The organism is Paraburkholderia sp. 35.1 (assembly GCF_050436525.1).
Taxonomy (GTDB): Bacteria; Pseudomonadota; Gammaproteobacteria; order Burkholderiales; family Burkholderiaceae; genus Paraburkholderia; species Paraburkholderia tuberum.
On record NZ_JBNDMJ010000003.1, the window covers coordinates 3,712,174 to 3,769,844 of the forward strand.

At 65.0% G+C, this 57,671-nt stretch carries 46 protein-coding genes, 3 tRNA genes and 2 pseudogenes (2 of these 51 only partly in view); 26 read left to right on the forward strand and 25 right to left on the reverse strand.

Annotated elements, in window-relative coordinates; genetic code table 11:
- From OKW27_RS37410 to OKW27_RS37420, 3 genes are all read left to right on the forward strand, one after another.
- Positions 1-312 carry the end of a sensor histidine kinase gene (locus OKW27_RS37410; RefSeq protein ID WP_429336404.1) on the forward strand. It extends 1,299 nt beyond the left edge of the window, so the window shows 312 of its 1,611 coding nt (coding positions 1,300-1,611); the start codon falls outside the window, past its left edge; its stop codon occupies positions 310-312.
- Positions 313-392: 80 nt separating this feature from the next.
- Positions 393-545 carry a hypothetical protein gene (locus OKW27_RS37415; protein ID WP_167368652.1) on the forward strand — a complete coding sequence of 51 codons (153 nt, stop codon included), beginning with the start codon at positions 393-395 and terminating at the stop codon, positions 543-545.
- Positions 546-573: 28 nt separating this feature from the next.
- A complete protein-coding gene (locus OKW27_RS37420; protein ID WP_429336405.1) occupies positions 574-2,547 on the forward strand; it encodes a response regulator in 1,974 nt (657 codons plus the stop codon).
- A 123-nt stretch (positions 2,548-2,670) separates the two neighbouring features.
- On the opposite strand, the gene mscL is transcribed toward OKW27_RS37420, so the two are convergent.
- The 4 genes from mscL to mfd form a co-directional block, all read right to left on the reverse strand.
- Entirely contained in the window at positions 2,671-3,117 is a 447-nt protein-coding gene (mscL, locus tag OKW27_RS37425) for a large conductance mechanosensitive channel protein MscL (RefSeq protein WP_090804694.1), read from the reverse strand.
- A gap of 99 nt (positions 3,118-3,216) precedes the next feature.
- A complete protein-coding gene (locus OKW27_RS37430; protein WP_090804696.1) occupies positions 3,217-4,251 on the reverse strand; it encodes a threonine ammonia-lyase in 1,035 nt (344 codons plus the stop codon).
- An 89-nt stretch (positions 4,252-4,340) separates the two neighbouring features.
- A complete protein-coding gene (argE, locus tag OKW27_RS37435) occupies positions 4,341-5,573 on the reverse strand; it encodes an acetylornithine deacetylase (RefSeq protein WP_429336406.1) in 1,233 nt (410 codons plus the stop codon).
- Between the two features lie 170 nt (positions 5,574-5,743).
- The gene (gene mfd, locus OKW27_RS37440; protein WP_429336407.1) at positions 5,744-9,223 is read right to left on the reverse strand and encodes a transcription-repair coupling factor; all 3,480 of its coding nucleotides are present in this window, start codon (positions 9,221-9,223) and stop codon (positions 5,744-5,746) included.
- A gap of 122 nt (positions 9,224-9,345) precedes the next feature.
- On the opposite strand from mfd, the gene ispD reads away from it, so the two are divergent.
- Both ispD and ispF read left to right on the forward strand, forming a co-directional pair.
- On the forward strand, positions 9,346-10,059 hold the full coding sequence (gene ispD, locus OKW27_RS37445) for a 2-C-methyl-D-erythritol 4-phosphate cytidylyltransferase (protein ID WP_429336408.1): 714 nt from the start codon (positions 9,346-9,348) through the stop codon (positions 10,057-10,059).
- Between the two features lie 82 nt (positions 10,060-10,141).
- A complete protein-coding gene (gene ispF / locus OKW27_RS37450; RefSeq protein ID WP_018432029.1) occupies positions 10,142-10,621 on the forward strand; it encodes a 2-C-methyl-D-erythritol 2,4-cyclodiphosphate synthase in 480 nt (159 codons plus the stop codon).
- 34 nt (positions 10,622-10,655) lie between these two features.
- On the opposite strand, the gene OKW27_RS37455 is transcribed toward ispF, so the two are convergent.
- The 3 genes from OKW27_RS37455 to ompR form a co-directional block, all read right to left on the reverse strand.
- Positions 10,656-11,204, reverse strand: coding sequence for a peroxiredoxin (locus tag OKW27_RS37455; RefSeq protein ID WP_090804730.1), 549 nt, complete (start codon positions 11,202-11,204; stop codon positions 10,656-10,658).
- 76 nt (positions 11,205-11,280) lie between these two features.
- On the reverse strand, positions 11,281-12,630 hold the full coding sequence (locus tag OKW27_RS37460) for an ATP-binding protein (protein WP_429336409.1): 1,350 nt from the start codon (positions 12,628-12,630) through the stop codon (positions 11,281-11,283).
- Positions 12,631-12,673: 43 nt separating this feature from the next.
- On the reverse strand, positions 12,674-13,408 hold the full coding sequence (gene ompR, locus OKW27_RS37465; RefSeq protein WP_006048917.1) for a two-component system response regulator OmpR: 735 nt from the start codon (positions 13,406-13,408) through the stop codon (positions 12,674-12,676).
- 227 nt (positions 13,409-13,635) lie between these two features.
- On the opposite strand from ompR, the gene OKW27_RS37470 reads away from it, so the two are divergent.
- Both OKW27_RS37470 and OKW27_RS37475 read left to right on the forward strand, forming a co-directional pair.
- Positions 13,636-13,962, forward strand: a complete 327-nt coding sequence (locus tag OKW27_RS37470) for a hypothetical protein (protein ID WP_187610122.1) — start codon at positions 13,636-13,638, stop codon at positions 13,960-13,962.
- A gap of 415 nt (positions 13,963-14,377) precedes the next feature.
- A pseudogene (locus tag OKW27_RS37475) lies at positions 14,378-15,423 on the forward strand (DUF1501 domain-containing protein); the annotation flags it as partial.
- 42 nt (positions 15,424-15,465) lie between these two features.
- Here the strand turns inward: OKW27_RS37475 and OKW27_RS37480 are convergent.
- On the reverse strand, positions 15,466-16,302 hold the full coding sequence (locus OKW27_RS37480) for a squalene/phytoene synthase family protein (protein WP_429336410.1): 837 nt from the start codon (positions 16,300-16,302) through the stop codon (positions 15,466-15,468).
- Between the two features lie 230 nt (positions 16,303-16,532).
- On the opposite strand from OKW27_RS37480, the gene OKW27_RS37485 reads away from it, so the two are divergent.
- Positions 16,533-16,619 (forward strand) — tRNA-Leu (locus OKW27_RS37485).
- A 120-nt stretch (positions 16,620-16,739) separates the two neighbouring features.
- Here the strand turns inward: OKW27_RS37485 and OKW27_RS37490 are convergent.
- The 3 genes from OKW27_RS37490 to OKW27_RS37500 all read right to left on the reverse strand — a co-directional run bounded on the left by OKW27_RS37490 (position 16,740) and on the right by OKW27_RS37500 (position 18,805).
- Entirely contained in the window at positions 16,740-17,027 is a 288-nt protein-coding gene (locus OKW27_RS37490) for a hypothetical protein (RefSeq protein WP_090804736.1), read from the reverse strand.
- A 119-nt stretch (positions 17,028-17,146) separates the two neighbouring features.
- Positions 17,147-17,596, reverse strand: coding sequence for a MarR family winged helix-turn-helix transcriptional regulator (locus OKW27_RS37495; protein ID WP_184063596.1), 450 nt, complete (start codon positions 17,594-17,596; stop codon positions 17,147-17,149).
- 63 nt (positions 17,597-17,659) lie between these two features.
- Positions 17,660-18,805 (reverse strand): glycerate kinase, encoded by a 1,146-nt coding sequence (locus tag OKW27_RS37500; protein ID WP_429336411.1) that lies wholly within the window; start codon positions 18,803-18,805, stop codon positions 17,660-17,662.
- Positions 18,806-19,347: 542 nt separating this feature from the next.
- Here OKW27_RS37500 and tig point away from each other — a divergent pair.
- From tig to OKW27_RS37540, 8 genes are all read left to right on the forward strand, one after another.
- Positions 19,348-20,694: a trigger factor gene (gene tig, locus OKW27_RS37505; RefSeq protein WP_090804742.1), complete on the forward strand. Its 1,347-nt coding sequence runs from the start codon at positions 19,348-19,350 to the stop codon at positions 20,692-20,694.
- Positions 20,695-20,888: 194 nt separating this feature from the next.
- Positions 20,889-21,542 carry an ATP-dependent Clp endopeptidase proteolytic subunit ClpP gene (gene clpP / locus OKW27_RS37510; RefSeq protein WP_013089401.1) on the forward strand — a complete coding sequence of 218 codons (654 nt, stop codon included), beginning with the start codon at positions 20,889-20,891 and terminating at the stop codon, positions 21,540-21,542.
- A 196-nt stretch (positions 21,543-21,738) separates the two neighbouring features.
- Positions 21,739-23,010 carry an ATP-dependent Clp protease ATP-binding subunit ClpX gene (gene clpX, locus OKW27_RS37515; protein WP_013089402.1) on the forward strand — a complete coding sequence of 424 codons (1,272 nt, stop codon included), beginning with the start codon at positions 21,739-21,741 and terminating at the stop codon, positions 23,008-23,010.
- Positions 23,011-23,211: 201 nt separating this feature from the next.
- Positions 23,212-25,632, forward strand: coding sequence for an endopeptidase La (lon, locus tag OKW27_RS37520; RefSeq protein ID WP_018418078.1), 2,421 nt, complete (start codon positions 23,212-23,214; stop codon positions 25,630-25,632).
- 995 nt (positions 25,633-26,627) lie between these two features.
- On the forward strand, positions 26,628-26,900 hold the full coding sequence (locus tag OKW27_RS37525; RefSeq protein WP_018418077.1) for an HU family DNA-binding protein: 273 nt from the start codon (positions 26,628-26,630) through the stop codon (positions 26,898-26,900).
- Positions 26,901-27,001: 101 nt separating this feature from the next.
- Positions 27,002-27,077 (forward strand) — tRNA-Val (locus tag OKW27_RS37530).
- Positions 27,078-27,124: 47 nt separating this feature from the next.
- Positions 27,125-27,201: transfer RNA gene (locus OKW27_RS37535), tRNA-Asp, on the forward strand.
- Positions 27,202-27,287: 86 nt separating this feature from the next.
- Positions 27,288-29,222 (forward strand): SurA N-terminal domain-containing protein, encoded by a 1,935-nt coding sequence (locus OKW27_RS37540; protein ID WP_429336412.1) that lies wholly within the window; start codon positions 27,288-27,290, stop codon positions 29,220-29,222.
- Between the two features lie 81 nt (positions 29,223-29,303).
- Here the strand turns inward: OKW27_RS37540 and OKW27_RS37545 are convergent, their stop codons facing one another.
- Together OKW27_RS37545 and OKW27_RS37550 are read right to left on the reverse strand one after the other, a co-directional pair.
- On the reverse strand, positions 29,304-29,645 hold the full coding sequence (locus tag OKW27_RS37545; RefSeq protein ID WP_090804745.1) for a hypothetical protein: 342 nt from the start codon (positions 29,643-29,645) through the stop codon (positions 29,304-29,306).
- A 117-nt stretch (positions 29,646-29,762) separates the two neighbouring features.
- Positions 29,763-30,467 carry an arylesterase gene (locus OKW27_RS37550; RefSeq protein WP_184003517.1) on the reverse strand — a complete coding sequence of 235 codons (705 nt, stop codon included), beginning with the start codon at positions 30,465-30,467 and terminating at the stop codon, positions 29,763-29,765.
- On the opposite strand from OKW27_RS37550, the gene OKW27_RS37555 reads away from it, so the two are divergent.
- On the forward strand, positions 30,466-31,152 hold the full coding sequence (locus tag OKW27_RS37555; protein ID WP_429336413.1) for an ABC transporter ATP-binding protein: 687 nt from the start codon (positions 30,466-30,468) through the stop codon (positions 31,150-31,152). The two genes, OKW27_RS37550 and OKW27_RS37555, sit on opposite strands and share 2 nt — an antisense overlap.
- Before the next feature lie 136 nt (positions 31,153-31,288).
- On the opposite strand, the gene pgi is transcribed toward OKW27_RS37555, so the two are convergent.
- From pgi to OKW27_RS37570, 3 genes are all read right to left on the reverse strand, one after another.
- Complete coding sequence (gene pgi, locus OKW27_RS37560; RefSeq protein WP_429336414.1) at positions 31,289-32,911, reverse strand: glucose-6-phosphate isomerase; 1,623 nt, start codon at positions 32,909-32,911, stop codon at positions 31,289-31,291.
- Between the two features lie 347 nt (positions 32,912-33,258).
- Positions 33,259-34,899 (reverse strand): NAD(P)H-hydrate dehydratase, encoded by a 1,641-nt coding sequence (locus OKW27_RS37565; RefSeq protein WP_429336415.1) that lies wholly within the window; start codon positions 34,897-34,899, stop codon positions 33,259-33,261.
- 178 nt (positions 34,900-35,077) lie between these two features.
- Positions 35,078-36,373, reverse strand: a complete 1,296-nt coding sequence (locus OKW27_RS37570; protein ID WP_429336416.1) for an FAD-dependent oxidoreductase — start codon at positions 36,371-36,373, stop codon at positions 35,078-35,080.
- A gap of 313 nt (positions 36,374-36,686) precedes the next feature.
- Here OKW27_RS37570 and purL point away from each other — a divergent pair, with 313 nt between their 5' ends.
- Complete coding sequence (gene purL / locus OKW27_RS37575; RefSeq protein WP_429336417.1) at positions 36,687-40,823, forward strand: phosphoribosylformylglycinamidine synthase; 4,137 nt, start codon at positions 36,687-36,689, stop codon at positions 40,821-40,823.
- Between the two features lie 166 nt (positions 40,824-40,989).
- On the opposite strand, the gene OKW27_RS37580 is transcribed toward purL, so the two are convergent.
- The 5 genes and pseudogenes from OKW27_RS37580 to OKW27_RS37600 all read right to left on the reverse strand — a co-directional run bounded on the left by OKW27_RS37580 (position 40,990) and on the right by OKW27_RS37600 (position 44,804).
- Entirely contained in the window at positions 40,990-41,769 is a 780-nt protein-coding gene (locus tag OKW27_RS37580) for a peptidylprolyl isomerase (protein WP_429336418.1), read from the reverse strand.
- A 10-nt stretch (positions 41,770-41,779) separates the two neighbouring features.
- Positions 41,780-42,093: pseudogene (locus tag OKW27_RS37585) on the reverse strand (BolA family protein).
- A gap of 1 nt (position 42,094) precedes the next feature.
- Complete coding sequence (locus OKW27_RS37590) at positions 42,095-42,625, reverse strand: septation protein A (protein ID WP_090804756.1); 531 nt, start codon at positions 42,623-42,625, stop codon at positions 42,095-42,097.
- A 101-nt stretch (positions 42,626-42,726) separates the two neighbouring features.
- Positions 42,727-43,149, reverse strand: coding sequence for a peptide-methionine (R)-S-oxide reductase MsrB (gene msrB / locus OKW27_RS37595; protein WP_184043795.1), 423 nt, complete (start codon positions 43,147-43,149; stop codon positions 42,727-42,729).
- Positions 43,150-43,247: 98 nt separating this feature from the next.
- On the reverse strand, positions 43,248-44,804 hold the full coding sequence (locus OKW27_RS37600) for a protein adenylyltransferase SelO (protein ID WP_429336419.1): 1,557 nt from the start codon (positions 44,802-44,804) through the stop codon (positions 43,248-43,250).
- 155 nt (positions 44,805-44,959) lie between these two features.
- On the opposite strand from OKW27_RS37600, the gene OKW27_RS37605 reads away from it, so the two are divergent.
- The 3 genes from OKW27_RS37605 to OKW27_RS37615 all read left to right on the forward strand — a co-directional run bounded on the left by OKW27_RS37605 (position 44,960) and on the right by OKW27_RS37615 (position 50,215).
- A complete protein-coding gene (locus OKW27_RS37605) occupies positions 44,960-46,651 on the forward strand; it encodes a 3-(methylthio)propionyl-CoA ligase (protein WP_429336420.1) in 1,692 nt (563 codons plus the stop codon).
- 147 nt (positions 46,652-46,798) lie between these two features.
- Complete coding sequence (locus OKW27_RS37610; protein ID WP_429336421.1) at positions 46,799-48,889, forward strand: 3-hydroxyacyl-CoA dehydrogenase NAD-binding domain-containing protein; 2,091 nt, start codon at positions 46,799-46,801, stop codon at positions 48,887-48,889.
- Positions 48,890-49,036: 147 nt separating this feature from the next.
- On the forward strand, positions 49,037-50,215 hold the full coding sequence (locus OKW27_RS37615; protein ID WP_429336422.1) for an acetyl-CoA C-acyltransferase: 1,179 nt from the start codon (positions 49,037-49,039) through the stop codon (positions 50,213-50,215).
- 20 nt (positions 50,216-50,235) lie between these two features.
- Here OKW27_RS37615 and OKW27_RS37620 read toward each other — a convergent pair whose 3' ends face one another.
- Together OKW27_RS37620 and OKW27_RS37625 are read right to left on the reverse strand one after the other, a co-directional pair.
- Positions 50,236-50,745 (reverse strand): LEA type 2 family protein, encoded by a 510-nt coding sequence (locus tag OKW27_RS37620; RefSeq protein ID WP_429336423.1) that lies wholly within the window; start codon positions 50,743-50,745, stop codon positions 50,236-50,238.
- A 69-nt stretch (positions 50,746-50,814) separates the two neighbouring features.
- Complete coding sequence (locus OKW27_RS37625) at positions 50,815-51,207, reverse strand: hypothetical protein (protein WP_429336424.1); 393 nt, start codon at positions 51,205-51,207, stop codon at positions 50,815-50,817.
- Between the two features lie 178 nt (positions 51,208-51,385).
- Between OKW27_RS37625 and OKW27_RS37630 the strand changes: the two genes are divergently transcribed.
- The 5 genes from OKW27_RS37630 to OKW27_RS37650 all read left to right on the forward strand — a co-directional run bounded on the left by OKW27_RS37630 (position 51,386) and on the right by OKW27_RS37650 (position 56,454).
- Complete coding sequence (locus OKW27_RS37630; RefSeq protein WP_429336425.1) at positions 51,386-52,891, forward strand: PLP-dependent aminotransferase family protein; 1,506 nt, start codon at positions 51,386-51,388, stop codon at positions 52,889-52,891.
- 64 nt (positions 52,892-52,955) lie between these two features.
- Positions 52,956-53,441 carry a PaaI family thioesterase gene (locus OKW27_RS37635; protein WP_026225390.1) on the forward strand — a complete coding sequence of 162 codons (486 nt, stop codon included), beginning with the start codon at positions 52,956-52,958 and terminating at the stop codon, positions 53,439-53,441.
- 28 nt (positions 53,442-53,469) lie between these two features.
- Positions 53,470-54,468 (forward strand): NADP-dependent oxidoreductase, encoded by a 999-nt coding sequence (locus tag OKW27_RS37640; RefSeq protein ID WP_090804769.1) that lies wholly within the window; start codon positions 53,470-53,472, stop codon positions 54,466-54,468.
- A gap of 52 nt (positions 54,469-54,520) precedes the next feature.
- Positions 54,521-55,402, forward strand: a complete 882-nt coding sequence (locus OKW27_RS37645) for an SDR family oxidoreductase (protein ID WP_429336426.1) — start codon at positions 54,521-54,523, stop codon at positions 55,400-55,402.
- 92 nt (positions 55,403-55,494) lie between these two features.
- Positions 55,495-56,454, forward strand: coding sequence for an alpha/beta hydrolase (locus OKW27_RS37650; RefSeq protein ID WP_184063535.1), 960 nt, complete (start codon positions 55,495-55,497; stop codon positions 56,452-56,454).
- 65 nt (positions 56,455-56,519) lie between these two features.
- On the opposite strand, the gene OKW27_RS37655 is transcribed toward OKW27_RS37650, so the two are convergent.
- Together OKW27_RS37655 and OKW27_RS37660 are read right to left on the reverse strand one after the other, a co-directional pair.
- Entirely contained in the window at positions 56,520-57,386 is an 867-nt protein-coding gene (locus OKW27_RS37655) for an NRDE family protein (protein WP_429336427.1), read from the reverse strand.
- A 145-nt stretch (positions 57,387-57,531) separates the two neighbouring features.
- Positions 57,532-57,671, reverse strand: partial view of a YgfZ/GcvT domain-containing protein gene (locus OKW27_RS37660; protein ID WP_429336428.1) — the final stretch only. The gene runs 928 nt beyond the window's last position; the window shows 140 of its 1,068 coding nt (coding positions 929-1,068); its start codon lies off the right edge, out of view; it ends in the stop codon at positions 57,532-57,534.

Consider the following 57,671-nt stretch of genomic DNA (forward strand, 5'->3'; position numbering starts at 1 on the left):
CCGGCGCGCCGCGGGCGCATCGAGGTCGGCGCGCTCGCGCCCGAACCCGTCGACGAAAGCGAGCCGCGCGCGGTCCGTATGCGCATCTATTACGTCCGCGATAATGGGCTCGGCATTCCGGCCGTGTATCTGTCGAAGGTGTTTCGCGCGTTCCAGCGTCTGCACGGGGACGTCGCAAGCGGCGAGGGGATCGGCCTCGCGGTGGTGCGGCGCGCGGTCGAGCGGCACGGCGGGCGCGTCTGGGTCGAATCGGCCGAAGGCGCCGGATCGACCTTTTTCGTGGTGCTGCCCGAGCAGCCGGCGCGCCTCTGAGCGCGGCGCACGCCGGCGCGGGCACCGTCGCTGCCCTTCTCCCGGCGGCATGGATGACGAATCGTTGGCACGGAGAGCCTATGAATCACGCGCAAGCGGTCAGCATCGTTGTGATCGAAGACGACGACGGCCACGCGACGCTCTCGGCTTTTTCCTGCAAGTGGTCAAACTGCCGCCGGGGCAGCGGCTCGCGCCGCCTTGAAGCTGTCCGAAAGCCGTTCATGACAAGATGAGCACCGTACCGAGCCGGAGAGCACCTGCATGATCGAAGAAGTGTCCACGCCGCACGCCGCCTATGTGCTCGTCGTCGATGACGACGAGGGCATCTTGCGGCTCGCGCGCAAGTCGCTCGAACGCGCCGGCTGCCGGGTGACGATCTGCGCCGGCGTCGAGGCGGCCCGCGAGCGGCTCGCGAGCCGCGCCCCCGATCTGCTCGTGCTCGATTATCAGCTGAGCGGACCGGAGACCGGGCTCGATTTCTTCCGGCGTCTGCGCGCGGAGGGCGTGCGCATTCCGGCGATCCTCGTGACCGGCTTCACCGACGAGTCGCGCGTGATCGAAGCGCTGCGTGCGGGCGTGTCCGACGTGGTGCCGAAGTCCGGCGACTATCTCGACTATCTGCCAGAGGCCGTGGAGCGCGTGTTGTCGCAGGTGCGGCTGCAACGCGCGTCCGACGAAGCGCTGCTGCTGCGCGATCGCGAGCTGCATTACCGCACGCTGTCGGAGACGTTGCCGCATCTCGTGCTGACCTGCGACGCGGCCGGCGATTGCGACTTCCTGTCGAAGCAATGGTACGACTACACCGGCTTGCCCGAACATGGCTCGCATGGTCTCGCGTGGCTAGAGGCCGTGCATCGCGACGATTGCGAGCAGATCCGGCAAAGCTGGCTGAAGGCCGTCGCGAGCCGCAGCGGCGACTATCGGCACGAGATGCGGATTCGCCGCCACGACGGCGAGTACCGCTGGTTCGACGTGCGCGTGGTCGCGATGCGCGATGCCGATGGCAACGTCAGCAAATGGTTCGGTAGCTGCACCGACATCCACTCGCAGCGCGAGGCGATCGAGGAGCGCGAGCGACTGCTCGAGTCCGAGCAGGCCGCGCGCCAGGCCGCCGAAGAAGCGAATCGCGCGAAGGACCGTTTTCTCGCGATGCTGTCGCACGAATTGCGCACACCGCTCACGCCGGTGCTCGCGGGCGCGAGCGTACTCGAGATGATCCCGGAACTACCGGAGCAGGCGCGTGCGAGCGTGCGCATGATGCGCCGCAACGTCGAACTCGAGGCGCGGCTGATCGACGATCTGCTCGATCTGACGCGCGTCGCGAACGGCAAGCTGCGGCTGTCGCTGGAGACCGTCGACGTACACGAGGTGATCGACAGCGTGCTCGAACTCTTTCGCAGCGAAATCCAGGTCAAGCAGCAGGACGTGCATGTCGAGAAGCACGCGACGCATCACTACGTGCTCGCCGATCGCGCGCGGCTGCAACAGATGCTGTGGAACCTGATTCGCAATGCCGCAAAGTTCACGCCGGACGGCGGCCATATCTATGTGCGCACACGCGACGAACGCATGCAGGTGCAGATCTCGGTCGAAGACACCGGCATCGGCATCGAGCCGGAGCAGATCGGCAAGCTGTTCAATGCGTTCGAGCAGGGCGACCAAAGCATGACGCGGCAGTTCCGCGGCCTGGGTCTCGGTCTCGCGATCACGAAGGCTTTGACGGACGTGCACGGCGGCACTGTGACCGCGCGGAGTCCCGGTCCGCATTGCGGCGCGACCTTCACGATCACGCTGCCGACCGCCGCCGCGCGGGCCACCGCGCCGCCGGTCATCGTGCCGAGCAACCTGCAGCCGGCGAGTTCGCTGTCCGTGCTGCTGATCGAGGACCATGCCGACACCGCCGACGTGATGGCCCAATTGATGCGCGGCTTGGGTCATCAGGTGACGGTGGTCGGGCGCGTCGACGATGCGCTTGCCGCGACGCAGTTGCACGGGTTCGATCTGGTTGTCAGCGATGTCGGATTGCCCGATGGCACCGGTCTTGATTTCGTCAAGGCGTTTCGCGAACATTCCGACGTGCCAGCCGTCGCGCTGACCGGCTTCGGCACCGACGAGGACGTGCGCCGCTGTTTGAGCGCGGGCTTTACATCGCATCTGACGAAGCCTGTCAATTTCGGCCAGCTCGAAGCGATGATCGAAAGCGCGGCGCAATTGAAGGCGCAAAAGGAAGGGTAAGGCTCGATAAAGCGCAGCGCGCTGAAGGCAGCGTGAAAACACAAAGGCCTGTCGCGACGCCGATCGCAACAGGCCTTTTGATTTCACTGGCTCAGGCCGTCCAACCCGAGCTTGATTCGACGATTAACGCTGCTGGTTGTTCAGCGAATCGCGGATCTCGCGCAGCAGCAGCACGTCTTCCGGCGGCGGCGGCGGCTCCGCCGGCGCGGCTTGCGGCTCCTTGCGCAGTTTGTTGATGAATTTGACCATCAGAAAGATGATGAACGCGAGAATGATGAAGTTGATCGTCGCGGTAATGAATGAACCGTAACCGAACACCGCCACGCCACCTGTCTGCAGGTCTTTATACGATTCGGGGTTGCCTTTGTAAGTGGCCGGAATATGGCCCAGGCGAACGAACAGATTGGAGAAATCGAGGCCGCCGGTAGCGACCCCGACAACCGGCATGATCAGGTCTTTAACCACGGAATTGACAATGGTGGAAAACGCGCCGCCGATAATCACACCGACCGCCAGATCCATCACGTTGCCTTTGAGGGCAAATTCTTTAAATTCCTGGATCATGCTCATGCCTACACCTCCCTGATGTGAATAGCCGAATCATACCAACCTGAAGCGGATAGGCTAGTGCTTTAGCCGCAAGGCAACAAGCGCATCTGCTGCGCGTCGCTAATGAGGAAACTGTGACTCGCTATGGCGCGCGCGCTCCAGATGCGCGGCAAAACTGACCGGGTCGATATTGGCGCCGCACAGCAGCACGCCCACGCGTTTGCCCTGCAACTGTTCGCGCAGCGGTCCGAGCAATCCGGCCGTGGCGGCCGCGCAAGCCGGCTCGACCGCGAGCTTCAGCTGATTGAACAGGATCAGCATCGCCTCGCGCAACTGGTCGTCGGACACGGTGACGATCCGATCGACATGGCGGCGGCACAGTTCGTAGCTGTATTGCTCGGTATGCGGCGACATCAGCGAATCGGCGATGCTGTGCATGTGGCCCATTCTGACCGTATGGTTGGCGGCAAAACTCTTACTCATCACGTCCGAGCCTTCGGGTTCGACGCCGTACACGTGCACGTTCGGATTCGCGAGCCGCAGCGCGGTGGAGACCCCGGCCGCGAGTCCGCCGCCGCCGATCGGCACGATCACCGCTTCGAGGTCGGGCGTTTGCGTGGCCCATTCGTAGCCGAGCGTCGCCGAGCCGAGCACCGTGCGATAGCCGTTGAACGGATGCACGAAATAGCGGCCTTCCTCGGCCTCGACGCGGCGCACCAGTTCGAACGCTTCGGCGAGATCTTCCGCATAGACGATGTCGGCGCCGTACTCGCGGCACAACGCGACGCGGGCCGGATTCGCCGCGCTGAACAGCACGACCTTGGCGCTGACGCCGAGGCGCATCGCCGCATAGGCGACCGCCACCGCGTGATTGCCGCCCGACACGCAGGTGACACCCGCGCTCTTCTGCGCGTCGTCGAGCGCGAGCAGGTTCGTGAAGGCGCCGCGCGCCTTGAAGCTGCCGCCCGCCTGCAGCAGCTCGAACTTGAAATTGACGACGGTGCCGCGCAGCGATGAGAAGTCGAGCCGGTCGAACACCGGCGTGCGCGCGACCCAGGGCGTCAACGCGAAGTGCTGCGCGGCGATGTCGTCGAGCGTGGGGATCGGCTCACCGTCGATCGTGTGATCCGTGTGCTGAGGCATGGCGCTGGACATGGCGGTCGCTCCGGAGTCGTCGATGTCGCTGAGGCCCGTGGCTCGGCGCGCAGGTTCACTGCGGCTGCGCGCCGCTGCAACGAAACGGGCTAAGCGGCCTCGACCGACATGCTGTGGATGAACTTGCGCAAGAAGCGCTCGCACGCGACGAGCTGCGCGAGCTCGACGAATTCGTTCGCCTTATGCGCCTGCTGGATGTCGCCGGGGCCGCAGACGATGCTCGGAATCCCCGCGTTCGAAAACAGGCCGGCCTCGGTGCCGTATGCGACCTTGCGCTTGTCCTGGTCGGCCGTCAGCGCGCGGACGAGCTGCGTGATCGCGGCCTGTTCGGACGAATCGAGTCCGGGCGCCGCGGCGATCTTCGTGATCTCGATCGCGGCCGACGGATGCTCGCGCAGCATTTTCGGCAGCAGCGTTTCGCGCGCGTAGCTGTCGATGCGCGCGAAGATTTGCTCGGGATCGAGCGTCGGCAGATTGCGGAACTCGAACTGGAACTGGCATTCGGCCGGCACCGTGTTGATTGCGTTGCCGCCCGTGATCGTGCTGGTCTGCGCGGTGCTGAACGGCACGTCGTACAGTTCGTCGAACGGGCCTTGCGCGCGGAACTGGTCGGCCATGTCGCGGATGTAGCAGATCAGGCGAGCCGCGTACTCGATCGCGTTCAAGCCGTTCGGCGTCAGCGACGAATGCGCGGCCTGGCCGCGTACGCAGCACTGATACGCGTTGATGCCCTTGTGCGCGATGATCGGGCGCATGCTGGTCGGCTCGCCGACGATGCAGCCCTCCGGCTTCACGCCGCGCTTCATCAGATCGGCGATCAGAAGCGGCGCGCCCACGCAGCCCACTTCCTCGTCGAACGACAGCGCGAGGTGGATCGGCTTCGCGAGCTTCGTGCGCTGCATGTCCGGCACGAGCGCGAGCGCCGCGCCGATGAAGCCCTTCATGTCGCAGGTGCCGCGGCCATAGAGCTTGTCACCGCGAATCTCCGGCTTGAACGGATCGCTGTCCCATTGCTGGCCGTCCACCGGCACGACGTCGGTGTGGCCCGACAGCACGACGCCGCCGTTCGTTTCGCCGTCGTGCGCGGGAATGGTCGCGAACAGGTTCGCCCATTTGCCGCCCTTGCCGTGCGTCAGCGTCGCGTCGATACCGACCGCGCGCAGTTCGTCGCGCACGGTTTCGATCAGGCCGAGGTTTGGATTGCGGCTCACCGTGTCCATCGACACGAGACGGGTGACCCAGGGCAGAGATATCGGAGAAGCGGGGGACGTGGAGGAGGCGGACGACTGCAACGATTGCGCTGTTTCAGCGACGTGAGACATGACATGACTCCAGCGTTTTGTGTCTATCGATCATATCCCAAATTGCATTTTCGTCAGGATGTCCAAAAAGCGGGACTCGCGTTGGCGCAGCGCAGCATCGATGCAAAAAACGGGGGACGTCCCCCCGTTTTCTGCGGTTTTCACGAGCCTGTGCGCACAGCGTGCCGCGCTCAGCGAGCCGGCGCCGCCGCCGTGCCGCGGCTCGGCGAACCGAGCGCGCGCAAGGTCTCCTTGACGGTCGCGACGCGCACCGCGAGATCCGGGCTGCGCGTTTCGATACGCAGCTTGTCCTGACCCGCGAGCTTGATGTGCTTGTGCTTCTGCACCATCTCGATGATCCGCATCGCGTCGACGGGCGGATTGGGGATGAACTGCAGGCCGATCACCGCTTCACCGGCATCGATCTTCGAAATGCCGAGCGGCTTCGCGGCGAGCCGCAGTCGATGCGTCTCCACCAGCGCATGCGCCTGCGGCGGCAGCTTGCCGAAGCGGTCGATCAGCTCTTCCTGGATGCCGTCGATCGAATCGTTGTGTTCGCAGTTCGCGAGGCGCTTGTACAGCGACAGCCGTTCCTGCACGTCGCCGCAATAGTCCGACGGCAGGATCGCCGGCGAATGCAGGTTGATCTCGGTGGTCGCGGCGAGCGGCGCGGTGAGGTCTGGCTCCTTGCCGTTCTTGAGCGCCCTCACTGCGTCGTTGAGCATGTCGGTATAAAGCTGGAAGCCGATCTCGTGAATCTCGCCCGACTGCTTGTCACCGAGCACCTCGCCGGTGCCGCGAATTTCGAGGTCGTGCATCGCGAGATAGAAGCCCGAGCCGAGTTCCTCCATCTGCTGGATCGCTTCGAGCCGCCGTTGCGCCTGCTTGGTGAGCCCCTGCGGATCGTGCACGAGCAGATACGAGTACGCCTGGTGATGCGAGCGGCCGACGCGGCCACGCAGCTGATGCAATTGCGCGAGGCCGAACTTGTCGGAGCGGTGGATCAGGATCGTGTTCGCGCTCGGCACGTCGATGCCGGTTTCGATGATCGTCGTGCACAGCAGCACGTTCGCGCGTTGCGCGACGAAGTCGCGCATCACCCGCTCCAGTTCCCGCTCGTGCATCTGTCCATGCGCGACCGCGATGCGCGCTTCGGGCACCAGCTCTTCGAGCATCTGCCGGCGATTCTGGATCGTCTCGACTTCGTTGTGCAGGAAGTAGACCTGGCCGCCGCGCTTCAACTCGCGCAGCATTGCTTCGCGAATCACGCTGTCTTCCTCGCGCCGCACGAAGGTCTTGATCGCGAGGCGCTTTTGCGGCGCCGTTGCGATCACCGAAAAATCGCGCAGGCCTTCGAGCGCCATGCCGAGCGTACGGGGAATCGGCGTCGCGGTCAGCGTCAGTACGTCGACTTCCGCGCGCAGCGCTTTCAGCGCCTCCTTCTGACGCACGCCGAAGCGATGCTCCTCGTCGATGATCACGAGTCCGAGCCGCTTGAACTGCACATCGGACGACAGCAGCTTGTGCGTGCCGATTACGATGTCGACCGAGCCTTCGTTGATCTGCCGGATCGCCGCGTTGGCTTCTTTGGTCGACTTGAAGCGCGACAGCTCGGCGATGCGCACCGGCCAGTCGGAGAAGCGGTCGCTGAAGGTTTGCGTGTGCTGCTCGGCGAGCAGCGTGGTCGGCGACAACAGCGCGACCTGCTTGCCGCCCATCACCGCGATGAACGCCGCGCGCAATGCGACCTCGGTCTTGCCGAAGCCGACGTCGCCGCACACGAGCCGGTCCATCGGCTTGCCGCTCGTCATGTCGCCGATCACGGCCGCGATCGCGGCGGCCTGGTCCGGCGTTTCCTCGAAACCGAAGCTCTCGGCGAACTTCACGTAGTCCTTCGGTTCGAGCGCGAACGCGTGGCCCTCGCGGGCGGCACGGCGGGCGTACAGGTTGAGCAGCTCGGCGGCGGTGTCGCGGATCTGCTGCGCGGCCTTGCGCTTGGCCTTTTCCCACTGGCCCGAGCCGAGCGAATGCAGCGGCGCGCTTTCCGGATCGGCGCCGCTATAGCGCGAGATCACGTGCAATTGCGCGACCGGCACGTAGAGCTTGCTGTCGCCCGCGTATTCGAGGTGCAGGAACTCGGTCTCGCCTTCGCCGAGATCCATCGTCACGAGACCCATGTAGCGGCCGATACCGTGCTGCGAATGCACGACCGGGTCGCCGAGCTTCAGCTCGGACAGATCGCGCACCATCGAATCGACGTTGCTCGCCTGTTCCTGGCGGCGGCGTCCCGCGCGGCGCGCGAGCGGCCCGTACAGCTCGGTTTCGGTGATGATCGCGATGCCGTCGCCCGGCAGCGCGAAGCCGTTCGCGAGCGGCGCGACGCCGAGCGAGAAACGCGCGTCGCTCTTGAGCCAGTCGGCGAAGCTGTCGGCCGAGGCGGGCTTCAGCTGGTTGTCGGCGAGCAGTTGCAGCAGCGTCTCGCGGCGGCCCGCCGATTCGGCGGCGAACAGCACCCGGTTCGGCGTCGCGCTCAGATACGCGCGCAGCGCCGAGACGGGATCGTCGGCGTGACGATCGATCGCGAGGTTCGGCAGCGCGATCGACCAGGCGCCGTCGCCGTTGGTGGGCAGCACGAGCCGTGCGAACGGTTTCGCGAACGTGAAGAAATCCTCGTCCGACAGGAACAGCTTGTGCGGTTCGAGAATCGGCCGGTCGCGGTCGTGCGACAGGAAATTGAAGCGCTGCTTCGTGTCGTTGGTGAAGCGCCGGATCGCCGCGTCCAGATCGCCGACGAACCCGAGTTGCGAACCGTCGGGCAGGTAATGGAAGAGGGTGGCCGTCTCCTCGAAGAACAGCGGCAGATAGTATTCGATACCCGCCGACGGCACGCCGTTGCCGATGTCCTTATAGATCGACGCGCGGCTCGGATCGCCCTCGAAAGTCTCGCGCCAGCGGCTGCGGAATGCGGTGCGCGCGGCCTCGTCGAACGGGAATTCGCGGCCCGGCAGCAGGCGCACGTCCTTGACCGGATAGAGGCTGCGCTGCGTGTCGGGGTCGAACGCGCGGATCGAGTCGACCTGGTCGTCGAACAGGTCGATCCGGTAGGGCAGCGGCGAGCCCATCGGGAACAGATCGAGCAGCGAGCCGCGCACGCAATATTCGCCGGGACGCACCACCTGGCTCACGTGCTCGTAGCCGGCGAGCGTCAGCTGCGCCTTCAGCTTCGCTTCGTCGAGCCGCTCGCCTTGCGAGAACGAGAACGTGTAGGCGGCCAGAAACGACGCGGGCGGCATCCGGTACAAGGCCGTCGTGGCCGGCACGAGCAGGATGTCGCAACGGCCTTCGCCGAGGTCGTGCAGCGTCGCGAGACGCTCGGAGACGAGGTCCTGGTGCGGCGAAAACGTGTCGTAAGGCAGCGTCTCCCAGTCGGGCAGGAGGCGCACGCGCGCGTCGGGCGCGAAGAAGCCGATTTCCTGCGACAGCCGCTGCGCGTCGAGCGCGTTTTCGCAGACCACCGCAAGCAGCGGCATCTTCTCGCGATACGCGAGATGGTAGCGGGCGATCAGCAGCGCGTCGGACGAACCGCGCGTGCCGTCGAAGGCGAAACGCTGGCCAGCCTTGACGAGCGCGACGGGCGGGGAGGACTGCGAGGATGCGTCGATGTCTGGCATAAAGGAGAAAAAGGGGCGGCTCGGGGCTCACGCGACGGCCAAGTTTACGCGTGTACGGGCGTGGATGCGAAGGACCTATTATAAAATCCGTCCTTTACTTTGACCTGGCGGCATCCGCACTCGTGACTTCCCGTCTCTTTGCCCTGATCCCGTGCGCAGGCACCGGCAGCCGTTCCGGCGCCGCGATGCCCAAGCAATACCGCACTGTCGCCGGCCGCGACATGCTGCATTACTCGCTCGCCGCGTTCGACGCGTGCAGCGAATTCACGCAGACGCTCGTCGTCATCGCGCCCGACGACCAGCACTTCGACGCCCGCCGCTTCGGCAATCTGCGCTTCGCGGTGCGTCGCGTGGGCGGCGCGTCGCGCCAGGCGTCGGTGCTCAACGGTCTGCACGCGCTCGCCGAGTTCGGCGCCCACGACGCCGACTGGGTGCTCGTGCACGACGCGGCCCGGCCGGGCATCACGCCGGCGCTGATCCGCACGCTGATCGGTTCGCTCAAGGACGATGCGGTCGGCGGCATCATGGCGTTGCCGGTCGCCGATACCTTGAAGCGTATCGACCGCGCGTCGGCCGATGGCCGCATCGCCCAAACCGAATCGCGTGACGGCTTGTGGCAGGCGCAGACGCCCCAGATGTTCCGCATCGGCATGCTGCGCGAGGCGATCCTGCGCGCCCAGGCCGACGGCCACGATCTGACCGACGAGGCGAGCGCGATCGAATGGTCGGGCCACGCGCCGAAGCTCGTGCAAGGCAGCCTGCGGAACTTCAAGGTCACGTATCCGGAAGATTTCGATCTGGCCGAGGCGATTCTGAGCCGCCCCGCCGGTTCGTGAAACCGCGCCTGGGCACATTGGCAAGATTTAGAAAGGCTTTAAAGAAGTTTTAAAAGCTTCAGCACTTGAGGACGTGACGCACATGGATTTCAGAATTGGGCAGGGCTACGACGTGCATGCGCTGGTGCCGGGGCGCGCGTTGATCATCGGCGGCGTAACGATTCCGTACGAGCGCGGGCTGCTCGGTCACTCGGACGCGGATGTGCTGCTGCATGCGATCACCGATGCGCTGTTTGGCGCGGCCGCGTTGGGCGATATCGGCCGCCACTTCTCCGATACCGACGCGAAGTTCGCCGGCGCCGACAGCCGCGTGCTGCTGCGCGAATGCGTGGCGCGCGTGAAGGCGGCCGGTTTTGCGATCGGCAACGTCGACAGCAGCGTGATCGCGCAGGCGCCGAAGCTCGCACCGCATATCGAAGGGATGCGCGCCAATATCGCGGCGGACCTCGGTCTGCCGATCGAGCGCGTGAACGTCAAGGCGAAGACGAACGAGAAGCTCGGTTATCTCGGCCGCGGCGAGGGCATCGAGGCGCAGGCCGCGGTGTTGTTGGTCAGGAGCTGAACGGGATTTTTGTTTGGGTGACGGGCGGTGCCGCTTACAGCGTCGCGCCGCCAATCGTCCGATTGCTCGGACACAGCTCGTCCGTTTGCAGGCCGTCGAGGATGCGCAGCACTTCTTCGGGATTACGGCCCACGTACAGATTGTTGACCGACACGTGCTGGATCGTGTTGTCCGGATCGACGATATAGGTCGCGCGCAGCGCGACGCCCGCTTCCTTGTCGCGCACGCCGAGCTGGTCGATCAGCTCGCCTTTCACGTCGCCGAACGAGTAGTGGTTGAGCCTGTCGAGCTCCTTGTACTCGCGGCGCCATGCGAGCTTCACGTATTCATTGTCGACGCTGCCGCCGAGCAGCACGGCCTCGCGGTCCTCGAACTCCTTGACGAGCTTGCTGAATTCGACGATTTCCGTCGGGCAGACCAACGAAAAATCCTTCGGATAGAAGTAAATGATTTTCCATTTGCCTGGAAACGACTGCTCGGTGATGTATTCGAACGCCGAGACGCCGTGTTCTTCGTGATGGTTGAAGCCCGGCTTGGCGGCAATGACGGTGAACGCTTCGAGTTTATCGCCAACGGTTTTCATGCAAAGGCTCCTTCGGAAGTCGCAACAAGCGGCGTGTTTCGAATGGCGACGGCGCGCGGTGCCGCGCGTCGTCGGCTCACGCGCTTTTCGCGAGCGGAAACTCGATCGTCACTTCAAGCCCGGGTCCGGGCGAGCGGTTGCGAAGCCGCAGCGCGCCGCGATAACGGGCGACGAGCCGCTGCACGATCGCCATGCCGAGGCCCGTGCCGTTGGCCTGGGTGCGCGCCGAATTCACACGATAGAACGGCCGCGTGACGAGCGCGAGCTGGTCTTCGGGAATGCCGGGGCCTTCGTCGACCACCGAGAGTTCGACGCGCGAGTGGGACACGCGCGTTTCGAGAATGACGCGCGGCACACCGTCGCCGTCGCTGAGGCCATATTTGCGCGCGTTCTCGAGCAGATTGCCGACCACGCGACGCATGTCGGTTTCATCGGCCTCGATCACCGCCGACGGAGCGAGCCGCGTGATCAGCCGCATGCTGTCCTCGCTTTGCATGCGTGCGGCGAGTTCGCTCGCGATCACCGAGAGGTCCACCGGTTCCGGCACACGCTGAACGGGACGCGCGTAGTCGAGGAAGCGGCCGATGATCATGTCCATTTGCTCGATGTCGTCGACCATCGCGTCCTTGGTGGCCTGATCGGACGGGCTCATTTCGGTCTCGAGCCGCAGCCGTGCGAGCGGCGTGCGCAGATCGTGGGAGATGCCCGCGAGCATCAGCGCGCGGTCCGCCTCGAGCTGTTCGAGGTCGCGCACCATCTGGTTGAAGCTTCGATTGGTTTCGGCGGCCACACCCATGCCGCGCTCGGGCAGCGGCTCGGGCGATTGCCCCGAGCCGACCCGGCGCGCGGCCATCGCCAGACGCGCGAACGGCCGGTTCACCAGACTCGTGATGAACGCCGCGCCGAACAGCGACAGCGCGAGCGCGAACACGCCCCAGCCGGCCCATTGCAGGCCGGTGGCGTTGTCGAGCTGATCGCGGTCGAGCGCGACCCAGTAATCGTCGTCGTCGATCTTGAAGCTGATCCATACGCCGTTGATATCGTTGACGCTCTGCGCGATTATGGTGTCGTCGCCGAGACGGCCGCGGATGTCGTGCTCGATCAGGCGATTCAACGATTCGTCGGGCTGGAGTTTGTATTTGTCGGTGGGTTCGCGCGGGTACACGCGCACTCCTTCGTTGCTCTCCAGATCCTGCAGCAGCGCGCGCCGCAGGTCAGGATCGGAATAGAGGAGTGCGGTGCGCGTGAGCTTGACGATCGCGACGAGTTGCAGAGCCACGCGCTGCGCGCGCGGCTCACGCTCGATCACGCGAAAGCTCTGGAACCACGCGGCGAGACTGACTGCGATCAACAGCGCGATCAGCAGAAAGGTCCGCCAGAAAAGGCCGCCGAACGCGAGCGTCAGGAGGCGCCGGTCGATCCGCATGGGCCCTTCTTATGTGACACAGAAACAAAAACGGAGCACAAACTCAGGCTGCACCGTCGGGGATGAAGACGTAGCCGAGGCCCCACACGGTCTGAATGAAGCGCGGGCTGCCCGGATCCGGCTCGATCAGCTTGCGCAGACGCGAGATCTGCACGTCGAGGCTGCGGTCGAAGACCTCGTATTCGCGCCCGCGTGCGAGTTCCATCAGCTTTTCGCGCGACAGCGGCTGACGCGGATGACGCGCGAATACCTTCAGCACCGAGAACTCACCGGTGGTGAGCGGAATTTCCTGGCCGGCCTTGGTCAGCGTGCGGGTGGCGAGATTCAGCGCGAACTCGCCGAACTCGAAGACCTCGGTGGTCTCGGACGGAGCGCCCGGCAACTCGGACGGCGACTGGCGACGCAGCACCGCGTGAATGCGCGCGACCAGTTCGCGTGGATTGAACGGCTTGGGCAGATAGTCGTCGGCACCCATCTCGAGGCCGACGATGCGATCGACATCCTCACCCTTGGCCGTCAGCATGATGATCGGCGTGCGGTCGTTGCTGCCGCGCAGTCGCCGGCAGATCGACAGGCCGTCCTCACCGGGCAGCATCAGATCGAGCACCAGCAGATCGAAGCGCTCGCGCACCCAGAGCTTGTTCATTGACGGCGCATTTTCGGCGACGTAGACGTTGAAGCCTTGTTCGCCGAGGTAGCGGCGCAGAAGATCGCGCAGGCGTGGATCGTCGTCGACGACGAGGATTTTCGAAGGGTTTTTGGTTTCCATGGTCGGCATCTTAGCGCGATTAGAAAGTGGTGCGCGGTTACACCATTTCTGGGGTTACAGTCGGTTACAAAATTTACCCGCGGTGTGGCGCGACGTAAAGTATGCGCGTTTAGACTGCTTTACTGAATGCGGCTGTTCGGTGGATACTTCACTCGACAAAACTCTCGCACCCGGCTGTTACCGGGGTTTGTATACGCATCTGAGGTAGCCGGTTGCCGCGCCACGAAGGGAACAACATGAAGGGAGGGGTTTGGCCGAACGTGCGCCTGAGCGTGATTGCACTGGCGGTTGCCGGTACGCTGGCAGGCACACTGGGCCCGACGCTCGCTCATGCGCAGCCGTCCGCGGATAGAGCGGCGAGCGAGCATGCGCCCCGCTCGGGTAATGGCAGAACCAGCCGCCACAACCCGAGCATCGATCGCCCTGCCTCTGACGCGATGCTGCGCACCGCGGTTCCCCCCGATCTCGATCAACGTCGCCGCGACGGGCATATGACGCCCGAAGAGCGTCGGCTGTTGCGGCAGCACATCGAAGACGCCGTGCGCGAGTTGTACAAGCGTTAATCCCAGCGCGCGCATTGCCGCGTGAAAAATCCCGTTGCATCTTCAGCGTCCACTTTCTGATCCGCTGCTCCGTTGAGTCGCCAGCGCCGGCGCGTTTTTGTGCGCGTCTTGGTGCATACAGGCGCCTCGGCTCACGATGTCACGCCACTCACGAGCGCGCGCCGCGAAGCGATATCGCGACCTCCCGACTGTATTCGAGCCGATCCCAACGCGCGCCGAGCGCAACGCATGGACGCCGGATCAGCGTCGCATCTCCGACACGCCGGACCCGGCACGCGTCGAGCCGATCGCCATGCAGTTTCGCGCGAGCGGTTATGACATCGAGGTGACGCTACGCGCGCTCGGCGACAACCTGTTCTATCCGCCGAACCTCAAAGGATGGCCGGGCGGCGCGTCCTGGATCAACAGTTCGACGCTGAAAGGCGGCAACGACGGTTTGAACACCGTGATCCCGTTCGCCGATCCTGCGTACCTCGTGCTGCGCAAAAACATCGGCATCAAACGCGAACAGATGATCCAGCTCGACGAGCGCACCGCGCTGCATCCCGCGTTGGAGCCGCTGATGCCGCTCTGGCGCAGCCGGCAGCTCGCGATCGTGCAGGGCGTCAGCTATGCGCAGCCGAACCTCTCGCATTTCCGTTCGATCGAGAGCTGGGATACCGCGTCACGCTCCGACCAATATCTGCGCGACGGCTGGCTCACGCGCGCGTTCGCGATGAGGCCGGTGCCCATCGGTTTCGCGGCCGACGGCGTCGTGGTCGGCAGCGCCGAAATGGGGCCGCTCGCAAACGGCGCGCGCGCGATCGCGCTGGTCAATCCCGCGCTCGCGCCTATTCTCGACGTCGAAAACGACATCGTGAAACCGGCCGGTCGTCTGCGTGCGACGCAAAGGCAGCCTCAGTTGAAGACCGCGTTTCCGGGCGGCGCGTTCGGCAGTTCGATCAAAACGGCAATGCAGGTGCTGGCCGCTTCGGACACGCTGAAGATAGCTGGCGCCGGACGCGCGCCACTGGAGCAGCCGTTGAGCGGGCAGGGCGTGGCCGTGATCCGGCTAACGCTGAACGGTTTCGATACGCACCAGAACCAGCCGGGACAACAGGCCGAGTTGCTCAAACAGTTCGCGGAAGGGATGGTGGCGATGCAGGCCGCGCTCGTCGAGTTGGGCCGGTGGAACGATACGCTCGTGATGACGTACGCGGAATTCGGGCGCCGTCCGCGCGAGAACCAGAGCAACGGCACCGATCACGGCACGGTGGCGCCGTACTTCGTGACGGGCGGTCGCGTGCAGGGCGGTTTGTTTGGCGTGCCGCCGATGCTTGCGCGGCTCGATGGGAATGGCAACCTGCCGGTCGGCGTGGATTTTCGCCAGCTTTATGCGACGGTGCTCGGGCCTGGTGGGGGTTGGACGCGCCTGCGACTCTGCAGCAGCGGTTCGAGCCGCTGCCGTTGCTGCGGGCGTGAGCGCTGGGCGCTGGGCGCGAATCGACGCGCCCGGCGCTCAGGCTACTTCGCGCGCCACGCGATCCATAGCTTGCGGATCGGCGTCAACGCGATGCGTTGATGCAGCACGTGATAATCGTCGCGCTCGATTTCATCGAGCAACGCCAACGCAAGCGCCGCGAGCGCGAGCAGCGTGCGCTGCGCGCGCCGCGCGCTGGCGGGCACCGCGGCGAGCGCGGTCTGCACCGCGTCGCGCGCGCGATTCGTTTCGAACCGCATCAGCTCGGTGAAAGCGTCGGTGTATTTGCGGTTGATCAGATCGGCGGCGGTGACGTTGTAGCGTTGCATCTCGTCGATCGGAACGTAGATGCGGCCGTGCCGGGCATCGTTGCCGGTTTCGGCGACGAACTGCGCGAGCATCAGCGCCTCGCCGAGCGGAGCGGCCCACGCCGACGCATGCGCGGCATCGTCGGCCGACCCGGTTGCAGCCGCGCGCGACACCAGCGACGCAAAATTGCCGCCGACACCCTGCACATAGCGCCGCAGGTTCGGATAGTCGAGATAGCGTGCCTGGTCGAGATCCATCTCGAAGCCCGCGAGCAGTTCCTGCAGAGCCGGATATTCGGCCTGCGCGTCGGGCAGATAGGCCGCGAGTGCCTTGGACACCGGATGCGACGGCGAGCCGGCGGCCAGCGCGGCAATTTCTTTCTGCCACCACGCGAGCTTCGTGCGGCCGACCGCCGGATCGCTCGTCTCCTTGACCGTTTCCTCGAACTCGCGACGCAATGCGAAGAGCGCCGTCAACAGCGGCTGACTGGCGGCGCGCGCCTGGCGAAGCGCATAGTAGGTGCTCGATCCTGGGGGCGCCGCTTTCTGCTGGCAATAGTCGTCGAAATTCACGGGATGAGAGTGTGGGGAAGGACTGGCGAGAAGGGCGCCGACGTCCGTCGCGGCGCCCGTCTCGACGAGCCGAAAATTGTAGCATCGGCGTCGCGCGCGCAGATACCGTCGGGTGCAGACAAGCGCGAATCAATCGGTTAGAATCTCGCGCTTACGCTTTCGGGCACGTGTTCAGCGCGCTGGGGAGTGCACAGGACAATCGGGCGCGACGCTTTGCGGCGTACCCGGCTGCGAGGGTGGCGAAATTGGTAGACGCACCAGGTTTAGGTCCTGACGCCCGCAAGGGTGTAGGGGTTCGAGTCCCCTCCCTCGCACCACTTATTGGTAGTCAAGAAAAACCCCGTCAAGTCTTTGGACCGACGGGGTTTTTTCTTTTTTGCGCGGTCTTCTGAAAGGCCTCAGTGTTGCTCCGCTGCCTTTCATCGCGACCGCGCGACTCAGGCACCCGGCGTTCCCGGCACTTCCTGCGAGCCCGGCAATTCCGCTTGCGCGGCGCCTTCGAGGAAACGGCGCGTCGACTCGAACGCCTGCAGCATCTGGTCCGGCCACGGCGTTTGCAGCATCACCGCCTGATGATTTTCAAATGCCGACGACAGCAGTTTCGCCAGTTCCGGCGAACGAAGATGACGCAGTACGACGCTGACCGCGATCGCGCTCGCCTGGCTCGCGCCGGCGGTCTGGAGTTCCGACGCGGTGAGTGCCGCGACCTGTTTGTTGATGTCCACTGAAGCGTCCCTGGATGAAAAAGAGGGTGAAGGCGCGTTGGCCGAGGCTCAATTTTGACACGCGCCGCCCAATGCCGTGAAACGGCGCTTTTCAAACACGGCCGGTTCGCCGCGCGCTATCACTCCCGCGCGTTCATGGCACGGATCACCTTGTCGAGCGCCGCGCCGAACGCGGCCCTTTCCTCTTCGTCGAGGCACTCGAACATATCGCCGTTCCACTTGCGCGCGATCGGCATCACTTTGCGATACAGCGCGCGGCCTTCCTGCGTCAGCGAGACCAGCACGACGCGGCCGTCCGCGGCGCTCGCTTCGCGCTGCACGAGTCCCTGCCGGATCAGCGCTTCGGCCGCGCGACTCGCCTGGCTTTTGTCGAGATTGGCATGGCGTGCCAACTCCATGATCGAGAACGGTCCGAACGATCCCACCGTCGCAATCACCCGCGCTTCGGGCAGCGTCACGTCGAGCTTCGCCGCGTAGCGCGCGCTGATGCCGCGCTCGGCCAGTTTGTTCAGTACATGCAGACGATACGTGAGGAACTGCTCGAGCCCGGCTTTGGCGGAGTCCTTCATGGTCACCCCGTGATGAGTGGAACGGTCGTGGCGCTGTGATTGTTGCGGCAACCGTTTCGCGGGTCAACGCACGCCGTATTTCAGGCGCGTCAGCTGCTCGGCTTCGTTGGCGAGCAGGCGCGCCGCGTCGCGAATCGCGACGTCGAGCGTGATCGGCCCCGGCGCCGGAGAAAAGCAGCCGCCGAAGTATTCGGCAAGACGCGGCAGCGCGGCGGGGTCGATCGCGCCGGACAGCAGCGTGGCGGGCACGCCCGCGGCACGCGCATGCGCGCAGGCGATGAACGGCGCCTTGCCGTGCAGCGTCTGTACGTCGGAACGGCCTTCACCGGTGATCAGCCAGTTGGCGCCCGTGAGCGCGGCGTCGAGGCCGATTTGCCGCGCGACGGTTTCCGCGCCCGGCTCGAACTGCGCGCCGAGCATGTGCAATGCGAAGCCGAGGCCGCCCGCCGCGCCCGCGCCCGGCAGGTCACGCGCCGTGCGGCCGAGCGCGGCTTCGAGCAGATCGGCGAAGCGCACGAGCGCCGCGTCGATCGGCGCGACCTGTTCTGGCTTCACGCCTTTTTGCGGACCGAAGATCGCGGTCGCGCCGTGCGCGCCGGTCAACGGATTGTCGACGTCCGACATGCCGACGAACTGCGTGTCGGCAAGCCGCGCGTCGAGCAGCGACGCATCGACCCGCGCCACGCCCGCAAGCTGCTCGGGTGTGCCTTCGAGTACGTTGCCTTGCGCGTCGAACAGTTGCAAGCCGAGGCCGGTCAGCAGGCCGGCGCCGCCGTCGTTCGTGCTGCTGCCGCCGAGCGCGACGAAAAAGCGCCGCACGCCGGCATCAAGCAGCGCCCGAATCGCTTCGCCCATGCCGCGCGTGCTGCGCGCCTCGACCGGCACGCCCATGCCGACGGGGTCCGTAATGCCGACGATTTCCGCCGTTTCGATGATGGCGCCGCCGTCCGTGAGCAGGCCCGTCAGCGCTGCGCGCGTCGGACCGGCCGCGCCGCGCACGCTAAGCGTGCGGCGCTCGCCGCCGCTCGTGAGCATTGCGTCGAGCGTGCCTTCGCCGCCGTCGGCCATCGGACAGATGCGCACGCTCGCGTCGGGGCGTGCGCGCTGGACGCCGGATGCGATCGCTTGCGCGACCTGTTCCGCGCTGAGCGAGCCTTTGAATGAATCGGGAGCGATGACGACGACAGGCGAGGACGACGAATTCGGCATGGTGTCTCTGAGAGGTTTGAGTCGTTGTAAGCGGTTGCCGGAGCGGATGAAGCGACCGGCTGCCGGTGACCGGCGGTGGCGGCCCGACCGAGTGCGTTAGCTTATCAGCATGGGGGCGTCGGCTGAATATGTCGAAAGGCATAGGCGGGATCGCGGCCACGACCCGTCGGCCGCGAGCGGGTGCGAGCGTCCACGCGAACGTTCTGTTGCATGACGAAAGAGCGCCGAGGAACGCACGACGCTAACCGGATAGCGATGCCAGCGGCAAATCGCGCTCGCTGTGTCAAAACTAACCGAAAATGGCCCTCAAAACGCCCGGAATGCAGGGAAAACTCGATGCAATCATTGAATCCCGGCTAAGCGCGCAAATAGTTTGCTAAAATATTTGGCTCTTTGGACTCAACCGTGCTGCCGACGGCCTGCAAGCCCGCGGCGCAGGTGCGTGATCGATGCAATCGGCGCAAATCGATGCGAAGCGACATCGACGGGCAGCACGGAGAAGATAACTGATTCGCTCGAATAATTTTAGGACGATTGAAGCCATGGCTAACGTTGTTGAAAACCTCGGCAAGCTCGAACGCCGCGTGACGATTTCCCTGCCGAAGGATGCCGTGCAGAAGGAAGTGGATTCGCGTATCCGTCAACTCGCGAAGAACGTGCGCATGCCGGGTTTCCGCCCGGGCAAGGTGCCGCTCAAGATGGTGACGCAACAGTATTCGGGCCAGGTGGAAGCCGAAGTGCTGAGCGACAAGGTGGGCAAGGAATTTTTCGACATCAGCCGCACCGAAAACCTGCGTGTCGCGGGTCAGCCGAGCTTCGCGCCGAATACCGACGCGGGTGAAGGCAGCTACGCGTTCGACGCGACCTTCGAGGTGTATCCGGAAGTGAAGCTGGGCGACGTCGCCACGGCTGAAATCGAGCGCACCATGACCAGCATCAGCGAAGCGGAAATCGACCGCACGCTGGACATCCTGCGCAAACAGCGCGTGCACTTCCTCGCTCGCGGCGAGGCAGGCGAGCATGGCGACGGCGGCGCGGACACGGCCGCCAAAGACGGCGACCGCGTGACGGTCGACTTCGTCGGCAAGATCGACGGCGAAGCATTCCAGGGCGGTAGCGCAGAAGACTTCGGCTTCATCCTCGGCGAAGGCCGCATGCTGCCGGAATTCGAAAAAGCGGCGCTCGGCTTGAAGGTCGGCGAAGCGAAGGAATTCGACCTGAAGTTCCCGGACGACTACCACGGCAAGGAAGTGGCGGGCAAGACGGCGCAATTCACGATCACGATGAAGAAGATCGAATGGCCGCATTTGCCGGAAGTCGACGGCGAATTCGCGAAATCGCTCGGCATCGAAGACGGCGATCTGACCAAGATGCGCGCTGAAATCAAGGACAACCTCGAGCGCGAAGCGAAGCGCCGCACGCAAGCCATCGTCAAGAACCAGGTGATGGACGCACTGCTGAAAATCTCGGAGCTCGACGTCCCGAACGCGCTGATCGAGCAGGATCAGGAGCGCCTCGTCGCGATGGCTCGCCAGGATCTGGAACAGCGCGGCGTGCCGAACGCGAAGGACGCGCCGATCCCGGCCGCGATGTTCAAGGAGCAGGCCGAGCGCCGCGTCAAGCTGGGTCTCGTGCTGGCCGAGCTGGTGAAGGCGAACGAACTGCAGGCGAAGCCGGAGCAGATCCGTGCCGAAGTCGATGAATTCGCGAAAAGCTACGAAGACCCGAAGGAAGTCGTCCGCTGGTATTATTCCAACCAGCAACGTCTTGCTGAAATGGAAGCGTATGTCGTTGAAGCCAACGTCGTCGACTTCGTCCTCAGCAAGGCGAAGGTGACGGACAAGGAAGTGAGCTTCGAGGAACTGGCAAGCGCAACGGCGCAAGCGTAAGCGTCGCTGCAACGGCGTGCCGGCTGTCGGAGCGACCGACGGCCGGCACGCCGTTTTTTTGTGCTATGAATCTGTGTGACGTAGCGGATCCGGTCGTGCGGCGCACACGAAGACGGCACTTGAATACGGGCTCGTCGCACCAACCTGTGTCCAGCAGCTAATATTCAGAATATTTCCAGACAAGGATCCATTGCATGACCTTTCGCGCCCAAATGCTGGACACGTTGACCTCCCAGTCGTCCCGGGATCTCGAAGCGCAGGCACTCGGTCTGGTGCCGATCGTCGTGGAAACGAGCGGTCGGGGCGAGCGCTCCTATGATATTTATTCGCGTCTGCTGAAGGAACGCATCGTGTTCCTCGTGGGCGAAGTGAACGACCAGACGGCCAATCTGGTGGTTGCGCAGATGCTGTTTCTGGAAAGCGAGAATCCGGACAAGGACATCTACTTCTACATCAACAGTCCGGGCGGCTCCGTGTCTGCCGGTATGGCGATCTACGATACGATGCAGTTCATCAAGCCGGACGTCTCGACGCTGTGCATGGGGCTTGCGGCGAGCATGGGCGCGTTCCTGCTCGCGGCCGGTGCTAAGGGCAAGCGTTTCGCGCTGCCGAATTCGCGCGTGATGATTCATCAGCCGCTTGGCGGCGCGCGCGGCCAGGCATCGGACATTGAAATCCAGGCGCGTGAAATCCTGTACCTGAAGGATCGGCTGAATCATCTGCTCGCGCACCACACCGGTCAGCCGGTCGAACGCATCGCGCGTGACACCGACCGTGACAATTTCATGTCCGGCGATGACGCGCAGGCGTACGGCCTCGTCGACCAGGTGGCGCACAAGCGTCCCTGATCTGGTACGGTTTTGCCCTGCTGTTTTGCCCACTGTTGCGGCAAAACCGTCATCGGGTCGGTTGTGAATGTTCCACTTCCGTCCGGGCGTCTGCGGCAAGCGCCGTTATCGTGCTCACTAGCCCTGCCGCGCCCAGACTGCGTGGCGGGGGCAAACGGCGTATTATCTAATCCGGTGTCCGGAGGCTCACACATCTATGGCGGACAAGAAAGGTTCTAACAGCGAAAAGCTGTTGTATTGCTCGTTTTGCGGCAAGAGCCAGCATGAGGTCAAGAAACTGATTGCTGGCCCGTCGGTATTCATCTGCGATGAATGTATCGATCTGTGCAACGAAATCATTCGTGACGAGGCTGCAGGCGCGGGCATCGAGGCCGGCTTGTCCAAGTCCGATCTGCCGACCCCGCAGGAAATCCGCGAAATTCTCGACCAGTACGTGATCGGTCAGGAGCGCGCGAAAAAGATCCTCGCGGTCGCGGTCTACAACCACTACAAGCGCCTCAAGCATCTCGACAAGAAGGATGAAATCGAGCTGTCCAAGAGCAACATCCTGCTGATCGGCCCGACCGGCTCCGGCAAGACGCTGCTTGCGCAGACGCTCGCGCGCCTTCTGAACGTGCCATTCGTGATTGCCGACGCGACCACGCTGACGGAAGCCGGCTATGTCGGCGAAGACGTCGAGAACATCATTCAGAAGCTGCTGCAGAATTGTAATTACGAGGTGGACAAGGCTCAGCGCGGCATCGTCTACATCGACGAAATCGACAAGATCAGTCGCAAGTCCGACAACCCGTCCATCACGCGCGACGTGTCGGGCGAGGGTGTGCAGCAGGCTCTGCTGAAGCTGGTCGAAGGCACGATGGCGTCGGTGCCGCCGCAAGGTGGCCGTAAGCATCCGAACCAGGACTTCATCCAGGTCGATACGACGAACATCCTGTTCATCTGCGGCGGTGCATTCGACGGCCTTGAGAAGGTCATCGTCGATCGCACCGAGAAGACCGGCATCGGTTTCGGCGCGAGCGTGAAGAGCAAGCAGGACCGCGACGCCGGCGAAGTGCTGCGCGAAGTGGAGCCGGAAGATCTGATCAAATTCGGCCTGATTCCGGAGCTGATCGGCCGTCTGCCGGTGGTCGCCACGCTCGGCAAGCTCGACGAAGCGGCGCTGATGAAGATTCTCGTCGAACCGAAGAATGCGCTGGTCAAGCAGTATCACAAGCTGTTCAGCATGGAGCGCGTCGAGCTCGAAATCCGTCCGGCCGCGTTGCAGGCCGTGGCGCGCAAGGCGATCCGCCGCAAGACGGGCGCGCGGGGCCTGCGTTCGATTCTGGAACAGGCATTGCTTGATGTCATGTACGACCTTCCGCAAATGAAAGGTGTCAGCAAGGTCATCATCGACGACAACGTTATCGACGGCGACGGCAAACCGCTGCTGATCTACGAAGACGCGCCGAAGGTCGCGGGTTCGAACTGATCGGCTTTCGAGTTCTGCAAAAAGGCCGTTCATGGCGACGTGAACGGCTTTTTCGTTTATCGTGTGGTCAGGCTGGTTGTTCTCAACTATGGAGTCACTGAACCTTCGGAGTCACTGAACTTTTCCCACACGCGGAGGCTTGCAATATTTTCTGCTGGCCTCACCTATCGAACGAACTGATTCCACTCATGGGGAAATGAAATGTCAGGAACCCAACTCCTCCCGCCGGAACGCATTACGCTGCCGCTGCTCCCGCTGCGCGACGTAGTCGTTTTCCCGCACATGGTGATTCCGCTCTTCGTAGGCCGCCCGAAGTCGATCAAGGCTCTCGAAGCAGCGATGGAAGGCGGCAAGCACATCATGCTCGTCGCCCAGAAGACGGCTGCGAAAGATGAGCCGACCGAAAAGGACATGTACGAAGTAGGGTGTATCGCCAACATCCTGCAGATGCTGAAGCTGCCCGACGGTACCGTGAAGGTGCTCGTCGAAGGCTTGCAGCGCGCGAAGACGCTTTCCATCGAAGAACAGGAAACGCAGTTCTCGTGCGAAGTCATGCCGCTCGAACCTGACCACGCCGACAGCGCTGAAACCGAAGCGCTGCGTCGCGCGATCGTGTCGCAGTTCGACCAGTATGTGAAGCTGAACAAGAAGATCCCGCCGGAGATCCTGACCTCGCTGTCGGGTATCGACGAGGCAGGGCGTCTCGCCGACACGATCGCGGCGCATTTGCCGCTCAAGCTCGACCAGAAGCAACACATCCTCGAGATGTTCCCGGTGATCGAGCGGCTCGAGCATCTGCTCGCGCAGCTCGAAGCCGAGATCGACATCCTGCAGGTCGAAAAGCGTATCCGCGGGCGCGTGAAGCGTCAGATGGAGAAGAGTCAGCGCGAGTACTACCTGAACGAACAGGTCAAGGCGATCCAGAAGGAACTCGGCGAAGGCGAAGAAGGTGCGGATCTCGAAGAACTCGAGAAGCGTATCACGGCCGCCCGCATGCCGAAGGAAGCGAAGAAGAAGGCCGACGCCGAGTTGAAGAAGCTCAAGCTGATGTCGCCGATGTCGGCGGAAGCGACGGTCGTGCGCAACTACATCGACACGCTGATCGGCTTGCCGTGGCGCAAGAAGAGCAAGGTCAACAACGACCTGTCGAATGCGGAGCGCGTCCTCGACGAAGACCACTTCGGTCTCGAGAAAGTGAAGGAACGCATTCTCGAGTATCTCGCGGTCCAGCAACGTGTCGACAAGGTCAAGGCGCCGATCTTGTGCCTCGTGGGGCCTCCGGGCGTCGGTAAGACTTCGCTCGGTCAGTCGATCGCGCGCGCGACGAACCGCAAGTTCGTGCGCATGGCATTGGGCGGCGTGCGTGACGAAGCCGAGATTCGTGGCCACCGTCGCACGTACATCGGTTCGATGCCGGGTAAGATCCTGCAAAGCCTGACCAAGGTCGGCGTGCGCAATCCGCTCTTCCTGCTCGACGAAGTCGACAAGATGGGTCAGGATTTCCGCGGCGATCCGTCGTCGGCCCTGCTGGAAGTGCTCGATCCGGAACAGAACCATACGTTCGCCGACCACTACGTCGAAGTCGACTTCGATCTGTCGGACGTGATGTTCGTGGCGACGTCGAACTCGCTGAACATTCCGCCGCCGCTGCTCGACCGGATGGAAGTGATTCGTCTGTCCGGTTATACGGAAGACGAGAAGGTCAGCATCGCGCAGCGTTATCTGCTGCCGAAGCAGAAGAAGAACAACGGCCTCAAGGATGGCGAGGTCGATGTGACGGAAACTGCGATCCGCGACATCATTCGTTACTACACGCGCGAAGCGGGCGTCCGCTCGCTCGAGCGTGAAATTTCGAAGATCTGCCGCAAGGTCGTGAAGATGCTTCTGCTGAAGAAGGCGGAAGGCGCGGTGAAGGTCGACGGCAGCAACCTCGACACGTTCCTCGGCGTGCGCAAGTACGACTTCGGTCTGGCCGCGAAGGAAAATCAGGTGGGCCAGGTCACGGGTCTCGCGTGGACGGAAGTGGGCGGCGATCTGCTGACCATCGAAGCCGCGGTGATGCCGGGCAAGGGCAATGTGATCCGCACGGGTTCGCTCGGCGACGTGATGAAGGAATCCGTCGAAGCGGCGCGCTCGGTCGTGCGTTCGCGTTCGCGTCGTCTTGGCATCAAGGACGAAGCGTTCGAGAAGCAGGACATTCACATCCACGTGCCGGAAGGCGCAACGCCGAAAGATGGTCCTTCGGCTGGTATCGCGATGACGACCGCGCTGGTGTCGGTGTTGACCGGTATTCCGGTGCGCGCCGATGTCGCGATGACGGGCGAAATCACGCTGCGTGGCGAAGTTCTGCCGATCGGCGGCCTGAAGGAAAAGCTGCTGGCGGCGCATCGCGGTGGCATCAAGCTGGTGCTGATTCCGGAAGAAAACGTCAAGGACTTGACGGAGATTCCGGACAACGTGAAGAACGCGATCGAAATCGTGCCGGTCCGCTGGATCGACAAGGTGCTCGAACTTGCGCTCGAGCGTGTACCGCAGGCGTTACCGGAAGAAGAACCGAAGCCCTCGGCGCCGGTTGGGGCTGAGCCGGGCAAGGATGCCGCGACGGACGTCGTCAAGCACTAAGGTTCGATGCGCGTCAGAACGCGCTGACACCAAAGCATTCTGCAGCGGTGTCGTTCGCTGAAGCAGAAAACCCGCGGTCAAGAGCCGCGGTTTTTTTTTGGTGCGCCAGGCATGGCGCGTAGCGCCGTGACTGGCGCTGTCCGACCCGCTGTGGTGGCGAGCCGGATGACTTGGGGGTGAAAGTCCTCTGCACACCCGGCAAGGGGAAGTGCTAGCTGAACGGCAAGGGTGTCCGTCGTAAGGCGGAATCTGAAGGAAGCCGCAGGCAAAATGCTGGCCTGACGAACAGGAAGCGGATATCAGGCGGTGTGGCGGGGTGAGCAGTCCAAGATCTGTAAAGCCCAATACTTGCACGGAACGCCACGACGTAGATCCGACAGGCATAAGCAGGAAGGTCGCGCGCATTACCCTGGGAGCCCCGTCAGTCTGCCTTGTGCTACTGGCATCGCAAGGTGCCGGGATGGGCTGGCGGGAGTCAGCAGAGGCCATAGTAGCGGCTCGGAACCGGAGCAGTGAAGGGCCGAACCTGACGAGAGTGGATAGTCACGCGTGCTCTCTGAGCGTTTGGGCACAAGTCTCGGCACAGCCGGGAGCCTGCGATCAAACTTGACGGCCGGAAGCCTGAGAGAGGTTGGGGTGTCCATTGAACGACAGGCGACACGACGAACGAAACGAAGCTCGCTGGAGCAATCCAGTCGTCAGGAAACGCCGGATACGTGATCCGTACGTCCGGTGTTGTGGGAGGACGGCGGGGGCAACCCCGCCTCCTACCCGATCCCGCGCGGCTTCGTCGCCAAGCCGCATCGCCAGTCTTTCCGCTGCAACATACTGTGACAAAAGCGCCCCTCTAAAATACCGCCGATCAGGCTCAACCCCGGTTGACACAAGGGTTTCGGCCGCTTCTAATGAGGCGGCCTGGCGTTCGCGCCGGCCGCGTGGCGGGAGGTGCTGGAAAGCACTGTCACGATTGCCAATAAATATTCACGGGGGTTTGAATGAACAAGACGGAATTGATCGATCACATAGCACAGCAAGCCGACATTTCGAAGGCCGCGGCGGGCCGTGCACTCGATGCGGTCATCGCGGGCGTCAAAAACACGTTGAAGAAGGGCGGATCTGTGACGTTGGTCGGCTTTGGCACGTTCGCGGTCGGCAAGCGCACCGCCCGCACCGGACGCAATCCGCGCACGGGCGCCGCGATCAAAATCAAGGCAGCAAAAGTTCCTAAATTTAGGCCTGGCAAAGCTCTGAAGGATGCGCTAAACTAGTGCGCTTGCTGCTTGAGGAATTGCTTAACCCGGCTGCATGAACGATTCACGGGGAGGGCAGCGGCAAGGCAGAAAACACATCAAGCACTGAGTCACGAAACGGGTGCTTAGCTCAGTTGGTAGAGCGGCGCCCTTACAAGGCGTAGGTCGGGAGTTCGAGCCTCTCAGCACCCACCAGTTTCAGATTCGGCTGCAGTGTTTCCAGTCGCAAAAGTGCAGTATAAGGAGTGGTAGTTCAGTCGGTTAGAATACCGGCCTGTCACGCCGGGGGTCGCGGGTTCGAGTCCCGTCCACTCCGCCAGTATCCACGAAAGGCGAACTCCGGTTCGCCTTTTTTGTTGCCCGCTGTTGTAAGATCGGGCGTTCTGTTTTTGGCACCCCTCACGCATGCTCGATTTTTTCCGCAATCACCAACGCCTGATGATGTTCATGCTCATCCTCGTCATTTTGCCGGGGTTGGGTTTCGTGGGTATTCAGGGTTTCCGCGGCTTCTTTGACGAAAGTGCAAACGTCGCGAGTGTCAACGGTCACAAGATCACCCGTGTCGAATACGACGACGCGATGCGCCAGCAGATCGACCGCGGGCGTCAGATGCTCGGCGCGAAGTTCGACATGAAGTCGTTCGACACGCCGGAGCGCCGTCGCCAGATGCTCGACGGCATGATCGAGCAGCGTGTGCTTGCCGACGAAACGCAGCGTCTGCATCTGAGCGCATCGGACGAAGCGGTGCGCCGCGCGCTGCTGTCCGATCCGGTGATCTCGTCGCTGAAGAATCCCGACGGGTCGATCGACCTCGACCGCTACAAGCAACTGCTCGCGATGCAGGGCATGACGCCCGATCAGTACGACGAGCGCGTGCGCTACAACCTCGCTATGCAACAACTGCCCGCGAGCATCGAGGCGAGCGCGTTCACGTCGAAGACGCTCGCGCAGCACTTGACCGAGCTCGCGCAGCAGCAGCGTGAAGTGCAGGGCATCGCGTTTCATCCGCACGATTACGCGGCGAAGATCCAGCCGACCGATGCGCAACTGCAAGCGTACTACGACGCGCATCGCAACGACTTCGCGACGCCCGCTACGGCGACGATCCAGTACCTGGTGATGTCGCCGGCCGCGCTGAGCGCATCGGTGCAGCCGAGCGACGCGGACCTGAAGAAGTACTACGACGACAACATCGCCCACTTCCGCACCGAAGGCGAAGTGCGCGCGAGCCATATCCTGATCGCGGCACCGAAGGACGCGAGCGCGGCCGACAAGGCCAAAGCGAAGCAGAAGGCCGAGGAGTTGCTCGCGCAGCTCAAGGCGCATCCGGACCAGTTCGCGCAGATCGCGCGGCAGAACTCGCAGGATCCGGGGTCGGCATCGAAGGGTGGCGATCTCGGTTACTTCGGCCGCGGCATGATCGCGGGCGGCAAGGCGTTCGACGACGCGGTGTTCGCGCTGAAGAAGGACGAAATCAGCGGCATCGTCCAGACCGACTTCGGTTTCCACATCATCAAGGTCACCGATGTAAAGCCGGCGGTCACGAAGTCGTTCGACGAAGTGAAAGACCAGATCGCCAGGGAGCTGAAGACGCAACTGGCGAGCAAGGCATTCACCGACAGTTCGGAAGGTTTCACGTCGCTCGTCTATGAAAAGGCCAAGAGCCTGCAGCCGGCCGCTGACAAATTCAAGCTGCAGATCCAGACCGCGACGGTCACGCCGCAGCCGGATCCGAAGCTGCCGCCCGACAGCCCGCTGAACAACCCGAAGTTCCTCGCAGCCGTGTTCGCGAACGACTCGGTATCGGCGCACAACAATACGCAGGCCATCGACGTCGGCAACAACACGCTGATCGCCGCGCGCGTGACCGACTACAAGCCCGCTGCCGTGCCCGCATTCGACGCGGTGAAGGACGCGGTGCGTCAGAAGGTGATCGCCGTGCAGGCGAACGAAGCAGCGCACAAGGACGGCGTCGCGAAACTGGCCGAGTTCGAGAAGTCGAAGGCGACCGCCGGTTTCTCGTCGCCGCTGAAGGTGTCGCGCAATGACGCGCAGGGCGTGCCACCTGCCGCACTGAGCGCAATCTACAAGGTCGATGCGCAAAAGTTGCCGGCCTACGTCGGTGTCGATCTCGGCGACGACGGCTATGCGATCTATCGCGTGAACCAGATCGTGCAGCCCGCGGCCACCGACGCGCAGCATCTCGCTGTCGCGCAGCAGCAGATCGCGCAGGTGGACGCGCAGTCGGAGACCGAGGCCTATCTGAAAGCGCTGCGCGAGCGCTCGAAGGTGAAGATCTACGGTACGCTCGACAGCGCCGCCCAGCCGGCCGATCAGTAAGCCGCAGTAAGCATTACCTGCTCGTCCAAAAGCAAGCCCCGCATTTGCGGGGCTTTTTTTATCTACAGCCGGGTGGCAGCTTTACAGACAGCCGCTGATCGCGCCGGTGGCGTTGCCGCCGCCAGCGCCGCCGGCGCGAAAGCCGACCCACGTGCCCTTACCGCTATACGAAGGACGGACCACCGCCGCCGCGCCGTTGGGCGGCTGCTGGCCCGGGACGTAGACGTCCATGGCCTGATCGTTGGCGAGGATGTTTTGCGAGATTACCTGTTGTTGCGAACTATCCGCCCATTTTTGCGCGATGCAGGTTGCGACGGCGCGAGGCGGCTGCTGGCTTTGACCCACCGACTGAACGCCGGCCGGCGGTTGAGCCGCGCAGGCCGAGATGGCAATGGTCAAAGCGATTAACGGTAAATATTTCAACGTTATCTCCTCAGAAGTCGCTCAAGAATGAGCCGGGTGGCAGGGATTGCCCATCTGTCGAACGGCTCGGCGATCCATGTTCCCCCAGGTTCCGGAAACAAGTCGTTAGCAGGTCTTTCAGTGCGGCGAACTTGTGCGAAGAAGTGGCTTGACAGCGGGCCACACGTTATTGAGTAGCAGCGGCTGTGCCTGCTGCGTCGGGTGGAGCTGATCGGCCTGGAACATGTCCGGTTTATCCGCGATGCCGGCGAGAAGAAACGGCACGAGCGGCACGTGGAACTCCTTCGACAGTTGGCCGTAGAGGCCGTGGAACTTTTGCGTATAGTCGGGGCCGTAATTGGGCGGCACGTACATGCCGACGAGCACGACCTTCGCGTGGCCTTGCTGCGCCTGTTCGATGATCGTGCGCAGGTTGTCCTCGGTCGTCGAGAGCGGCACGCCGCGCAACGCGTCGTTGGCGCCGAGCTCGACGATCACGATGCTCGGTTTGAGCCGTTCCATCAGCGCGGGCAGACGCGCGCGTCCGCCGCTCGTCGTGTCGCCGCTGATGCTCGCATTGGCGACGCTATAATCGATGCGCTCTTCGGCCAGACGCTGACGCATCAACGCGACCCAGCCCGTATCGCGGGGCAGCCCGTACTCAGCGGAGATGCTGTCGCCGAGCACGACGATCACCGGCTTCGCGGGTTCGGGCGTATTCGCCGCGTGAGCCCGCAACGGTAACGAAACCAGCGCGGCGGCCATCATGGTCGCGCCGAATGCCGCAGACAGCGCCGCGGCGCGAGGGGCGATGGCGCGCACTTTCAACCTACGCTTCACCATGCCAAACAGAACTGATCCAGTCATTGAAGTGCGGGGTTTGTGCAAGAGGGTTAAGGATGCTGCGGGCGAACTGACGATTCTCGATCACATCGATCTTGCCATCGATGCCGGCAGCAGCGTCGCGATCGTCGGTGCATCCGGGTCGGGCAAGTCTACGCTGCTCGGCTTGCTCGCGGGATTGGACAGTGCTAGCGCGGGCTCGGTTCGGCTGCTCGGGCGCGAACTCGGCGAGCTCGACGAAGACGGCCGCGCCGCGTTGCGCAGCGGCGCGGTCGGCTTCGTGTTCCAGTCGTTTCAGTTGATGCCGCATCTGACCGCGCTCGAAAACGTCACGTTGCCGCTCGAACTGCAAGGCGGCATCGGCACACGCGAGGCCGCCGCGCGTGCGCGTGAACTGCTCGAACAGGTTGGGCTCGGGCAGCGTACCGGTCATTATCCGAAGCTGCTGTCGGGCGGCGAGCAGCAGCGCGTCGCGCTCGCGCGCGCGTTCGTCACGCGCCCGGCGATCCTGTTCGCCGACGAACCCACGGGCAGTCTCGACGCGGCCACCGGCCACGCGGTGATCGATCTGATGTTCGAGATGAATCGCGCGCACGGCGCGACGCTCGTGCTCGTGACACACGACATCGAACTCGCGCGGCGTTGCGATACGACGGTGACGATCGAAGCGGGGCGGCTCGCTTGATGGTCTGGAGGATCGCGGGCTTGCGCTCGCGTACCTCGAGCATGTCGTCGTCGAAGCAAAAACAAAGCGGGCCGTAGCCCGCTTCGTTCTGTTTGTGGCGCGTTATCGCCCGCTATCGTGCACTCCAGACTTCCATTCAGCGCTTCAACGCAGCCCGGGCCCGCGCGATCAGCGCCGCCGTCGACGAGTCATGCTTCTTTACGTCGGCACTCGCCGCGCCCAGATCGGCCTCGACCACCTTGCCGAGAATCTTGCCGAGTTCGACGCCCCACTGATCGAACGGGTTAATGTTCCACACCGACGCCTGCACCAGCACCTTGTGCTCATAAAGCGCGATCAACGCGCCGAGCGTGCGCGCGGTCAATGCGTCGAGCAGCAGCGTCGCGGTGGGGCGGTTGCCCGGGAACGTCAGGTGCGGCGCGAGTTCCGGCTTGTCGGGGCCGGCCACCTTCTTCGCTTCTTCAAGCGTGCGACCGAGCATCAACGCTTCGCTCTGCGCGAAGCAGTTCGCGAGCAGCTTCGGATGATGGCTCGCGAGCGGATGCTCGGGCGTCAGCAGCGCGATGAAATCGATCGGCACGATCGTCGGGCCCTGGTGCAGCATCTGGAAAAACGCGTGCTGACCGTTCGTGCCCGGCTCGCCCCACGTGACTGCGGAAGTCGCATAGTCGACGAACGCGCCGTCGAGACGTGCGGACTTGCCATTGCTCTCCATTTCGAGCTGCTGCAGATACGACGGCAGGAAATGCAGCGCCTGCGAATACGGCGCGACCAGATAGCTCTGCGAGCCGAAGAAGTTGCGATACCAGATGCCGATCATGCCGAGCAGCACCGGCAGGTTCCTGTCGAGCGGAGCGGTGCGGAAGTGCTGGTCCATCTCGTTGGCGCCGGCGAGCAACTCGTCGAACTGTTGCGGACCTACCGCGATCATGATCGACAGACCGACGGCCGACCACAGCGAGTAGCGTCCGCCGACCCAGTCCCACATCGAGAACACGTTCTCTTGTGCGATGCCGAACTTGACGACTTCGGCCGTATTGGCCGACACACCGACGAAGTGCTTCGCCAGCGCGCTTTCCGGGCAGCCTTTCTGGATGAAAAAGTCGCGCAGCGAGCGCGCGTTGGTCATCGTCTCCAGCGTCGTGAAAGTCTTCGACACGATGATCGCGAGCGTCTCTTCGGGATCGATCTGCTGCATCACGCTGTACAGATCGGCGCCGTCCACGTTCGACACGAAGTGCGTCGAGATCTCGGGCGTCGCGAGATGATGCAACGCGTGCACGACCATCTTCGGCCCTAGATCCGAGCCGCCGATGCCGATGTTCACGACATGACGGATCCGCTTGCCGGTGTAGCCGGTCCATGCGCCGCTGCGGACCTGCTCGGCGAACGCGGCCATTTTCTTGCGCTCGGCCTGCACTTCGGCGAAGAACGGCGCCTTCGGGTCGGTTGCGCGCAAGGCCGTGTGCAGCGCGGCGCGGCCTTCGGTCGGGTTGACGACCTCGCCCGCGAACATCGCGTCGCGGCGCTTTTCGACGCCGGCTTCGCGGGCGAGTTGCACGAGCAGTTGCAGGGTTTCGGCGGTGATGCGGTGCTTCGAGAAATCGGCTGAGAGACCGCCGCCCGCGAACGTGAAGCGTTCGGCGCGCGTGGGAGCGGGATCGTTCTCGGGGGCGAACCAGTCGCGCAGATGCGCATCGCGAATCGTGTCGTAATGCGTCTGCAGCGAGGACCAGGAGGGGAGCGAGTTCTGGGTCATAGCGTCCGTCTAACCAAGGGGCACGAAGGAAGGCGCGCGCATGAAGCGTGGCCGAGAATGATGCGGCGATGCAGTCAGAGCGATGCCACGCGGCCCGGATCGGGACAGGTGCCGACGATACTTCGCGAAGCGGATGAACTTCGCGAAAACGCGAGGCGGCGCCCGCACCCGCTGGAGTATCGCCGCGACCCGCGATCGACCCGACGCGCGGCGCAGGCAATCAGTATAGCGGGGATGCGCGACGGGCAGCAGGGCGTTGCGCGCGCTCGCAATGATTGGGATCGCGATGTGTCATCGGTGTGAACAAGCGCCGCGGACCCGATTCGTATTCAGAGCAATCGCGCGCGTCAAGCAAGCGGCGCCGAATAGAACAGCCGGTTCAACAAGGTACGCACCATCGGTGCCAGCTCGCCGGCCGTCAGCCCGGCGGGGCCGTGGCCCTGCGCGGTCAGCGTATCGGCGGCAAGGCCGTGCAGATAGACGCCCGCGAGCGCCGCCTCGAAGCGTGGCAGATGCTGCGCGAGCAGCGCGCCGATGATGCCGCCGAGCACGTCGCCGGTGCCGCCCGTCGCGAGCGCGGCGTTGCCGGTCGGGTTCAGCGCGAGGCGGCCGTCGGGCGCGGCGATGATCGTGCCGACGCCCTTCAGCACGACGACGCTCGCAAAACGCGCCGCGAGCGCACGCGCGGCCGCGAGACGGTCGCGTTGCACGCTCGCCGCATCGCTGCCAAGCAGGCGCGCCGCTTCGAGCGGATGCGGAGTGAAAATGCACGGATCGCCTTGCACGCCGCGCGCGGTGACTTCCGCGGCGAGCGCGGGATCCTTGGCGACCAGGTTCAGCGCGTCGGCATCGAACAGCTTGGGCACGTCGAGTTGCAGCACGTCGTGCAGTACCCGCGTCGCGCGTTCGCCGTGCCCCATGCCGCAGCCGATCGCGAGTGCGTCCATCGAATCGAGCGGCAGCGTGTCGATCGGATGCAGCATCAGTTCGGGGTGCGGCGGATCGTAGGGCGGGGCGCCTTCGCCGAGCAACGCGACGTGGACCTTGCCCGCGCCGGTGTAGAGCGCCGCGCGTGCCGCGAGAATCGGCGCGCCGCACATGCCGGTGTCGCCGCCGACCACCGCGAGGCTGCCGAAGGTGCCCTTGTTGGTCGCGAAGTTGCGTGGGGGCATGAAGGGGCCGAAGAGATCGGGCGCGCTGAGCTGGATCGCCGCACGTGAGGCGCTGGTGGCAGCGTCCTGGCTGCCCCCGTCGTTGATCCCTGCCACGAGCCCGATCGGTGCGACGGTCACTCGCCCGGCGAGATCACGGCCTTGCGCGGTGAAAAGCCCCGGCTTCGCGCCGATGAACGTGATCGTGTGCGTCGCATGGACCGCCGCCGCGCCGTCGCCGCCGATCACCGCGCCGGTGTCGCTGTCGAGCCCGCTGGGCACATCGAGCGCGAGCACGGCGCCTTGTGTCGGGCGCGCCTTCGTGCGCTGCGACAACTGCCGCGCGAGCGTCGCGAAGACGCCGTCGAGCGGCCGCACGAGACCGATGCCGAACATACCGTCGACGAGCCAGCCATAGCCGTCGAGCGAGGCGGGCGGCGCCGCATCGATCGGCACGCCGGCGGCGCGCGCGGCGTCGAGCGCCCAGCGCGCGTCGGCGGGCTTCACTTCAACCGGCATACAGACTTCGACTGCGATGCCGGCCTTGTGCAGTTCCGTCGCGACGACCAGCGCGTCGCCGCCATTGTTGCCGGGGCCGGCGACCAGCCACGCGCGCTGCTGCGACTTCGTCACCGACGTATCCGCGGCGATCCGTTCGAGCAGCCAGCGCGCGGCCGCATGACCGGCGCGCGCCATCAGCGTGTGCTCGGGCAGGGCCGTGGCGGCCTGGGATTCGGCGATCCGCAAGTCGGTCAGCGTCAGCAGCGGCAGCGCAAGCGGCTGCGAGTCGGTCAGCGGATCGAAAAGGGAGAGCAGCGAGTTTTCTGCGTCTGTCATGGCGAAACCTGGCGGTGCGCCCGCGGCGCGGCGGGCAGACTTTGGAATCGCTATGTTAGTGCCGATAGGCGCACGGCGTGCGGCTGTTTCGGTGCGCGCGGCGGAAGCGGCGCGATGAACGCGGGGTATCGACAGCGGGCTGTCAGCCCGCCATACCCGCCTGGAACCGCACGAAACCTTACTGGAACCGCTCCGGCCTCAATGCAGCGAGCGTGTCTTGCGGCAACGTCGGCGTCTGTCCCGACATCAGCTGTGCAACGAGCTTGCCCGCGCCGCAGGCGAGGCCCCAGCCGGCCGGACCATGCCCGACGTTGATGAACAGCCGCGGATGCAGCGCGTTGCCGATCACCGGCAAGCCATCGGGCGACAGCAGTTTCACGCCTTCCCACGGCAGCGCCGCCGAAATGCGCGCGGCGCCCGGAATCCAGTCGTGCGTCGCCTGGCCGAGCAACGCGAGCGCCTCCTTGGTCAGCGCTTCGCCGAGCGGCTTGTCGATCTGGCTCGCGCTTTGCACCACCGCGCCGCCCGCGATCCGCAGCCGATGGTTCATGCGGCTGATGCCGATGCGCTTGACCGCATCGACGATCGCGACGTGCGGCGCGCATTCCTCGTGCGCGATCGGCGCGACCAGCGAATGCAGCCGCAGCGGATGCAGCGGCAGCCTGAGCCCCGCGCGTTCGAGCAGCGCGAGGCTGCCGTAACCGGCGGCGACCACGACGGCGTCGGCCTGGACCACGTCGATCTCGCGCGAGCGGGGCGCGCCGTCGCGCGGCGCCAGTTCGACCGCCGCGCGCTGACTGTCGAGACGAATGCCGGTCACCTCGCAGTTCGGCATGAACTGCACGCCGCCTTGGGTATCGAGCACCTGTTTGACGAGCTTGGTAAAAAGCGGACAGTTCGCGGTGCGCTCGTGCTCGAACAGCACGCCGCCGGCGAATTCGGGATCTGTGGGGACCGCATGCTCGAACGCCGCGCATTCGGCCGGGCCCAGCACGTGATGCGGCACCTCGAACCGGTGCAGCAGATCGAGCGCGGCTGCGTTCAGCTCCCATTCGTGCGCGCTGCGCACGAGGTACAGCAGACCGCTCGCCTGTTCGAATTCGAGGCCGAAGCGGGCTTCGACATCGGCCATCGCATCGCGCGAGGATTCGATCAGCGGCCGCAGCAGCGCGTACTGGCGCGCGAACGCCTCGGGTTCCTGCCATGCTCCGAGCTGCTTGATGAACTGCCGCGCGGCGCCGTTGAAGCCGGTCTTGCTGATCACGCCATTTTTCGCGTTGTAGCGGCTCGCCATGAAGGTCGGGCCGAACCAGACGTCGAGCGGCGTCGGCAGCACGTTGCCGCCTTGTCCGTAGGTGGCGCCTTGCGCGACGGTCGCGTGACGCTCGACGACGCATACCCGGTGGCCGGCCGCGCGCAGGTGATAAGCGGTGGCGACGCCCGCTACCCCGCCGCCAATGACGATGACATCCATGCTCTGATTCGATGTGCCGACGGGCGGCTCGCGCGCGTTCCCGCTGGCTGTGACATGCGGCGCGCCGCCGGGTGAAACCCGGGTCGCGTGCGCCGATCTGGTGAAACGCGAATGATAGCAGTCAAAACACCCGCGCGGCGACGCGACGGGCACCGCGGCGACGCCTCGCGCGGGCAGGCGCGGCCCGCCGCCCACGCACCCCGGAGCCCGCTGGAAGCCCGTTCCCGGGGTATAATCCCGGACTTCCTTTCCGCCTCACGTCGCCTGCATGCGCGGCTCCCCGGCATCAATGAGCGACGCAACGTCAAGTCCCATGGCCCACTTCTCGTGTTTCCCCGGCGCTTCGGCCCTCTCCGATTTCCGTCAAACCCGCCTGCTCGACACGCTCACGCGCATCGACCCGAATATCACCGGCGTGCGCGGGCAGTATCTGCACTTCGTCAATGCGCAGACCGAACTGTCCGCTGAAGACAGCGCGAAGATCGAGGCGCTGATGCACTACGGCAATCCGTTCGAAGAAGGCAAGGAGCGTGGCGCGGTCGAGACCTTCCTCGTCGTGCCGCGCTTTGGCACCGTGTCGCCGTGGGCCAGCAAGGCAACCGACATCGCGCATCTGTGCGGGCTCACGCGGGTGCGCCGCATCGAGCGCGGCGTCGAGTACTCGGTGACGCTGAAAAGCGGCCTGCTCGGCGGCAAGAAGACGCTGTCGGACGAAGCGCGCGCGGCCGTCGCCGCCGCGCTGCACGATCGCATGACCGAGAGCGTCGCGCCGTCGCGCGACCATGCGTTGCATCTGTTCGACGAATTGCCGGCCAAGCTTCTGCAAACCGTCGACGTGCTCGCGAGCGGCCGCGCCGCGCTCGAAACCGCCAACGCGGAACTGGGCCTCGCGCTCGCCGACGACGAAATCGACTATCTGGTCGACGCATTCACGAAGCTCGGCCGCAATCCGACCGACGTCGAGCTGATGATGTTCGCGCAGGCCAACAGCGAGCACTGCCGCCACAAGATCTTCAACGCGGACTGGACGATCGACGGCGAGAAGCAGGACATGTCGCTGTTCAACATGATCCGCAACACCGAGAAGCTGAACCCGCAGGGCACGATCGTCGCGTATTCGGACAATTCGGCGATCATGGTCGGCGGCATGGCCGAGCGCTGGTTTCCGCGCACGCCGGCGCAGCTCGGCGCGAGCGAATTGCCCGAGCACTATGGCCGCAGCGTCGAGCTCACGCACACGCTGATGAAGGTGGAAACGCACAATCATCCGACGGCGATCTCGCCGTTCCCGGGCGCCGCGACCGGCGCAGGTGGCGAAATCCGCGACGAAGGCGCGACCGGACGCGGCGCGCGTCCGAAGGCGGGCCTCGCGGGCTTCACGGTATCGAACCTCGAACTGCCGGACGGCGTCGAGGCGTGGGAAAACGCCCGCGACACCGCTCAGCCGCTCGCGCGGCGCAATCCGGCCGACCAGCACGAAGCGTACGGCCGCCCGGACCGCATCGCCTCGCCGCTGCAGATCATGATCGACGGCCCGCTCGGCGCCGCCGCGTTCAACAACGAATTCGGCCGGCCGAACCTCGGCGGCTACTTCCGGACCTACGAGCAGAACGTCGCGGGTCTCGTGCGCGGCTATCACAAGCCGATCATGATCGCGGGCGGCATCGGCAATATCTCCGACCAGCACACGCACAAGCACGATCTGCCGGAAGGCTCGCTGCTGATCCAGATCGGCGGCCCGGGCATGCGCATCGGCATGGGCGGCGGCGCCGCGAGCTCGATGGCGACCGGCACCAACACCGCCGAGCTCGACTTCGACTCGGTGCAGCGCGGCAACCCGGAAATCGAGCGACGCGCGCAGGAAGTGATCAACGCGTGCTGGCAACTCGGCGAAAAGAACCCGATCCTCAGTATTCACGACGTCGGCGCGGGCGGTCTGTCGAACGCGTTCCCCGAAGTGGTGGACGGTGCAGGCAAGGGCGCATTGTTTGAACTGCGCAAGATCCAGCTCGAAGAAAGCGGTCTGTCGCCGCGCGAAATCTGGTCGAACGAAGCGCAGGAGCGCTACGTGCTGGCGATCGCGCCGGCCGATCTGCCGGTGTTCGAGGCGATGTGCAAGCGCGAGCGCTGCCCGTTCGCGGTGATCGGCACTGCCACCGCCGAGCGTCAGCTGAAGCTGATCGACGCCGAACAGCAGGAAGGCGCGCACCAGCCAGTCGATATGCCGATGGAAGTGCTGCTCGGCAAGGCGCCGCGTATGCACCGCGACGTAAAGCGTGCCGAGCGCAGGCTCGAACCGGTCGACGTGACCGGCCTCGCGCTGCAGGACGTCGCGCAGAGCGTGCTGCGTCATCCGACGGTCGCGAGCAAGTCGTTTCTGATCACGATCGGCGACCGCTCGGTCGGCGGCACGACCGCGCGCGATCAGATGGTCGGTCCGTGGCAGGTGCCGGTGGCCGACGTCGCGATCACGACGATGGACTACGCAGGCTTCAGCGGCGAAGCGATGACGATGTCCGAGCGCACGCCGCTCGCCGTCATCAACGCACCGGCCTCCGGCCGTATGGCAGTCGGCGAGGCGATCACCAACATCGCGGCGGCGCCGATCGCGTCGCTCGACAAACTCAAGCTGTCGGCCAACTGGATGGCCGCGTGCGGCGCGCCTGGCGAAGACGCCGCGCTCTACGACACGGTCAAGGCGATCGGTATGGAACTGTGCCCGGCGCTCGGTATCGGCATTCCAGTCGGCAAGGATTCGCTGTCGATGCGCACCCGCTGGGAAGAGAGCGGCGTCGCGAAGGAAGTGGTCGCGCCGGTGTCGCTGATCATCTCCGCGTTCGCGCCGGTTGAAGACGTCCGCAAGCATCTGACGCCGCAACTGCAGCGCGTGAGCGAAGTCGGCGAGTCGGTGCTGATTGCGATCGATCTCGGCCGCGGCAAGCAGCGTCTGGGCGGCAGCATTCTCGCGCAGGTCACGCAGCAGGTCGGCGACACGGTGCCTGACGTCGACGATCCGGAAGATCTGAAGCGCTTTTTCAACGCGATCCAGGCGCTCAATAGCGACGGCAAGCTGCTCGCGTACCACGACCGCTCGGACGGCGGCCTGTGGGCGACGGTTTGCGAAATGGCGTTCGCGGGTCACGCGGGCGTGTCGCTGAACGTCGACATGCTCGTGCTCGACGCGCATCACGAATCCGATTACGGCGACGCGAAGGACTGGGCGAAGCAGACCAGCGGCCGCCGCGACGACCGCACGCTGCGCGCACTCTTCAACGAAGAACTCGGCGCCGTCGTGCAAGTGCGCGCGGCCGATCGCGACGCGGTGCTCGCCGCGCTGCGCGAGCATGATCTGTCGGCGTGCTCGCACGTGATCGGCAAGACCAACGAGCGCGACGTGATCGAAATCTATCGCGACGCGAAGAAGCTCTACGAGGCGCCGCGTGCCGAACTGCATCGCACGTGGAGCGAAGTGAGCTGGCGCATCGCGCGTCTGCGCGACAACCCGGCTTGCGCCGACGCCGAATACGACGCGCTGCTCGATGCGGCCGACCCGGGCATCACGCCTGTGCTGAGCTTCGATCCGGCCGACGATGTCGCCGCTCCCTTCGTCCCCCAAGGGGACTTCCTTCGGGGCGTCCCCCAAGGGGACTTCCTTCGGGGCGTTGGCAAGGGCGCGCGTCCGCGCGTCGCGATCCTGCGCGAGCAGGGCGTGAACTCGCATCTGGAGACGGCCTATGCATTCGATCGCGCCGGCTTCGACGCGCACGACGTGCACATGAGCGACCTGCTCGCGGGCCGCGCGAACCTCGCCGATTTCGCGGGTGCGGTCGCGTGCGGCGGCTTCTCGTACGGCGATACGCTGGGCGCCGGCGAAGGCTGGGCCAAGACGATCCGCTTCAACGCGCAACTGGCCGACATGTTCGCCGCGTTCTTCAGTCGTGGCGACACGTTTGCGCTCGGCATCTGCAACGGCTGCCAGATGATGAGCAGCCTCGCGTCGATGATCCCCGGCGCCGAAGCATGGCCGAAGTTCACGCGCAACAAGTCGGAGCAGTTCGAGGCACGCTTCTCGCTCGTCGAGGTGCAGGCATCGCCGTCGCTCTTTTTCGCCGGCATGGAAGGCTCGCGCATTCCGGTCGCGGTCGCGCACGGCGAAGGCTTTGCGGACTTCTCGCAGCAGGGCGACAAGTCGAAGGTCGCGGTCGCGATGCGCTATGTCGATCACCGTGGTCAGGCGACCGAGCAGTATCCGTTCAACCCGAACGGTTCGCCCGAGGGCATCACGTCGGTCACGACGGCCGACGGCCGCTTCACGGTGCTGATGCCGCACATGGAGCGCGTGCATCGCGCGGTGCAGATGAGCTGGCATCCGCAGGGCTGGGGCGAGATCGGCACGGACGCGAGCCCGTGGCTGCGCGTGTTCCAGAACGCGCGTCGCTGGCTCGGTTGATGAGTCGAGGGGCTGCCGCCCGCGTGCGGCGGCTCCTGGTTGCGGCAGCCACGCACGCCGCTGCTGCAAATCTTGCGGCAACAAAAAAGCCGCCCACGGGCGGCTTTATCGCATTCAGGCTTCAGAGCCAGGCGGACTATCCGAAGACAATCTGCCCGCCGACCCCTTACTGAATCTTCGCGTTCTTGCGCAGATTCTCTTCGAACGCCTGCAGCTTTTCCTGCTGGATCTGCTGCACGATCTGCGCGCGCACCTGTTCGAGCGGCGGCGGCGTGACGGCGCGGATGTCGTCGACACGGATGATGTGCCAGCCGAATTGCGTATGCACCGGCGTGTCGGTCATCTGGCCTTTCTGCAGATGCGTGGCCGCGTCCGCGAATTCAGGCACGTAGGCCTTCGGGTCCGACCAGTCGAGATCGCCGCCGTTCTTGCCCGATCCCGGGTCCTTCGAGTACTGCTTGGCCAAGGCCTCGAAGCTCGCGCCGGCCTTGATCTTCGCGATCAGCTCCTTCGCCTGTTGCTCGTTGTCGACGAGGATATGGTGCAGGTGATATTCCTTGCCGCCCGCATCCTTGACGAGCGCGTTGTAGCGCGCGGTGATTTCGGCGTCGGTCGGCTGATTGTTCTTTACGAAGTCTTCGATCAGCGCGCGCAGCACGACAGTTTGCTGCGCGACCGCGATTTGCGCCTTGACGTCCGGACGGTTCGGCAGCCCGCGACGCAGCGCTTCCTGCATCAGGATTTCGCGATTCACGAGCTCTTCGCGCACGGCCTGCTGCAGTTGCGGCGTGTCCTGCTGTCCCTGGTGAACCAGTTGCTGGATCAATGCATCGGCGCGCGACTTCGGAATCGGCGTGCCGTTCACCACGGCGATGTTCTGTGCGAATGCAGGTGCGGCCGCGAACGCAGCCAGCAATACCCAGTGGCGGGTTTTCTTCAAGGTCATCGAAAGGTTCCTAGCGGGGCAACAAAGCAAATTCTTCGGGCGTGTACGCCGTGATGGCAAGGGCATGAATGCCGCGCTGCATGGCATCGGCCAGCGCATCATACACCATGCGATGCCGCGCCACGCGGGGCTTGCCGGCAAACGCGACGGCCACGATCGTGACACTGAAATGACCGCCGGCGGCGGCACCAGCGTGGCCCGCGTGCTGCGCGCTGTCGTCGGTGATGCGGATCGATTCGACGGGCGCGAGCGCGGCCGCGAGGCGCGCCTCGATGAGCGCGCGGCGCGCTCGGCGGTGGTGGCGTGCATGAACAGGTCGCTCATGTCATTCCTCCTTCATGTACTTCGACAGCCACAGGCTCTGCCCGACGATGAACACGAGCAGGCAGCCGGTCGCGCCGAACAGCTTGAAATTGACCCACTGATCGGTCGTATAGTGATACGCGACGAACAGGTTCAGCAGACCGAGCAGCACGAAAAACGCCGCCCAGATCAGGTTCAGCTTGCCCCAGATCGCGTGCGGCAGCGTGATCTGCTTGCCCATCATCGCTTCGATCAGGTTCTTGTTGAAGCCGAGCTGCGACACGATCAGCGCGACGGAAAACGCCCAGTACAGCACGGTCGGCTTCCATTTGATAAAGGTGTCGTTGTGCAGCACGAGCGTCGCGCCGCCAAATACGACGACGACGCCGAGGCTCACCCACAGCATCGGGTCGACCTTGCGGTGGCGGAACGCCACCCACGCGATCTGCACCAGCGTGGCGACGATCGCCACTGCCGTCGCCGTGAAAATGCCCCAGATCTTGAAGGCGACGAAGAACAGGATGATCGGGAACAGATCGAACAGGAATTTCATTATCTGATCGGGAAGTCGGAGAGTGAGTCGAACGTTGAAGCGCGCCCGCCTGGCGTGCAGAATGCGGCGCCGAAGGCGGGCAGGGATGCTGCCGCGCCGCGTTACTTGGGCTCGAATTGTAACGCAGCCGAATTGATGCAGTAACGCAGACCGGTCGGCGCCGGTCCGTCCTCGAACACGTGGCCCAGATGCGCGCCGCAGTTCTTGCACTGGACCTCGATGCGCAGCATGCCGTGTGAGCGGTCGGTCTTCTCGGCGATCACCTCGCCGTTGATGGGGCGGAAATAGCTCGGCCAGCCGCAGCCGGCGTCGAACTTGGTGTCCGATTCGAACAGCGGCGTGCCGCAGCACACGCAGTCGTAGACGCCGCGTTCCCAGTGATCGTCGTAGCGGCCCGTGAACGGGCGCTCGGTGGCCGCATGGCGCGTCACCTGGTATTCCATGTCGGTCAGCTGCTTGCGCCACTCGGCGTCGCTTTTCTGTACGGCTGGGGCGTCATGCTTGAGATCGTCGGGGTTGCTCATGGTCGGGTTCCTGTCTCGGGTTTGTCTCGCGGGTTTGTGCTGGTTCGTGCCGGTGTTTTCTGGAGGCAGGGCCGTGGCGATTCAACCGCGCCGGCGCGTCATGACGAACAGCTCACTTCCAGTGAGTTCGCCCAGTCGGGCGGCAGGCCCGCATACGACGCGTATTCGGGCTGCTCGTCGAACGGGTGACGCAACACGGCCGCGAGCCGTTCCACCTCGGAGAAATCCTTCTCCTTCGCGCGTTGGATCGCCGTTTCCGCCAGATGGTTACGAAGTACGAATTTGGGGTTCACGCGATTCATTGCAATGGCGCGCGCAACGTCGTCGCGTGACTCTTCGGCGAGCCGCGCGCGATAGTCGTTCGCCCATGCGTCGAAGGCGACGCGATCGAGGAACAGGTCGCGCACCGGCGTGTCGCCGCTCGCATCGTGTTTCGACAGGCGCGCGAGATTGCGGAACGTCAGCGTGAAATCGGCGCGGTTCGCGTGCATCACTTCGAACAGCCGGTTGACCAGCGCGTCGTCGCCGTCGCGCGCCTGTTCGAGGCCGAGCTTCGCGCGCATGCGGTTTTCGAGCGCCGGCGCGAAACGGTCCTTGAAGCCGGCGAGCACGTGCTGCGCATCTTCGACCGCCTTGTCGGCGCGCACGCTTTCGTCGTGCTTCTCGCCGAACAACGGCAGCAGTCCCTGCGCGAGGCAGAACAGGTTCCAGTACGCGATTTGCGGCTGCAGCCGGTAGGCGTAGCGGCCCTGCGTATCGGAGTGATTGCAGATGTGGCCGGCATCGAAGCCATCCATGAAACCGAACGGGCCGTAGTCGATCGTCAGGCCCAGGATCGACATGTTGTCGGTATTCATCACGCCGTGACAGAAACCGACCGCCTGCCAGTCGACCATCAGATCCGCGCTGGAGCGCACCGCCTCGGCGAGCAGCGCCAGATACGGATCGTCGGCCTCCTTGCAATGCGGATAGAAGCGCTCGATGACGTGATCGGCGAGCGCGCGCAAGGCGTCGACACGATCGTTCGCGTAGAAGTGCTCGAAGTGGCCGAAGCGCACGAAGCTCGGCGCGACGCGCGTGACCACCGCGGCGGTTTCGATCGTCTCGCGCCGCACCGGCTGGTCGGAGCCGATCACGCACAATGCGCGCGTGGTCGGAATGCCGAGATGATGCATCGCCTCCGAGCACAGATATTCGCGGATCGACGAGCGCAGCACCGCGCGGCCGTCGCCCATGCGCGAATAGGGCGTGCGGCCCGCGCCTTTGAGCTGCAGTTCGTTGCGCTCGCCGTCGTGTTCGAGCTCGCCCAGACCGAGCGCGCGGCCGTCGCCGAGCTGGCCGGCCCACACGCCGAACTGATGCCCCGAGTACACCGACGCATAAGGCAGCGTGTCGGCCGGCCAGTCGCGCGTCGCGTTGCCGCAGAACAGCTCGATAAAGCCCGGATCGCGCTCGATGCCCTCGGGCATCCCGAGCCGCGCGGCGGTCTCGGCCGAGAAGCCGACGAGATAGGGTGCGTCGAGCGGCGCGGCGGGCAGGCGCGTGAGGAACGTGCCGCCGAGCCGCGCGAACGCGTTGGCTGGGGGAGTGGCGAGTGTGTTGGAAAGATCCGTCAAAGCTGCGGATAGCCCTGCAAAGCTTGGGGAAAACGACATGTTGAGCGCCTCTGGATTAGCCGATATTGTAAGTCCGCGCCCGCGGCGCTGCTGGGCGGCCGCCTTCATCGTTCGGACCATGCTGCTGCGCTCGACGCCGCCACGATCTTGCGCCAACCCATCGATCCACTGACAAGCCGAGGAGACCCCGCCTTATGACGACGCCGCTGCTGGGCCAGATGATGGACGTGCCGCTTACCGTGTCATCGTTGCTCGCGCATGCCGCGCGGCATTTCGGCAGCACCGGGATCGTGTCGCGGCGCATCGAAGGCGACCTGCATCGCTACACGTACCGCGATTGCGAGCAGCGCGCGAAGCAGCTCGCGCAGGCGCTCATCGCGCTCGGTGTCGAACCGGGCGAACGCGTCGCGACGCTCGCGTGGAACGGCTACCGGCATCTCGAAGCGTATTACGGCACCACTGGGTTCGGCGCCGTGTGTCACACGATCAACCCGCGGCTTTTCCCCGACCAGATCGCCTACATCGTCAATCATGCCGACGACGCGTACGTGCTGTTCGACACGACGTTCGCCGCGCTGGTCGACACGCTCGCGCCGCAGTGCCCGCGCGTGCGCGGCTGGATCGCACTATGCGATGAAGCGCATCGGCCGCCGATGCAAACGTCGGTGCTGTGCTACGAAACGCTGATGGACGGGCAGCACGGCTGCTTCGACTGGCCCGCGCTCGACGAGCGCCAGGCGTCGTATCTCTGCTATACGTCGGGCACGACCGGCAATCCGAAAGGCGCGCTGTATAGCCATCGCTCGACGGTGCTGCACGCGTTCGGCGCGGCGTTGCCCGACGCAATGAACCTGTCGGCGCGCGACTCGGTGCTGCCCATCGTGCCGATGTTCCATGTCAACGCATGGGGCCTCGCGCACGCGGGGCCGCTGACCGGCGCGAAGCTCGTGTTCCCCGGCAAGGATCTCGACGGCAAGTCGCTGTACGAACTGATGGAGAGCGAACGCGTCACGTTCTCGGCCGGCGTGCCGACCGTGTGGCTCGGTCTGCTGAACCACCTGCGCGAAACGGGCGCGAGGTTTTCGTCGCTCGAGCGCACGGTGATCGGCGGTTCCGCCTGTCCGCCCGCGATGCTGCGGATACTCGAGGACGACTACGGCGTGCAGGTGATCCATGCATGGGGCATGACGGAGATGTCGCCGCTCGGTACCTTGTCGAAGCTGACCTGGGAGCAGAGCCAGCGGCCGCTCGCCGATCAGCGCAAACTGCTCGAAAAGCAGGGTCATGCGATCTACGGCGTCGACATGAAGATCGTCGGCGAGGATGGCCGCGAGCTGCCTTGGGATGGCGTCGCGTTCGGCGATCTGCACGTGCGCGGGCCGTGGGTCATCGACCGGTATTTCCGCAAGGAAGACTCGCCGCTCATCGACGGCTGGTTCCCGACCGGCGACGTCGCGACGATCGACCCCGACAGCTTCCTGCACATCACCGATCGCTCGAAGGACGTGATCAAGTCGGGCGGCGAATGGATCAGCTCGATCGACGTCGAGAACGTCGCGCTCGCGCATCCGGCGGTCGCGGAAGCCGCGTGCATCGCGTGCGCGCATCCGAAGTGGACCGAGCGCCCGTTGCTCGTCGTCGTCAAACGCGCGGGGCAAGACGTCACCCGCGACGAACTGCTCGCGTACTACGACGGCAAGGTCGCGAAGTGGTGGATCCCCGACGACGTCGTGTTCGTCGACGACCTACCGCACACGGCGACCGGCAAGCTGCAGAAGCTGAAGCTGCGCGATCTGTTCCGCGACCACGTGCTGCCGTCCGCGCTCGAAGACGGCCGCAACTGTCCGCTGACCCCGAGTCCCAGGGGAAACCCCACTCGGGAATAAATTGAACGTTCGTTCTTTTTTGGTGTATCGTGCCTGCTGACCCCGGAACCGTCGCTTGAAAAAGTCTGACCATAAGCAGGCTCGATGAACCGGACGGGCGGCGCATCATGCGCCGCCTCAATGCATGGATCGCACGGAGGCACGCAGATGGCAGTGGACTACATAACTCATGACGGCGTGGCCGTCCTCACGCTGAACAATCCGCCCGTCAATGGACTCGGTCTGTCGACGCGCGCGGGTATCGTCGAAGGGCTCGAGCGCGCGCAGAACGATCCGGCCATCAAGGCCATCGTGCTGACGGGTGCGGGCAAGGCCTTTTCGGGCGGCGCCGACATCACCGAATTCAATACGCCGAAGGCGACCCAGGAGCCGACGCTCGCGACCGTCATCAAGGCCGTGGAAGGCAGCGCGAAGCCGGTCGTCGCGGCGATCCACAGCGTCGCGATGGGCGGCGGCCTCGAACTTGCCCTCGGCGCGCATTACCGCGTCGCCGCGGCCGGCGCGCAGATCGCGCTGCCCGAAGTGAAGCTCGGCATCCTGCCGGGCGCGGGCGGCACGCAGCGTCTGCCGCGCGCCATCGGTCTGGAAGCGTCGCTGAACATGATCGTGTCGGGCGCGCCGGTGCTCTCGGAAAAGCTCGCCGATTCGGGGCTGTTCGACGAAGTCGTCGCGAATCCCGCCGAACTGGCCGAAGCCGCGCTCGCGTTCGCGCGCAAGGTCGGCGCCGCGGCCGGCCCGCATCCGAAGGTGCGCGAGCGCAAGATCGAACATCCGAATGCGGCCGGTTTCATCCAGTTCGCGCGCAATAGCGTCGCGGCAATCGCGAAGAACTTCCCGGCGCCGCATAAATGCATCGACGCGGTCGAAGCCGGTGTGAAGGACGGCTTCGACAAGGGCCTCGCATTCGAGCGCGAATGCTTCATCGCGCTCGTGCAGACGCCGGAGAGCCGCGCGCTGCGTCACGCGTTCTTCGGTGAGCGGGCGGCGAGCAAGATTCCCGACGTGCCGGCAGATACTTCGGTGCGCGACATCGATCGGGTGGCCGTGATCGGCGCCGGCACGATGGGCGGCGGCATCGCGATGAACTTCCTGAACGCGGGCATTCCGGTCACGCTGCTGGAAACGAAGCAGGAAGCGCTCGACCGCGGTCTCGCGACGATCCGCAAGAACTACGAGGCGACCGTCAGGAAAGGCAAGCTGAAGCCCGAGGTGATGGAACAGCGCCTCGCGCTGCTGAGCTCGACGCTCTCCTACGACGACCTGAAGCACGCAGACATGATCGTCGAAGCCGTGTTCGAAGAGCTGGGCGTGAAGGAGCAGGTGTTCCGCCGGCTCGACGAAGTCGCGAAGCCCGGTGCGATCCTCGCGTCGAACACGTCGACGCTCGACGTCGACAAGATCGCCGCGTTCACGAAACGTCCGCAGGATGTGGTCGGCATGCACTTCTTCAGCCCGGCCAACGTGATGAAGCTGCTCGAAGTCGTGCGTGGCAAGGAGACCGCAAAAGACGTGCTCGCCACCGTGATGAAGCTCGCGAAGAAGATCAGGAAGACCGCGGTGGTGTCGGGCGTGTGCGACGGCTTTATCGGCAACCGGATGATCGAGCAATACGTTCGTCAGGCGCTTTTCTTGCTCGAAGAGGGCGCGTTGCCAGCGCAGGTAGACAAGGCCATCGAGAAGTTCGGCTTCGCGATGGGTCCGTTCCGCATGAGCGACCTCGCCGGCAACGACATCGGCTGGGCGATCCGCAAGCGCCGCTATCTCGAGCACCCCGACATGCACTACTCGAAGATCGCCGACCGTCTGTGCGAGATGGGCCGCTTCGGCCAGAAGACCGGCGGCGGCTGGTACGACTACAAGGCGGGCGATCGCACCGCATACCCTTCGGGCGTGGTCAACGAAATGATCGGCGAGTACTCGAAGGAAACCAACGCTGAGCGCCGCAAGATCAGCGACGAGGAAATCGTCGAGCGTCTGGTGTTCGCGCTCGTCAACGAAGGCGCGAAGATTCTCGAGGAAGGCATCGCGTCGAAGGCGTCGGATATCGACATGGTCTATCTGACCGGCTACGGCTTCCCCTTGCATCGCGGCGGCCCGATGCTGTACGCGGACACGGTGGGGCTCTACAACGTCGAGCGCGCGATTCGCCGCTATGCGGCGCGGCCGAACGGCGACGCGTGGAAGCTCGCGCCGAGCATCGCGAAGCTCGCGGCCGAAGGTCGCGGGTTCAACGGCTGAGCGCGGCCGGCTTCAGCCCACGAATTGAGCGGTGCGGGGTTCCCCCGCATCGCTCGCATCAAACGACAGAGGCGGCGCGGTGATGCGCTTTTGAACGCACGGCAGTGAGCCGGCGCGCCACTTTTGACACTGCAATTGGAGACATGCATGACTGACGCCGTAATCGTATCCACCGCCCGCACGGGTCTCGCCAAATCGTGGCGCGGCGGGTTCAACATGACGCACGGCGCGACGCTCGGCGGCCACGTGACGCAGGCCGCGGTCGAGCGCGCGAAGCTCGATCCGGCGCGCGTCGAGGACGTGATCATGGGTTGCGCGAATCCGGAAGGCGCGACGGGCGGCAATATCGCGCGGCAGATCGCATTGCGCGCGGGCTTGCCGGTCAGCGTGCCGGGCATGACCGTGAACCGTTTCTGCTCGTCGGGATTGCAGACGATCGCGCTCGCGTCGCAGCGCGTGATCGCCGGCGAGGGCGACGTGTACGTCGCGGGTGGCGTCGAGTCGATCTCGTGCGTGCAGAACGAGATGAACCGCCACATGATGACCGACGGCTGGCTCACCGAGCACAAGCCGGAAATCTACTGGTCGATGCTGCAGACCGCCGAGAACGTCGCGAAGCGCTACTCGATCTCGAAGGAACGCCAGGACGAATACGGCGTGCGCTCGCAGCAACGCGCGGCGGCCGCGCTCGAAGCCGGTAAATTCAAGGACGAAATCGTGCCGTTGACGGTGCTCGCCGGCGTCGCCGACAAGGCGAGCGGCCGTCTTTACACGAAGGAAGTGACCGTCAGCAGCGACGAAGGCATTCGCGCCGACACGACGCTCGAAGGCGTGTCGAAGATCCGCACCGCGCAGCCGGGCGGCGTGGTCACCGCGGGCAATGCGAGCCAGTTCTCGGACGGCGCATCCGCTTGCGTCGTGATGAACGCGACGCTGGCCGAACGCGAAGGGCTGCAGCCGCTCGGCATCTTCCGCGGTTTCGCGGTGGCCGGTTGCGAGCCCGACGAAATGGGCATCGGCCCGGTGTTCGCTGTGCCGAAGCTGTTGAAGAAAGCCGGCCTCAAGGTCGAGGACATCGGCCTGTGGGAGCTGAACGAAGCATTCGCGGTGCAGGTGCTCTATTGCGCCGACCAGCTCGGCATTGCGCACGACCGCCTGAACGTGAACGGCGGCGCGATCGCGGTGGGCCATCCGTACGGCGTGTCGGGAGCGCGGCTCGTCGGCCATGCGCTGATCGAAGGCAAGCGGCGCGGCGTGAAGTTCGTCGTCGTGACGATGTGCATCGGCGGCGGGCAGGGCGCGGCGGGTTTGTTCGAAGTGGTTTGAGCGGGCGTGGGCCGGCGTCATTACGAGCCCGTGTCCGACGACGGCAGGCTCAGCGTCCCCTGATCGGTGAATCGCGTCGTACCGGTCACGCCACCCGCGAGCTTGCCGCGCAGAACGTACGGAACCTGTCCCGACTGCGCGGCGCCGGCTAGCGCAAAGGCTTGACGAACCGCGGCGAAAGCCGGCACGGTCAGCGGCACGGTGACGATGGTTTCACCGAAGCGCGGCACGGTGCCGCTCTGGTCGCTGACGCCGGTGGCGAACGGCTTGCCGTTCAGCTCGAGATCGAGCGACACGCCGTTGAAGCTGACCGCGGAGTCGTTGGGATTCTGCACGCGCAGCTTGACGTTGAAGCGCATCTCCATGCCCTGGCCAGCGATCGGCTCGATGCCCGCCACATTGACGCGCAACGGGTCGGCGCCGAACAGGCCCGCGCAGCCAGCGAGTGTCAGCGTGACAGCGACGCCGGCGGCGAACAGGCGCCACACCCGTGAGACCAGGCCCGGCTGCAGCGCGCGAAAGAATGACATGACCTGCACCTCGAACGAAGCGGGTTGGTCATGCATTGTAACGGGCCACGTGGCGCGCGCAGCGACGTTTCAGGCGGCGCGCCGCCACCGTGTGCGCACGACGCAAGCGAGACGCCGAGCGGCTTGCAGAACGAAACCGCGCGCGCTGTGTTCAGCGTGTGCAGGCAGCACGATGAATGCAGCGCGATCGGCCTGCGTCGCGCGGATTGACACGACGCCACGTTGCGAGGTCACAAACCGCTCGCCCTCGTGCAACGTGAGCGACGTGAGCGGGGCGTCGTTGCCGAGCCAGGCCAGCGCATGATCGCGGAAGACGAGTTGCAATGCACCTTCGACCGCGATGATCGAACTGCGCGCGCGCAAGTCGTGCAGGGCCATCTGACCGGCGGCAAGATGCGACGCCGCGGTGCAATCCAGTTCGGCACCGGGTAACAAGCGATCGTGGTATGGACGCACAGGCATGACCGATTCCTTTAAACCGTCTTCGTGTCACACAGCTTAGGGAATCCGTCCGGATGAAAACAGGCGCAGCTGTCGACAATCTGAACCGGTACAGTGGTGCGTTTCGTCACGCTGTATCGGTCCGAATCACGTCGATGTGTATCTGTCGCGGCGCGCGGACTATCCGCACCATCGGTTCATGAGCGAATCCCTCTTCACACCGCAAGGTCCCTCGACGGACCGGCCAGCCGAGCGCCAGCCGCTTTACCGGCAACTGGCCGACCAATACCGCCGCGCGATCGGCAACGGCGCGCTGCGCCCGGGCGACCGCATGCCGTCGATGCGCGCGTTCATGCAGCGCCACGGCGTGAGCCTCGCGACGGCGACCGAGAGCTATCGCGAACTGGAACGCGCCGCGCTGATCGACGCCCGGCCGCGCGCCGGCTATTTCGTGCGCGTGCCGCCGACGGCTGCGTTGCCCTGCGCCGCCGAGCCCGATCTCGCGATGCAGCCCGGCGCCGCCGCGCAGTTCGTCGGCATTCACTCGGAGATTTCGGCGCTCGTGTCGAAATTTCAGCGCTATCCGCACGCGCTGAATCTCGGCGGCGCGACCGCGTCGCCCGATCTCTATCCGACCGATGCGTTGCAAAAGGCCGCGGTGCGCGCGTTGCGCCGGCGGCCCACCTTGCTGACCGCCGTCGGGCCCGATCAGGGTGATCCGGCGTTGCGCGCGATCATCGCCCGGCGCGCGCTCGAGGCCGGCAGCCAGATCGGCGCGGACGACATCATCATGACGCACGGCGGCGTCGAAGCGATGAACCTCGCGTTGCGCGCGGTGACGCAGCCGGGCGACACGGTCGCGGTCGAATCGCCGTGCTTCTTCGGTTTGCTGCAGGCGCTCGAAAGTCTCGGTCTGCGCGCGCTCGAAATTCCGACCAGCCCGAGCACCGGCCTCGCGATCGAGGCGCTGGCGTTCGCGCTGCACACGCATCCCGACATCAAGGCGGTCGTGGTGGTGCCGAACCTGCAAAACCCGCTCGGCAGCGTGATGCCCGACGCGCACAAGGCGAGCCTCGTCGAACTGTGCGCGCGCGCCGGCATCGCGCTGATCGAGGACGATCCCTACCGCGAGCTCGTCGATGCCGCGCCGCCGCCCCGCTCGCTGAAGGCGTGGGACACCGATGGCACCGTGATCCATTGCACATCGTTCAACAAGACGCTGGCGCCTGGCATGCGCGTGGGCTGGATCAACGGTGGCCGGTGGCATCCGCGCGTCGGTATGCTGAAGTTCGCGCAGTCGCGCCACAACGAGCAGTTGTCGCAAGTCGTGCTCGCCGGGTTTTTGGAGACGAGCGCGTACGAGCGCCATTTGCGGCGATTGCGCGAGAGCTTGCAGCTGCGGCGCGAGCGGATGGCCGCGGCGGTGGCGGCATCGTTTCCCGACGGCACGCGGTTCACGCCGCCGCGCGGCGGGATGTTTTTCTGGATCGAATTGCCGCGTCACGTATCGTCGTCGGCTTTATTCGACGCCGCGTTGCATGACGGTATTCGCATCATGCCGGGCACGGTATTTTCGAACGCCGGGCGTTTCGATCACTTCATTCGGCTCAGCTGTCCGAGTGCGGATCTGGATCAGACCGACGAAGCGGTGCGCAGACTGGGGCGCCTCGCGGCACGGATGGCAGCTCATGCGTCAACGCGATAGCGGGTATCATTTCCCGCCGTACGCTCGACACGCGCCGTCGGCTACGAAATCTGATATCTGAGCCATGACCGATCCATCCACCTCATCCAGAACGGGCCATGCATCGTTGCCCGAAAGCCCCTTCATCGACCGTCTCGGCGCACAGTTGTTGTCGGCCGCCGACGGCGTCAGCGAAGTCGTGCTGCCGTTGCAACGCGATCACATGAACACGTGGGACGTCGCGCATGGCGGCGTCACGATGACGCTCGCCGACGTCGCGCTCGCGATGGCTGCGCGCAGTCTCGCCGGCGACGGCGTCGGCGTCGTCACCGTCGAGATGAAGGTCAACTTCATGCAGCCGGGACGCGGCGAGTTGCGCGCGACCGGCCGCGTGCTGCATCGCTCGACGACGATGGCCTATTGCGAAGGCGAGATCCGCGACAGTGAAGGCCACTTCGTCGCGAAAGCGCTCGGCACCTTCAAATACATGCGCCGCCTCGCGGTGGGCCGCGACGTCACGCGGCAGCGTCTGCGCAGCGACCCGGCGGCGAAGCCCGGTCCGAGCGACTGAGCACCCAACAACCCAAGGAGACGACCGCATGGCCCAGATCAATCGCCAATTGCTGCTGGTTTCGCGCCCCCAAGGCGAAGCCACGCCCGATAACTTCAAGCTCGTCGAAACGCCGCTCGCGCCGCTCGCCGAGGGCGAGGTACGGGTGCGCAACCACTACCTGTCGCTCGATCCGTATATGCGCGGACGCATGAACGACAGCAAGTCATACGCGGCGCCGCAGCCGCTGAACGAAGTGATGATCGGCGGCACGGTCGGCGAGGTCGTCGAGACGAGGCATCCGAAGTTCGCGGTCGGCGACAAGGTCGTCGCGATGTTCGGCTGGCAGGAGTACGGCACCTCCAATGGCACGGGCATGCAGAAGGTCGACGACACGCATGTGCCGCTGTCGGCGTATCTCGGGCCGGTCGGCATGCCGGGCGTCACCGCATGGTACGGGCTGAACCGCATCATCGCGCCGAAGGCCGGCGAGACGGTGGTCGTCAGCGCGGCAAGCGGCGCGGTGGGCAGCGTGGTCGGTCAGCTCGCGAAGGCGGCGGGCGCGCGCGCGGTCGGCATCGCGGGCGGCGCGGACAAGTGCCGCTATGTGGTCGAGACGCTCGGCTTCGACGCGTGCGTCGACTACAAGGCCGGTAACCTGTACCAGGACCTGAAGGCCGTCACGCCCGACGGTGTCGACGGCTGCTTCGAGAACGTCGGCGGCGACGGGCTCGACGCGACGCTCGCGCGCATGAACGCGTTCGGGCGCATCGCATTGTGCGGCTTCATCGCGGGCTATGACGGCCAGCCGCTGCCGCTCAAGCATCCGTCGCTGATGCTGACGCAGCGGCTGCTCGTGCAGGGCTTCATCGTCAGCGAACACATGGACGTGTGGCCCGAGGCGCTCAGGCAGCTCGGCACGCTCGTCGCGCAGAAGAAGCTGCAGTATCGCGAGACGATCGCGCAAGGGCTCGAAGCCGCGCCCGAGGCATTCATCGGCTTGCTGAAGGGCCGTAACTTCGGCAAGCAACTGGTCAAGCTGATCTGAGCGCGACGTCATCATGCAACGGCAAGCCGCCACTCAACCAGGGAGTCACAGAATGTTCGAATTCGCGGGCAAGGTGGCGGTGATCACCGGCGCGGGCAGCGGCTTTGGCCGCGCGTTCGCGCACAAGGGCGCGGCGCTCGGCATGAAGCTCGTACTCGCGGACGTCAACGCCGACCAGCTCGCGCAAACCGTCGACGCCTTGCGCGAAACCGGCGCCGAGGCGATCGGCGTGCCGACCGACGTATCGAACGCCGCGCAGGTCGAGGCGCTCGCGCAGGCGGCGCTCGCCGCGTTCGGCAAGGTCCACGTGCTGTTCAACAACGCGGGCGTCGGCACCGGCGGCTTCCTGTGGGAAAGCTCGGCGAACGACTGGTCGTGGGTGTTCGGCGTCAACGTGATGGGTGTCGCGCACGGCGTGCGCGCGTTCGCGCCGATCATGCTCGCGCAGAAGGAGCCCGCGCATATCGTCAATACGGCGTCGGTGGCGGGGCTGCTGGCGCCGCCGGCAATGGGCATCTACAACGCGTCGAAGCATGCGGTGGTGGCGCTGACCGAGACGCTGTATCACGACCTGAAGCTCGCGCAGGCCGGCACGCGCGGCGAGGTCGGCTGTTCGCTGCTGTGTCCCGCCTTCGTGCCGACCGGCATCGCGGAGGCCGAGCGCGCGCGTCCCGACGAGTTGCGCAACGCGGGCCGGCCGACGCGCTCGCAGATCGCGGCCGGCAAGCAGTTGCAGCGCGCGGTGCAGTCGGGCAAGCTCACCGCCGACGATGTCGCCGACATCGCGTTCGAGGCGATCGCCGCGCGGCGTTTCTATATCATCACGCATCCGGGCATCATGGCGACCGTGAAGCTGCGTCACGAGGATATCGAGCAGTTGCGCGAGCCGTCCGATCCGATGTCGCTGAAGCCCGAGGTGAAGAACGCGCAGTAGCGGCCGGCTGCGCGGCCGGTGCGCCGGCTTTTGTCAACCCTTGGCGCACTGCGCGCCGCCCGATGCGCGACGCGCACCGCGTTGCCAAAACCATGCCGCTGAATCCCACGATCGAGCAGGTGCTCGACATGATCGCGCGGGCCAAACGCCCGCAGTATCACCAGATGAGCGCGCAAGCGGCGCGCGCGTCGTACGAGAAAAGCGCGCCGATCCTCGAGATCGCGAGCGCGCCGATGTTCTCCGTCGAAGATCTGCGCGTGCCGACGCGCGACGGCGCGACGATCCGCGCGCGCTTCTACTTCCCGGTCGAGCCGGGCTGGGCCGAGCCGCTGCCTGCCTTCGTGTACTACCACGGCGGCGGCTTCACGGTCGGCAGCGTCGATACGCACGATGCGCTGTGCCGGATGTTCGCGCGCGACGGCCAGTGCGCGGTGCTGTCGGTCGATTACCGGCTCGCGCCCGAGCACAAGTTTCCGACCGCTGTCGACGACGCCTTCGACGCCCTCAGCTGGCTGCACGCGCACGCGGCCGAATTCGGCATCGACGGCACGCGGCTCGCGGTGGGCGGCGATAGCGCGGGCGGCACGCTCGCGACGGTTTGCGCGGTGCTCGCGCGCGACGCCGGCCTCGCGCTCGCGCTGCAATTGCTGATTTATCCGGGCACGACTGGCCATCAGCAGACCGACTCGCACTCGCGCCTCGCCGACGGCTTCCTGCTGTCGGGCGACACGATCCAGTGGTTCTTCGAGCACTACGTGCGAGATAGCGGCGATCGCGACGACTGGCGTTTCGCGCCGCTCGACGGCGAGCGCGGTGCGCCGGATTTTCGCGGCGTCGCGCCCGCGTGGATCGCGACCGCCGAATACGATCCGCTCAGCGACGAGGGCGATGCCTATGCGGAGAAACTCCGTGCGCTCGGCAATCCGGTCACGCTCAAACGCTACGCCGGCATGATCCACGAGTTCTTCAAGATGGGCGGCTTCGTGCCCGAAGTCGCGCAGGCGCATGCGGACGCCGCGGCGGCGTTGCGCGCGGCATTCGGCATCGGGTGAGGGCGGTGATCGCGAAGCGATGAGCGGCCGGCGGCGAATGCGCCGGCCAGGCGGTGCTCAAACGATCACGCCACGCTCATCCGGTCGCGCTCGACATTGAACGCGAAGCTGCGCTCGAAATCGCCGGGCCGCACGATCCGGTGCGAGCCGTTGTCGTCGCTGCGCTCGGCGACCGCGACGCCGATCACGTCGCCATAGGCGGCGACGCGCAGCGCGGTGGTGCTGCGCGTCCCATAATCCGGCGATTCGATGAACGCCGCCGACAGCACGCGTTCGCGTTCGAGCGGAATACCGGTCGACGGCAATTCGTCGTCGCGCGCGAGCCGCGGATCGCGCATCAGATCGATCAGGCGTTCGAGCGGCGGCATCGGATCGCGCGCGAGCAGCGTGCCGAGCTCGCCGCGCTTTTTGACCAGCTTCGGCCACGCGGTATCGAGCACCGCGTTCGAGATACCGTGCGTGCCCGGCGCGAGCAGCGCGGGACCGCAGTTTGCGTCGACGGCGCCGCGATTGCAGTACCACGCGAGCTCGCGACGCGTCCAGTCGCCGACCAGCAGATTGAAGCCGTTGTAGATGTCGCCTTTTTGCGCGACGTGCCGCAGATACGCGAGCGGCGTCTCGTGCGGATTGCCGTCGGCGTCGCGCGCGGCGCTCGTGAGCCAGTCGCTGACGAGCGTGCCGCGGGTCGGCGCATCGGCGCGCATTTCGCCCGGCGCGCGGTAATTGGTCAGCGCGGCGAAGCGGCCGTCGCGCGATAACCCGAGCCACGTGCCGCCGCCCACGAGGTCGCGGCCCCCCAGCACCTCCGGCGCGTCGCGCCACCAGCCGATCGGCTCGGCCGTGCGGCGGAAGAACTCGTCGCGATTCGCGGCGAGCGTGAACAGCGGACCATCGAGCGCATCAGGTCGCCAGTCGAAAACGATCAGGCACATCGGGGAGCATCTCCCGTTCAGAGCATGGGGCGGCCGCCTGATGCACCGACGCAGGCGGCAAACGAAAGCGGCAAAAAACAGACGAGAATAAAGCAGTCAATAAAAAACGGCGCCCGATCGCGCCGCTTTTTACCCTCTCCAACGATCAGACTTCGGCAGGCAGCCCGTAGGGCAGCGTCAGGAAGCGCAGCGCGGGGCCGTCGGCCGCGCCGACATGTACGCTGCCGCTGTCGAGCGCCGTGAGCTTGATCTCGACCAGCAGATCGACGCCGCCGCCTTGCGCCG

Excerpts from the sequence above, each read along its gene's own strand:
- OKW27_RS37455 (WP_090804730.1), bottom strand. The coding sequence starts at position 11,204 with ATGAAAACCGTTGGCGATAAACTCGAAGCGTTCACCGTCATTGCCGCC.
- OKW27_RS37550 (WP_184003517.1), bottom strand. The coding sequence starts at position 30,467 with ATGGTGAAGCGTAGGTTGAAAGTGCGCGCCATCGCCCCTCGCGCCGCG.
- OKW27_RS37540 (WP_429336412.1), top strand. The coding sequence starts at position 27,288 with ATGCTCGATTTTTTCCGCAATCACCAACGCCTGATGATGTTCATGCTC.
- OKW27_RS37630 (WP_429336425.1), top strand. The coding sequence starts at position 51,386 with ATGAGCGAATCCCTCTTCACACCGCAAGGTCCCTCGACGGACCGGCCA.
- tig (WP_090804742.1), top strand. The coding sequence starts at position 19,348 with ATGGCTAACGTTGTTGAAAACCTCGGCAAGCTCGAACGCCGCGTGACG.
- OKW27_RS37555 (WP_429336413.1), top strand. The coding sequence starts at position 30,466 with ATGCCAAACAGAACTGATCCAGTCATTGAAGTGCGGGGTTTGTGCAAG.
- OKW27_RS37470 (WP_187610122.1), top strand. The coding sequence starts at position 13,636 with ATGAAGGGAGGGGTTTGGCCGAACGTGCGCCTGAGCGTGATTGCACTG.
- OKW27_RS37605 (WP_429336420.1), top strand. The coding sequence starts at position 44,960 with ATGACGACGCCGCTGCTGGGCCAGATGATGGACGTGCCGCTTACCGTG.
- OKW27_RS37525 (WP_018418077.1), top strand. The coding sequence starts at position 26,628 with ATGAACAAGACGGAATTGATCGATCACATAGCACAGCAAGCCGACATT.
- OKW27_RS37570 (WP_429336416.1), bottom strand. The coding sequence starts at position 36,373 with ATGGATGTCATCGTCATTGGCGGCGGGGTAGCGGGCGTCGCCACCGCT.
- OKW27_RS37610 (WP_429336421.1), top strand. The coding sequence starts at position 46,799 with ATGGCAGTGGACTACATAACTCATGACGGCGTGGCCGTCCTCACGCTG.
- OKW27_RS37645 (WP_429336426.1), top strand. The coding sequence starts at position 54,521 with ATGTTCGAATTCGCGGGCAAGGTGGCGGTGATCACCGGCGCGGGCAGC.
- pgi (WP_429336414.1), bottom strand. The coding sequence starts at position 32,911 with ATGACCCAGAACTCGCTCCCCTCCTGGTCCTCGCTGCAGACGCATTAC.
- argE (WP_429336406.1), bottom strand. The coding sequence starts at position 5,573 with ATGTCTCACGTCGCTGAAACAGCGCAATCGTTGCAGTCGTCCGCCTCC.
- OKW27_RS37420 (WP_429336405.1), top strand. The coding sequence starts at position 574 with ATGATCGAAGAAGTGTCCACGCCGCACGCCGCCTATGTGCTCGTCGTC.
- OKW27_RS37415 (WP_167368652.1), top strand. The coding sequence starts at position 393 with ATGAATCACGCGCAAGCGGTCAGCATCGTTGTGATCGAAGACGACGAC.
- purL (WP_429336417.1), top strand. The coding sequence starts at position 36,687 with ATGGCCCACTTCTCGTGTTTCCCCGGCGCTTCGGCCCTCTCCGATTTC.
- OKW27_RS37620 (WP_429336423.1), bottom strand. The coding sequence starts at position 50,745 with ATGTCATTCTTTCGCGCGCTGCAGCCGGGCCTGGTCTCACGGGTGTGG.
- OKW27_RS37600 (WP_429336419.1), bottom strand. The coding sequence starts at position 44,804 with ATGTCGTTTTCCCCAAGCTTTGCAGGGCTATCCGCAGCTTTGACGGAT.
- ispF (WP_018432029.1), top strand. The coding sequence starts at position 10,142 with ATGGATTTCAGAATTGGGCAGGGCTACGACGTGCATGCGCTGGTGCCG.
- OKW27_RS37625 (WP_429336424.1), bottom strand. The coding sequence starts at position 51,207 with ATGCCTGTGCGTCCATACCACGATCGCTTGTTACCCGGTGCCGAACTG.
- OKW27_RS37590 (WP_090804756.1), bottom strand. The coding sequence starts at position 42,625 with ATGAAATTCCTGTTCGATCTGTTCCCGATCATCCTGTTCTTCGTCGCC.
- OKW27_RS37615 (WP_429336422.1), top strand. The coding sequence starts at position 49,037 with ATGACTGACGCCGTAATCGTATCCACCGCCCGCACGGGTCTCGCCAAA.
- OKW27_RS37565 (WP_429336415.1), bottom strand. The coding sequence starts at position 34,899 with ATGACAGACGCAGAAAACTCGCTGCTCTCCCTTTTCGATCCGCTGACC.
- msrB (WP_184043795.1), bottom strand. The coding sequence starts at position 43,149 with ATGAGCAACCCCGACGATCTCAAGCATGACGCCCCAGCCGTACAGAAA.
- OKW27_RS37655 (WP_429336427.1), bottom strand. The coding sequence starts at position 57,386 with ATGTGCCTGATCGTTTTCGACTGGCGACCTGATGCGCTCGATGGTCCG.
- ompR (WP_006048917.1), bottom strand. The coding sequence starts at position 13,408 with ATGCCGACCATGGAAACCAAAAACCCTTCGAAAATCCTCGTCGTCGAC.
- mscL (WP_090804694.1), bottom strand. The coding sequence starts at position 3,117 with ATGAGCATGATCCAGGAATTTAAAGAATTTGCCCTCAAAGGCAACGTG.
- OKW27_RS37580 (WP_429336418.1), bottom strand. The coding sequence starts at position 41,769 with ATGACCTTGAAGAAAACCCGCCACTGGGTATTGCTGGCTGCGTTCGCG.
- OKW27_RS37635 (WP_026225390.1), top strand. The coding sequence starts at position 52,956 with ATGACCGATCCATCCACCTCATCCAGAACGGGCCATGCATCGTTGCCC.
- OKW27_RS37650 (WP_184063535.1), top strand. The coding sequence starts at position 55,495 with ATGCCGCTGAATCCCACGATCGAGCAGGTGCTCGACATGATCGCGCGG.
- clpX (WP_013089402.1), top strand. The coding sequence starts at position 21,739 with ATGGCGGACAAGAAAGGTTCTAACAGCGAAAAGCTGTTGTATTGCTCG.
- OKW27_RS37430 (WP_090804696.1), bottom strand. The coding sequence starts at position 4,251 with ATGTCCAGCGCCATGCCTCAGCACACGGATCACACGATCGACGGTGAG.
- mfd (WP_429336407.1), bottom strand. The coding sequence starts at position 9,223 with ATGCCAGACATCGACGCATCCTCGCAGTCCTCCCCGCCCGTCGCGCTC.
- OKW27_RS37495 (WP_184063596.1), bottom strand. The coding sequence starts at position 17,596 with ATGAAGGACTCCGCCAAAGCCGGGCTCGAGCAGTTCCTCACGTATCGT.
- clpP (WP_013089401.1), top strand. The coding sequence starts at position 20,889 with ATGACCTTTCGCGCCCAAATGCTGGACACGTTGACCTCCCAGTCGTCC.
- OKW27_RS37500 (WP_429336411.1), bottom strand. The coding sequence starts at position 18,805 with ATGCCGAATTCGTCGTCCTCGCCTGTCGTCGTCATCGCTCCCGATTCA.
- OKW27_RS37640 (WP_090804769.1), top strand. The coding sequence starts at position 53,470 with ATGGCCCAGATCAATCGCCAATTGCTGCTGGTTTCGCGCCCCCAAGGC.
- lon (WP_018418078.1), top strand. The coding sequence starts at position 23,212 with ATGTCAGGAACCCAACTCCTCCCGCCGGAACGCATTACGCTGCCGCTG.
- OKW27_RS37460 (WP_429336409.1), bottom strand. The coding sequence starts at position 12,630 with ATGCGGATCGACCGGCGCCTCCTGACGCTCGCGTTCGGCGGCCTTTTC.